Genomic DNA, 57,671 nt, shown 5'->3' with positions numbered 1-57,671 from the left:
AAGACCTGGGCCACGTCGTTGAGCTGAACCCTGACCCGGTATCGGCGGCCGGGTTCCAGGGGCTGCGGGTCGGCATGGCTATCACGGTGGGTCAGGTTCAGCAGGCCATAGGTGACGCGAGTGGCCTTGTCGTCGGGAGCCACATCCGAAAGGCGAACCGCCACCATGGCCACGGGTCGGTCGGACGCCACCTCCAGCTCCACCTCAGGAGCCCCCATCGTCTCCACCGTCTCCTCGAGTGGTGGGCTGTCGAAGGTCAGGGCGCCGCCATCCTCTTCCCGCTGGTCGTGGGCCAGGTCCGGACCGGCGGCATAGGAACACCACTTGCCGGCAAAGAGGCCGCAGGTCAGCGGCGATTGCACGGTCAATGCCGTTTCCTCTCCGGGTCGCCCGTCGTCCAGCGCCAGGCGGCGCCCCGGAGTCAGGGGCAGACGCCAGCTCTCGATATTGGGGGACGGCCAGGCCGGCTCCGCCACCCAGCGTCCCGGGCGATGCCCGTAGCGGGTCGTCGGCGGCACGCTGTCCTGCATCCAGACCCGTATGGCCGGGTCGTCCTCCACCCCGGTGGCCTTCCCCTTGAGCCAGCGGTCCCACCAGCGCAGGCACTCCTGCAGGAAGCCGATGGCGGGTCCTGGCTCGCCGATATGGGGATACTTATGGCTCCAGGGCCCGATCAGCCCCTTGCACTGCTCGGGCAAGTGGGCAACCAGCCGCTTGACCGCATTGGAATAGCCGTCTGCCCAGCCACTGGCGGCTAGCACCGGCACCTCCACCCGGGAAAAGTCCTCACAGATGGAACCATGCTGCCAGTAGGCATCGCGATGGGGATGCTCGAGCCAGGTCGCGAGCCACAGGCCGCTCCCCTCGAGGCGCTCGTGCCACATGTCGCGCCAGGCATCGCCCACCACGGTCGGGTCTGGGGGTAGGGAGTTGTAGGCGAACATGGTGGAGGCCCAGGAGAGATTGTCTCCCAGCAGGCACCCGCCCATGTAGTGCACGTCGTCGGTATAGCGGTCGTCGGTGGAGCAGACGGTGACCACTGCCTTGAGCGCGGCCGGCCGCCTGGCGGCGAGCTGTAGCCCGTTGAAGCCACCCCAGGAGATGCCGATCATGCCGATGTTACCGTCGCACCAGGGTTGGGCGGCAATCCAGCGCAGTATCGCCTCGCCATCCCGCAGCTCCTGCTCCAGGTATTCGTCCTCGAGCACGCCGCCGGAGTCGCCGCTGCCGCGCAGGTCGACGCGCAAGGAGGCGTAGCCATGCCCAGCAAAATAGTGGTGGTGCATGGCATCGCGCTTCGCCGAGCCGTCGCGCAGCCGGTAGGGAATGTACTCGAGGACGGCTGGCACCGGGTCGTCGTTCGCGCCCCTGGGCAGCCAGAGGCGCGCATTGAGCCGGATGCCATCGGCCATGGGTATCCAGACGGGATCCCGGCACTCGACCGAATGGGGGAAATCGTTCACGACTCGCATCGGACCCTCCCGTCTCTGTGAAATGGCGGTCCCTCGGTTACCGATTCAATCCGTGGCGATCGGCTCGATATCGAACGGCAACATCTCCCGGCACTGCTCGATGCGGGAGAGCATGTCGCCATGGGACTCGCCACCGATGAAGAGCACGCCAAGCTCATAGGAGAAACTGTCCTGATGCAGCAGCGTCGACAGCCGCATGCCCTCGCTCACATTGAGCTCGACCTTCGCCCCGGGAAACGTCTCCTCGACTCGCCGCACCTCCTCCTCGGTCGGCATTCGACGAACCACGCCATCCTCGAAGACGCGCAGCATCTGCTTGGCGGCGACGGGATACTGGCCTTGCCGGTAGGGCAACCGCGGCTTGATGCCAAGCGCCGTGTCGACCATCACCTGAAAATGTGGCGAACCATCCACCAGTTGATAGATGGCGGCGTGGGAGCGCGATAGGCGAGAGTTGATCTCCAGCACCCAGATACGGTCGCTCTCCTCCTCGTGATAGAACTCGATATTGAAGGGGCCGTTGTCGAAACCGAGCTGCTTGATGACGGCACGGGCATAGCCGATCATCCGCTTCTGCACCGGCTCGGGCAGGCGAGAGGGATATTCATAGCGCAGCAGCACCGAGCGATGGGTTTCATCGCGGACGGAGTCGATTATTCCAACCCCGGTGAGATGCACCTCTCCGTCCTGTACGTAACCCTCGAGGGTGCACTGATTACCCGCAGAAATGATGGTCTCCGCGATGCAGTGATGCCCGGTCACCCAGGCCACATCCTCAGGCAACGTCGCGTAGGAGCAAACCTCATCGAAGGGTTTGCCGAAGCGGCCGATTCCCTGTCGAATGCGCGGCAGGACCTCACGCAACTGTTCCGGCGTGTCGATGTAAAATCCCAACTGGGAGGAGTGGGCCTTGATCGGCTTGATCCAGAATGGGTAGTCGATCTCGAGCTTTTCGACGGCAGCGTCATCGAAGGGGTCCACGGCCTCAAAGGGCGGCACGCACTCGGGCATGACACGCTTTTGTTCGACTCGGCTCCAATACTTGTGCTCGCACTTCAACACCGCTTCGAGGGAGGGCCCGGGGAGCCCCAGTCGCTGCCTCAGTACCGGTACCAGTGCACTGGTCGGAAAGTCCCAGTACCCGACGATGGCATCCACGGAGCCGTCGAAACGCGCCAGCTCATCCAGCGCATCGGTCACCAGGCGCTCGAAGGGGTACTCAGCGGCATGAACCACCTCGTCGAGGGACAGCAGGCCATGAAAGGAGTAATCCTTGGCATGGTTGAGCATCGGCAACAGATGCCTGCCCAGATCATCATAGCCGACCACGAAAACATTCCAGCTCATCGGTCCTGACCCCCTTGTCGAAAAGCCTCCCTTTCCTTTTCATCAAGTACGGGCTTGATTGCCGGCCGCCTTGCCGGAGCCGGCCAGTGTCGGCAGACAGGCTATTTCAATCGATAGCGTTCAATCGATAGTGCTCATTCCAGTCGATAGGTATTACCCTCGACCTCGACTTCCTTGATGTCGGCAAACGAGACCATCACGCCCTGGATATCGCCGGGCTCCCCGTCGTGCTCAGTCAGCGTCGTCTCGGGAATGACCTTCACCCCCGTTGCCCCGACATGCTGAACCCGCGCCGAGAAACGCTTGCCCTCGCGCTCCACCACCACTCGCTCACCGAACACGCAGCGCCCTATCTGAACCAACAGCTCGGCTTCACTCACACGATTGACGGCCATGTCTCTCCTCCCTGATTCGTTTGCCCTTCATTGCTTGCCTACATCCAATGACAAGCGAAAAGCTCATGAATTCACCCCGCTGCCAGGAACCTGCCGGATTTGACCGATCGTCGCGAGAAATCTGGATTAGTCGATCAGCGTCAAGTCCGACAGTACTCCTAGTACTGTAGGCAATTCTCCCGACCTCCACCCGGAACCGAACCACCCTGGATACCGGTGGCTAACCCACCGGCGCTGACGCTATCCTTGACCGACTCTCGTCAGCTCCTCATGGCCCTGCGCACAGTTGATTGACACAGCACACTCCCAGGAAGCCCACATGCCCCTCAGCAAGACCCGATCCAGCTTCTATCGTCGCCTCTACGTGGCCCACCTGGTCAGGACCGGCATCGCCAGCGTGCCGGCCATCATCGAGGCAACCGGCATGCCGAGACGCACCGCCCAGGACACCATCACGGCTCTGGAGGAACTTGATATCCGCTGCGAGTTCGAACCCGAGACCGGCGGAAGGCACAATATCGGACGCTATGTGATACGCGACTGGGGCCCCATCTCCCCGGAATGGGTCTCCGCCCATGCCGACCGGCTTCGCCAGGTACTCGACTACCCTGCCATACCATGAGCCGTATGCGTTCCATGCCGCCGCTACCGCTGCAACATCGCCCGTGCAGGCGCGTCTGGCTGAAGGTCGCCGGGCTAAGGCCCGCCTTGCTGATGGTCGCACTGCTGTCTGCGGGCGGCTGCGCCAGCAATGCAACGCTGCAGTCGCCCGGCCCGGGCGCCGAGGAGCCAAGGCTCACGACACACCAGGTCGTTGCCGACGATGGCTACCAGCTCCCGCTACGCCATTGGCCCGCACAGGACGAAGCCGGCAGCGTGGTCCTGGCGGTACATGGCTTCAATGACCATGCCGGTAGCTTCGATGTGCTTGCCGACGCCCTGACCCGCCAGGGCGTGGAAGTCTATGCCCATGACCAGCGTGGCTTCGGCACCACCGAACAGCGCCGCCTGTGGGCGGGGCATCAGCGACTGAGCGATGACGTGGCGCTGCTCGCCGACCTGCTGCGCGAACGCCACCCCCACACGCCGCTCTACCTGATCGGCAAGAGCATGGGGGCGGCTATCGTGATACTCGCCATGACCGATGACGACCCTCCCCCCGTGGATGGCAGCGTATTGATCGCCCCCGCCGTGTGGGGGCGAGAGGCGATGCCATGGTATCAACGGATGGGCCTGTGGCTCGGCGTTCGCCTGATACCGCAGGTGTCCTTTTCGGTACGCACCACCCGGCGCATGGGAATCGAGCCCACCGATGATGAAGCGATCAAGCGTCAGTTGGCCCAGGACCCACTGATCCTGCGCAGCGCCCGCGTCGACACCCTGGCCGGCTTGACCCAGGCAATGGGAAGGGCCCTGGAAGCCGCCAGCGAACTGCCTGGGCCGACACTGATCCTCTATGGCGACGAAGACCAGGTCATCCCGGCCGAGGCATTCTGCGCGTTGCTGGAGAACCTGCCTGAACCAGGTCCGAACGAGACACCTGGCTGGCGCATGGCGCTCTACCCGGACGGCTACCATATGCTGACCCGCTATACGCAACGCGCTCGCACCGAACAGGATATCGTCGCCTGGCTGGCCAATCCGGCAGGCCCCCTCCCCTCCGGCGAGGAAGTGAGTCGCGAAGAAGCAAGGGCAGCGTTATGCAATGGTTAGGCGAAAACACACCAATGTGGCGCAGGGTATATAGGGTTATAGTGCCCAAGGTGTCCAGCGACGGGGATGATGGGCTTGATCCCGGCTCACCGCATCGCTTACCGCGCCGTGTCGGGTGATCGCTCGACCTCCGCATCGGGCATGGGCACTATCCGAACCAGCACCTCGACGGTCCTTCCGTCATCCGGGAAATCGATAGCCCTCCCCGAACAAGGCAGGCCATCTACGCTGAGCCGGGGGGCTCCCTCGCTCAGTCCCTCGGGCTTCTCGACACGAATCACCAGGCTACCACCGGGGCGCTCGAGACGTGCCTCGAACCCGGTCCAGGCCGTCGGCAGGCATGGTGCTATTTCAAGCCTGCCCGAGACGAGCCGCAAGCCCAGGATGTATTCGACCGCCAGCCTCCAGCTCCAGCCGGAAGCGCCGGTGTACCAGGTCCAGCCGCCGCGCCCCAAATGCGGCTCGACCCCGGCGATATCGGCAGCGACCGCGTAGGGTTCGGTCAGGTAGCGTCGGACCTCGTCGAGCGACCGCGCGTGCAGCGCGGGATTGAGCCGGTCGAAGACCTGCTTGGCGCGATCGCCTTCGCCAAGCTGGGCAAAAGCGATACCGAACCATGCGGCGGCATGGCTGTATTGCCCCCCGTTCTCGCGGATACCGGGCGGATAGGCCTTGATGTAGCCCGGATCACGAAGCGTGATATCGAAGGGTGGCGTGAGCAGGCGCACCAGCTCGTCGCTGTCGCGCATCAGTTCCTGCGCGGCGTGGTGCATGGCGCTTCGCGCCCGCTCGGGGTCGGCGGCCCCAGAGAGCACCGCCCAGGACTGTGCGATCGAGTCGATCCTGCACTCCTGGTTCGATGCCGCACCCCAGGGCTGGCCATCGTCGTCCAGCGCACGCAGATACCAGTCCCCGTCCCAGCCAGCTTTTTCCACCGCCTCGGTCAAAGCTGTCATCCGCCCACTCCAGTGCGGCATCAGATCCTCGCGCCCCGCATCGGTGCAGAGCTTCAAAAAGCCACGGATGGTGGAAATCATGAACCAGGCCAGCCAGATACTTTGCCCCCGGCCCTTGGCGCCGACCCGGTCCATCCCATCATTCCAGTCACCGGTTCCGATCAGCGGCAACCCGTCGGCGCCCAGTCGATACGCACGTTCCAGCGCACGTTCGCAATGGTCGAACAGTGGCCAGGAATCGGCTGTGGCATCGAAAAGCGCGTAGTGGTCATGCTCCTGCTGCCCCAGCGGCGGACCAGTCAGGAAGGGCGCACCCTCGGACAGGATCGCGACATCGCCGGTGGCGGAGACATAACCGGCGGTGACATGGGGCAGCCACAGCAGGTCATCGGAAAAGCGAGTGCGCACCCCCCTACCCAGGGGTGGGTGCCACCAGTGCAATACATCGCCCTCCTCGAACTGATGGGCAGCGGCGTACAGGATGTGGCGGCGGGCCAGGTCCGGCGCTGAGTGCAGCAGCGCCATCACATCCTGCAACTGGTCCCGGAACCCGAAGGCACCGCTCGCCTGATAGAAACCCGCGCGGGCGAACAGGCGCGAACTCAGTGTCTGATACGGTAACCAGCGATTGACCATGAGATCGAAGGCCGGGTCTGGCGTCGCGACCTGCACCGTGCCCAGGCGACCCTCCCAGACCCGTTGCAGACGAGTGAATTCGGCCAGGCTCCGCGCCGGATCCTGCCAGCGCAGGACGAGTTCGCGTGCGGCTTCGCCGGTCACGCCCTGCCCCAGGACAAACACCGCCTCGGCCGTCTGGCCCGCGGGAATATCTAGATGCACTTGGAAGGCGCCGCAGCAATCCCCGTTTGCATACCGGCACTCCCCCAGGTCCCAGCGCCTCAAGGCGTCGGGTTGGCGCATGTCAGCCCCGGGGCCCAGGAATTCAGAGCGCGATGTCGTCAGGCTGTGTGGTGCCAGTGTGCTGGTCAGGAAGGCCTCACGGTCGGCGAACTCGGCGTTGCGGGTGTTGCGCGCCAGGATCGCGTGGGTGTCGGCGTCATAGCGCGCCGCGAGCATCGGGTCGGCCTGCCCGGCGACACCGCCCAGCAGCCAGTCGGCAAAGTAGGTGGCCGTTATCCGCCGCGTCTGTCCGCTGGGGTTGCGTAATCTCAGCCGGACCAGCTTGACCGGCTCGTCGACCGCGACGAAGGCCAGGAGTTCTTGCTCCAGCCCTTCGCCGGTGCGTTCCCATATCGTATAGCCGATGCCATGGCGCACCCTGCATGGACTGCCTCCGCCAGAAGGCAATGGTGTCGGTGTCCAGATCTGCGTGGTCATCTCGTCACGCAGGTAGATCGCTTCCGCCTGCAGGTCGCAGACCGGGTCGTTGTGCCAGCGTGTCAGGCGGTTCTCGCCGCTGTTCTCGGCCCAACTCCACCCCAGACCGGCCTCCGTGACGATGCTACCAAAGCTCGCATTGGCCAGCACATTGGCCCAGGGCGCCGGGGGCGGGACTTGCCCCTGGAAGGTGATGTCATACTCGCCGGTGTCGGGACAGAAACTGCCAAAACCGTTGGCCAGAAGTCGCTCAGACGGTTCACTCAGCGGCGGCAATTGCGGCCACTTCCACGCCCCCATCGGCTCGAAGACAGGACGCTCGATAGGCGTCTGCCGATACAACTGACGCTCCAGCGAACTGCCGGCGGTATCAAGAATGAGAGCCGCTACCGCCTCGATCACCTTAGCAGGCCTCTGATTGCTCGGATCCTGCGACACCAAATGCACCCCGCCCCGATGCCCCATGAGCTCCTGCGCCCCGGCATCGCGGACGCCCTCCATCAACCGGTCGCGCACCGGCTCGACATAGCCGGGTATCCCGCTGTGCAGGATCACGAGATCAATCCGAATGCCGCCGTCGCGCCATAGTCGATGCGCCGCCAGCAGGGTGGCGAACAGTGCCGTGCGATGCCCGTCACCCACGCGAACTGCCAGGATCGGATAATCGCCCGAGATACCCAAGGCCCAGAGGTCATGCTGTCCGGGCAGTGTCTCGCCCTCTCCACGCATGGCCGCCCTGCCAGGACCCTCGGGCCGCAGCAAGGCGGACAGAAGCGCCTGCACGGAGGGCAGATCACTGGGCATCAAGCCGCGCCGGTGGACATCGCCTGCCACCTGGGCACCCGCCGCATGCAGGGCCCAGTCGAGCGCAGTCAGTGTGGTAAAGCGCTGGGCGGTTTCCTCGGCGGCGACTCGTGTGTCGGCCGCGATGGTGACAAAGGCCAGGCTGCAGCTCAGGTTCGGCTCGAGAGTCAGGTCGGCCTGCAGCGCGACCACCGGGTCGAGAACCCATCCGGTCCCTCCCGCTAGCGTTCCTGCGCGGAGTGCCGCCGGCCGACGTGCATCACCGTGGCGCCCGAGAAAGACGCGTCGATCGGTCTCGAAGCCAATGATGGTCACCTCAGGAGCGTCGCAGACCAACCGATGCAGCAGCACCGGTGAACGTTTGGCAGGATCTAACGGACGCCGGATGAATAGCAGCCCCTGCAGCTCGGCTAGATAAGAGCTGCCCACGAAGAGCCGGCTGAAAGCGGGATGACGAGCGTGATCGGCGGCGGGAGCCAGAATCACCTCGGCGCAACTGGTCAGTGAAAGATGCCGTGGCCGGTCTGTTTCGTTCACCACGGTGATGTAACGAATTTCGAGATCATCGCCAGGCGCCACGCTGACAGTCATGCTGACGGCGATACCGTGCTCACGGTGCTGGAATTCGACCTGATGCTGATGAAACACCACCCGCCAGGGGTCGCCGCCCTGTGTCTCGAAGGGGTGGTCACCTAGGCTCCAGAGGTAGCGGTCATGACGGTCCTGCAGGTAGAGCACATGACCACCGATACCGGCCTCGCCCGTGCCACCCAGCGCTCGCATGAGCAGGTGGCGATGCCAGCCGAGGCTACCGCCGGCCGCACTGGTGACCATTCTGGTCATGCGCCCGTTGCCCAGGGCATGAAGGCTACTAAAGCCACCCCATGTCCTGGGCACCCAGGGGTGCAGGGCGGGGGCTGACTCCTGGCGCCGGTCACCGGGGACGGCCGCGTCCTGATCGCTTGGGCGCTCGAGCGGGGCTTCCCAAGGCACACGCTCACTCAGGAGCAGTTCCATCGTCGCCACATGCGGGTCGCTGTGAAACCAGGTCACCAGCCTGTCGTTGCACAGCACATTGCCGAGCGCGGCAAGGCTCATGCCGTGATGATGCGCCATATAGGACCGCACCATCGTAAAACCACCGACCACCGGCACCCGCTCAGGCGTGAAGTCCACGGCCTCGAAGAAGCCAAAGCGACCCAGGGCGCCCAACTCCACCAGTGCATGCAGATTGGCCAGGGCGGCCTGAGTGCGGACCGGCAGCGCCAGTAGCGTTGCATACGGCGCCACCACCCGGTCGAGCGATAGCCCGCGCCGCGCTCCCAGCTCCGGCACGCCGAAGGCACGGTAGCGGTAGCGCTGCTCGGGATCCTGCTCAGCGTATCCGGACTCCGACATGCCCCAGGGGATGCCGAGGGCTTCGCCATGCTGGCGCTGAATGTCGACCGCCGTGCGATCGCTTTCGTACATCAAGGATTCACGATAGGAGCGCATCAACAGTCGCGGCATGAGGTATTCGAATATGGAGCCGCTCCACGAGACGAGTGTCAGCCCACTCGACTGCCGGGTGACCGGTCTACCGAGATGGAACCAGTGCTCGAGGGGAACATCGCCCTTGGCGATGGCGAAATAACTTGTCAACCTCGCCTCACTGGCCAGCAGGTCATAGTGGTTGGCATCCATCCGCCCCCGACTGACGTTGTAACCGATGAAGAAAAGCCGACTGGAAGCATCATAGAGAAAGCCGAAGTCCATTCCATGTGCCCAGGCGCTGGCGCGCTGTGCAATATCATCGAGCGCCAGATCCAGCCTGGCATGCGCTGTGGCCGACTGCGAAAGCGCAGCGTCCAGCGTCTCCACCCAGCGCGTAGCCACCGGGTCTGTGCAAGCATGCCCGTGGTCCGCCAACCATCGCCGAACCGCCTCCATGGCCGGTGCCACCTCGCCGAGCGAAAGGTGCACCGACAGCTGCTCCGACAGGCTGCGAGCCAGTTCGGCGCAATCAGCGGGCGGGCTTGCGGCGAGCAGGCGCCAACCCTGGAGCGACTGCAGGTCTCGATGCATGACGGCAATGTGGTGGCGTGTCCGCTCCAGCCAGACCTGCACCTCGCGCAAGCTATCGTGGGGCGTGAAACCGGCACGGCTTATCAGGTCACGAAGGCAGGCCTGAAACTGCGGCAATCGTTGATCACGAAGATCGTCAAGCAGTGCCGACCACCCGTCGGGGGCATCGCACCCCTGCCCTATCGTTTCCCGCATCTCGTCGACTAGCGCGACACAGCCACCAAGGCTCCCGCCTGGATCGTCGACCTCGCCCAGGGACTCAGCGAGCAGTTGCAGCGCGTCATCCAGCCCATTCCACTGCTCGGGCAGGAAGGCCGGCCCACACTGTGCGTCGAGGCAGGCCTGCTGCAGCGTGATCAGGCTGACGGCGAGGTTGCCACTGTCGACGGTCGAGACATAACGTGGTTCAAGCGGGGTCAACTGCTGTGTCTCGTACCAATTGAGGAGGTGACCGCGGTGCCGCTCCAGCCGATCCATGCTATCGAGCATGTTGCTAAGACGCTCGGTCAGCTCGGGCAGCCCCACATGCCCCAGCCGCCAGGCGGTGAGCGAAGAGAGCATCAGCATCCCGATATTGGTCGGTGAGGTACGGTGGGCGGCGCCAGCCTGCGGCGCCTCCTGATAATTGTCCGGCGGTAACCAGTGATCCTCTGGGCGCACGTGGGTTTCGAAGAACAGCCAGGTGCGCCGGGCGATGAGGCGTAAAAAGGCTCGCTCCGCTTCGGGCAGGACGTCTTCAGGCGCCTGGCGCCGGCGCCCCAGGCGCCAGGCGATCTCGGGCGCCGCCACCCACAAGGCGAGCAACGGCACCGCCCCTGCAAGCGCTCCCGGTGCAGCCAGTACCATCCCCAGGGTGACGAGAGCGGCCAGGGCGGTCGCTGGCCACATTGCCTTCCAGGCTCTATGGCGATTGTCCTCACTGTCCATGCGAGCGGCTACCTGGGCCGCCGTTCTCCATTCCAGCAGATGCCGCCCGGAGGCCAGCCGCCACAGGGTTCGCCCCATGGCATCGCCGGCAATGACGGCATCGTTGAGCAGGAAGGTCACCATCAGTACCCAGCGCCCGAGCTGTTCGCGCAGCTGCCGCAGCGTGCCACGTACCGCACCGCGACGACGGCCCCGGGCAAAGCCGGTGACCAGATCGGTGAACAGATGCGCCGCCAACGGCAGTACGGCCAGCGCGGTCCAGACCCAGGGGCTGCCGGACAGCACGAACCACCCAGCCAGTGCCAGCATCACGAGGCTGATCGGCACTAGACTGCGACGCAGGTTATCCAGCAGTTTCCAGCGGCCCAGCGCCGAGAATGGACTACGTAGCCGCCCTCCATCGGGGCCCGGCACCTGTCGGCCGAGCCAGGGCAGCAACTGCCAATCGCCTCGCAGCCAGCGGTGCCAGCGCGCCGCATGCTCCAGGTAGTCAGCGGGAAAGCTCTCATAGACGACGATATCGCTGGTCAATCCCACGCGCCCATAAAGCCCCTCGAGTAGATCATGGCTGAGGATGCGATTCTCGGGCATGCAGCCTTCCAGAGAGCGGCTGAAGGGTTCGACCTCATAGATCCCCTTGCCGGTAAAGCTGCCGACACCGAAGAGATCCTGATAGACATCCGAGACCGCCCGTGAATAGATGTCGATACTGGCGTCCCCGGCATAGAGCCGGGCGAACCGCGACCGGGTTGCCTCCAGAGGAGAGATCTCCACGCGCGGCTGCAGGATCGTGTATCCGGCCTCTACCCGCCCAGTTTCGGGATGGAACCGGGCGGTGTTGAGGGGATGCGCCAAGGCACCAACGAGGCGTTTCACCGACCCCGGCGACAGCCGTGTGTCGGCATCGACCGTCACCACGAAACGCACGCCACGCAGCGCCTCGGGAGCCCCGGCGGTCAATGAGTAGGAACCAAGATCACCGCGGAGGATGAAGGCATTGAACTGCTCGAGCTTGCCGCGCTTGCGCTCCCAGCCCATCCAGCAATCTTCGGAAGGGTTATAGCACCGCGGGCGGTGCAGCAAGTGGAAGGCGCCCTGGCCGCCACCGCCGCCATGGCGAGTATTGAGGTCTTCGACCGCGGAAACGAGTGCCGCCTCGATGGCCACATCTCCCGGGGTCACCTCGGCATCGGCGTCGGCAAGGTCACTCAGCAGCGCGAACTGCAGCATGGGGTCCGGGTTGGCCAGCCAATGACGCTCCAGCTGCTGGGCGAGTCGCGACACGTCTGAGGCATGGTCAACCAGCACCGGCATGGCGATCACCGTGGCGTGATCGGCGTCAATACCATTGCGAAAATCGAGCTTGGGAAGGGTGCGAGGAGGAACCCATTGCGTCACCAGGGCGTTGACGAGTGCCACGCCCAGCAGCGAGGCCGGAAGCAGCGCCAGCGCAAGACCGGCAGCCAGTTGCAATGCATCCGCACCGCCCCACCAGAGGTAGAGCGCGATGATCCCCAGGGCACCCGCTGACCCAACCCCCAGGCTGGCTGCATAAAGCGGACCGGCACTCCGCCTCAGCCGCCGACGCCAGGCATCTCCGAGGGGAAGGTGCACTCCGAGCTGCGCCTCGAACTCCCGCCGCCCCTCGTCGAACAGCCAATAGCCCACATGGGACCGCAACGGATCGCCATGCTCCTCGCGACATCTCATCACCAGGAACTCGGCAGCTCGCCACTCGGACATGTCGCCATGGCTCGCCAGCGTCTCGATTGCCCGGCGATAGGCATCGCGGGTCTCGAAATCCATGCGTGGATAGACATTCGCCGGATCACGCCGCAGCGTCGCTTCGATCAAGCTGGTGCGATCAATCACGTCCTTCCACTGCAACGTGGAAATCACCATCAGGCCCGACAGTGCACGCGCGATACACTCGGTATCGTCGAGAACTTCAAGCGCAGGCACCGCGACGGAGATCCCGAGTGGAGAAGTCACCGTAGGAAACAGACGACCCCAGGCGCCGATCAGCACCTCCAGGCAGACCAGCCGTAGTATCGTCGGCAGGGCCCAAAGTTCGGCGATGTTGAGAGGCGACCTTTCCTGGTAAGCCTGGAGAAAGTCAACGCACAGTGACAGCGACAGCTGCAGGCGAGAGGCCTGGAGCAAGCCATGTACCAGGGCGTAGATGCGTGGCTTTCCAGCTTCCACGCCGTCCCAGGACTGCGCAAGGGGCGGTAGCCTGCGATAGAAACTGCCGGGCATGTCCTGCGCCACCTGCCGAACGGCACGGCGGGCATGGTAATGATTATCGAGCAGCCACTCCGCTGCCGCGAGGTTGTCGGGGCCACGCTCTCGCGCCGCGGCTAGTGCCATCGGTATCCAATCACGTATCGCGTGAAGCCCGGACAGGCTGGCCAGGGCGCGGGGCGATCCCGAGCCACAATGGTGCAGGTCGGCGATCTTGCGCGCCGAGGCATCAATGGACAGGTCTGCCGGCGTGTCCTCGGGCTGCATGACCTACTACTCGAATGCAGAATCAGCTGCACGGGAGGAAGCCGATCCACCATCGCTTGTGGTCTGTTTCAGCTGGCCGGGCCAAGTTACCAGAACCGGAACCGAACTGTGCCCCGCCAGATAGGCCACGACATTGCCATAAGGTAGATCGCTGATGCGGGCACGACCATGCCCCCAGGCAGAAAGCACTAACAGATCGAAGGCGTCGTCGCGCATGACTTCGTCGATACCGCTGCGGGGGTCGACGCCCAGCAGCGCCAAGGTGCGCACCTTCAAGCCCTGATCGAGTAGTTCGTCGCCCATCCGCTGCAGATAATTGCGCGCAATGCATTGGTCGCGTTTCACGAAACGCTGCCGCAGGTCGATGTCTTCCGGTTCGAACAGCAACGCCGATGTCAAATCTGGTGGCGTGGTGATATGCACCAGCACCAGTTCGGCGCCGGTGGCATGGGCCAGACGCTGGGCAGTAGGCAGTGCGCTTTCCGACCAGCAGGAGCCATCGAGCGGAACAAGAATGCGCTGGTATTTCGGCGCTTCGTTGCTCGACTCGGGCAGAGGCACGAGCAGCACGCGTCCCTCGCCGCGCTCCAGAACCTTACGCACATTGGCACTCAGGCTGGTGTGCCCACAGAGACAATGCACACCCATCACAACGAGAGCAGCCTTCTGCAACCTGGCCGCACGGCAGATCTCGTCGCCTGGTAGGCCTTCGAGCAGGGTCAGATTGGGAACCGTCGTCAGCCATGTACTGGCGGCGAGCCGCTCCAGGGTAGAGAGCGCCTCATGCCGACGAATCGCCCAGTCCACCGGGTCCGGCAGGCCGCTGGTTTCCGGAACCGGATCGATCACCCGCAGCAGAGTCAGTGGTATCTGAAATGCACGCGCCATTGCATCGGCATGCACCAGCAACCGGGTGGCATCACGCGAAGTGTCGACGCAGGCCAGCACGGATCGATCAGGGGGGAAGGATTCCGGTGCGGCTTCCGGGGTCATGCCGGTTCGCCCGCGGGGCGCCACGACTTCCGGGACATCATCGTGTCCTGACATGGGTGACGAACGCTTGGATGTAGTCATATCGAGCACCCTCGCGAAACGATGTAACGGGGAACGGCACACATACCTACTGTCCCCTTAGCCAAGAAGCCGGCTCCCGGGCACAGCAAATTACTGATGTAACTAACTGTAATATCAGCGAAAAAAACAGTCGTGATATCGCAAGGCGGACCCACATCAGTGTAGTCGATTCTCGTCGACGCGACCGGGCCTGCTCACGGCCAGACATGGAAAAATGTCCTGCTTTCGGCCATGGCAACCACAGCCAGGAAAAAAGCGATGAACAAAAAAGCGGCGGGTAAATGCCCGCCGCGAAACGATCAGAACAGCGCTGACCGAGAGAGATGCCTGGTTGGATCAGATCTCGAAGCCGCGACCGAAGTCCTCGGAGGAGAGCGCCATCAGCGGCTCCGCCCCGGCCTGCACCATGGCGGCATGGGCGCGGGTGCGCGGCAACAGGCGAGCGAAGTAGAAGCGAGCGGTCTTGATCTTGGCTTCGTAGAAGGCCGCATCGTCGCTGCCGGCGGCGAGTGCCGCTTTGGCCTGCTTCGCTGCCCGGGCGAAAAGGTAGGCCAGGGTCACGTAGCCCGAGTACATCAGGTAATCGACGCTGGCGGCGCCCACTTCCTCGCGATCGGCCATGGCCTTCATGCCGATACCCATGGTCAGCTCGCCCCATTCGGCGTTGAGCTTGGCCAGCGGCCCGGTGAATTCGGCCAGCTCGGCGTTATCGGCCTCCGCCTGGCAGAACTTGTGGATCTCCTTGGTGAAGACCTTGAGCGTCTCGCCCTGGCTCATCAACACCTTGCGGCCGAGCAAGTCGAGGGCCTGAATGCCCGTCGTGCCCTCATAGAGCCGGGTGATACGCGCATCGCGCACCAGCTGCTCCATGCCCCACTCCTGGATGAAGCCGTGGCCGCCGAAGACCTGTACTCCTTCGTTGGTGGCTTCGAAGCCCACCTCGGTCAGGAATGCCTTGACGATGGGCGTCAGCAGGCCCAGCAGTACCTCCGCCTGCTCGCGCTCGGCGGCATCCTGGCCATGCTCGACGATATCCAGCATCTGGGCGGTATAGAGCACCAGCATGCGGCCGCCTTCGGCGAAGGCCTTCTGGGTCAGCAGCATGCGACGCACGTCCGGATGGACGATGATCGGATCGGCGGGCTTCTCGGGCGCCTGGGGGCCGGAGAGCGAGCGCATCTGCAGGCGGTCACGGGCATAGGCCAGGGCGTTCTGGAAGCTCGCCTCGGTCAGGCCCAGGCCCTGGATGCCCACGCCCAGGCGCGCCGCGTTCATCATGGTGAACATGCAGGCCAGTCCCTTGTTGGGCGGCCCCACCAGGTAACCGCGGGAGCCATCGAAGTTCATCACGCAGGTGGCGTTGCCGTGGATGCCCATCTTGTGCTCGAGGGAGCCGCAGGAAACACCGTTGCGCTCGCCGGGGTTGCCGTCGGTATCCGGTAAAAACTTGGGCACCACAAATAGAGAGATGCCCTTGGAGCCCTCGGGGGCATCCGGCAGCTTGGCCAGCACCAGATGGACGATGTTCTCGGCCATGTCATGATCGCCGGCGGAGATGAAGATCTTGGTGCCGGTGATTTCGAAGGCACCGTCGACGGTGGGCACGGCACGGGTCTTGATCAAGCCCAGGTCAGTGCCGCAATGCGGCTCGGTCAGGCACATGGTGCCGGTCCAGACACCTTCCACCAGCTTGGTCAGGTAGGTGGCCTGCTGCTCCTCGGTGCCGTGATGGCGCAGGGCATCGGCGGCGCCGTGGGAGAGCCCCGGGTACATGCCCCAGGCCAGGTTGGTGGCGCAGATCATCTCCGAGAGCACCATGGCCAGCGAGTGCGGCAGCCCCTGGCCGCCGTGCTCGGGGTCGGCGGCCAGGCTCGGCCAGCCACCCTCCACGTACTGTTGGTAGGCCTGCCTGAAGCCCTTGGGCGCCTTGACCTCGCCGCCCTCCAGCAGGCAGCCCTCCTGGTCGCCGCTCTGGTTCAGCGGCAGCAGCACCTCGCGGGCGAAGCGTGCGCCCTCCTCGAGGATAGCGGCGACCACATCGGGAGAGGCTTCCTCACCACCCGGCAGGCGGGCGTAGTGAGCGGGGTAGTCCAGCATCTCGTCCATTACGAAGCGCAGGTCGCGCAGGGGGGCCTGATAGTCGGGCATCTCTACTCTCCACAAAGGGTCGCCACAGAAGGTCGCCTGAAGTTGGGCGTAGGCGGCGGCAGCCGCTTTCAAACATGTGTTTGAAACTAGCCTGCCACAGCCGGAGAGTCAAGCGCTCGTTTGAGTCAGTCTTGGCGAACTAGCCTAAAGGCGCATGCTGCTGTGGATGACACTCTCACGTTGCGCTTGCGTATCGAGGTTGGGGTGGTGGTGCCTCAGGGCATCGCCTCCTGGAGTCTCGCGCGCAGGGCCTCCAGCCGCTCCTTTAGCGCGTTCAGGTCGTCAAGGGACTCGCCGCTGGCCATCACCACGCAGTCGGGGATCTCCTCGGCGCGTGTGCGCAGCGCCCTGCCGGCGTCGGTGAGGAAGAGTTCGACGACCCGCTCATCGGTGGTACTGCGTACCCGCCGGAGCAGACCATCGGCTTCCAGGCGCTTGAAAATGGGGGTCAACGAACCGGTATCGGTCATCAATCGACGACTGATGGTGCCCGCGCTGAGGCCATCCTCTTCCCACAGCGCCATCAGAATCAGGTATTGGGGATAGGTGAGGCCCAGCGCCTGGAGCAGGGGCTTGTAGAACTTGGTCATCGAGAGGGAGGTGGAGTAGAGGGCAAAGCAGAGCTGATGGTCGAGTTGAAGCGTGGAACAGGTGTCGTTCTGGGCCATGGCTGGCGCTCCGTTTTATTATTCGCACAATAATCTAGCGCGCCAGCCAATTTATGCCAAGCCCTCATTCCTCAGCGCTTTTCAAACGGTACTACTGCATTCGAATCCCGCCATCCAGGCGGATCACCTCACCGTTGAGCATCGGATTACCGATGATCTGTTCGGCCAGGCGAGCAAACTCATCGGGCTTGCCGAGTCGCTTGGGGAACGGCACCGAGGCTGCCAGGGCCTTGGCGGCTTCATCGGGGATCTCGCTCATCATCGGCGTCTGGAACACCCCAGGCGCAATGGCCATGACGCGAATGCCATGCCGCGAGAGTTCACGGGCCGCCGGCAGGCTCATGCCCACCACCCCTGCCTTGGAAGCGCTGTAGGCGCACTGCCCCACCTGGCCATCGAAGGCGGCAACGGAGGCGGTATTGATGATCACGCCGCGCTCACCGTCCTCCCCCGGCGCGTTGCCGGCCATGGCGGCTGCCGCCAGGCGCATGACATTGAAGGTGCCCACCAGGTTGATCTGCACGGTACGGGCGTAGGCGTCGAGATCGGCGGGATTGCCCTCACGGTCGACCAGCTTGGCGACGCTGACGACGCCGGCACAGTGCACTACCCCCGCCATGCCCTTCTCGCCTCCCAGCGCCACGGTGGCATCGACCGCAGCCTGCATGTCGGCAGCAGATGTGACATCGCCGCGGCAGGCCCGAGCGGCCGCGCCCAGGCGTTCGGCGTGTGCCTCCACGCTGTCGCTGAGGTCGCACAGCACCACACGTCCGCCGGCGGCAACGATGCGCTCCGCGGTGGCCGCCCCCAGCCCGGAGGCGGCACCGGTGATCAGAAAGGTGTTGTCCTTCAGTTGCATCTAGTGTGTCTCCACAGCGTTCATTTGGCGGCTTCTGTCTCGGCCTTCTCAGCGGCATCGGCGCGCAGCTTGAAGCGCTGTATCTTGCCGCTGGGCGTCTTGGGTAGTGTATCGACGAATTCGATCACGCGGGGGAATGCGTGGGTGGAAAGCCGCTCGCGCACCTGCTGACGGATCTCGTCGGCCAGCGCATCGCTTGCCTCATAGCCGTCGCGCAGCACGATATAGGACTTGATGATTTCGCCACGAATCTCGTCCGGCTGCCCCACGGCCGCGGACTCCGCCACCGCCGGATGGGTCATGACCGTGTTCTCGACATCGGTGGGACCGACCCGGTAACCGGCGGTGGTGATGATGTCGTCGTCGCGGCCGGCGAACTGGAAGGTGCCATCCTCGTTGCGGATCACCACGTCACCGGTCAGGTAGTAGCCCTGGGCGAAGGGATGCTTCTCCTGCCAGGTATAGCCGGCGAAGAAGTGAGCCGGAGAGCGTTCGATATCCACCGCCAGCACGCCCGGCTCGCCCGGGGGCAGTTCGTTGTACTCGGCATCCAGAATCGCCAGCCGGTAGCCCGGCATCGGCACACCCATGGCACCGACATGCTTGGGATGCGCCAGGGCGTGGTGGTTGCAGCAGGTCATGCCGGTCTCGGTCTGGCCGTAGTGGTCCATCACCGGGCAGCCCAGCGAGCGCTCGACCCAGGTCACCACTTCGGTATTGAGCGGTTCGCCGGCAGAGCTGGCCACCCGCAGCTCGAGTGCCTCATGAGCATTGTCGAACAATCCCGATGCCTTCATCAGTCGGTAGGCGGTGGGAGCGGCTGCGAAGTTGGTGATGCGATGGCGCTTCATGAAGGCCATGGCTCCCTCGGCGCTGAACCCGGCTTCGCAGAAATGAGTGGTGACGCCCAGCAGCAGCGGCCCGGCAATGGCGTAATAGAGGCCATAGGCCCAGCCCGGGTCGGCCATGTTCCAGAAACGGTCGTCCTCGCGCAGGTCGATGGCCAGCTCCATGTAGAGCGCGAAGGCAGGCATGCCGGAAAGCGGCACCGCCACGCCCTTGGGCTTGCCCACGGTGCCGGAGGTGAACATCTGCAGGAAGGGGGCATCCGGCGCCAGGCGGGGCGGCCGGGTTTGGATGGGCGAGTGCGCGAGGGCCTCGCTCCAGTCCAGGTCATTGCCATGATCAGTACTGGGACCACCCACGGCAAGCACCGCCGGGCACTGGCTCAGGCCATCGAACTTGAAGCGGTTGCCATGATCGGTAATCACCAGCTTGGTGTCGGCGCGCCCGAGGCGATAGTCCACGGCATCCGGGCCAAAAGCCGTAAACAGCGGCTGGTAGACCGCCCCGATACGCCAGGTCGCCAGCACCGCCACCAGCAGCTGCGGGGAGCGGGGCAGCATGCAGGCGATCCGGTCGCCCACCCCCAGGCCCCGTTCGGCGAGCCAGCCGGCCAGCTTGGCACTTTCTGCCTCCAGCTCGGCATAGGTCATCCGGTTGACGTTACCGCTGGCATCCTCGTGCACCAGGGCCAGCACATCCCCGCGCCCCGTGCGCAGGTGCTGGCCACAGCAGGATTCGAAGGCGTTGAACTTGCCGTCCCGATGGTCGTCGAGTCGGGCAATGACCTCATCGATGGAAAAGCGCTCGAGAAAGGCGGAATACTCGGGAAGGGAATGGGTGCTCATTTACTGCCCTCTTGTGCTCGGGACCCGATTCGGCACTGCGCCTCGCCGACCGGCTTGAGGTGTCCGGATGGCGCGCAACGTGAACCGTCTGGTCCTTTGTGCTTGTTGTCGTTGGCAATGGGTGACGCGTTTGGCTTGCAATGTCTGCCTTGCCTACTTCTGGATAGATGCAGTTGACGTAAGCGTCAACCTAGCAAGCGCTAGGTACAAGCTAGAAGCAAAGCGGTCCAAGGGCAACCCCCTCGACGACTCCGGGAGCCTATACCTTGGTCGACCCCGCCTGGGCGGCCTGGGTGGAAGGAGCGATCATGGCGATCAATTCATGGGCCAGGTCCTCGGGCTTGCGGGGACCCTCGGGGTCGTACCAGCGTACCGTCCAGTTAAGCGCTCCCATGACGAATCGCGACACCAGGAAGCGGTCACCACGGATCAGGCCGCCATCCAGGGCCTCATCGATCACCGCTTCCCACAGCGCCTCATAGGCGTCACGCAGGTGGCTGAGATGTGCGCGGGCCTCGCTGTCCAGGCGACGCCACTCATAGAGCGCCACCACATGGGCGTTGCGGTCGGTCAGCAGGGTTTCCAGATGCGCTCGGGCCATGGCATGCAGACGCTCCTCGGGAGAAGCGCCGCACTGCTCGAGCGCATGTCGCGCCAGCGAGAGGGCGTTCTGGGTCCCCTCCTCGATCACCGCGGCGAGGATCTCCTGCTTGTCGCGAAAGTGGTGGAACAGGCTGCCGGACTTGATGCCCATCTCCTGGGCGAGCATACGCACCGTCGTCCGGTCGAAGCCCTCCTGCACGAACAATTGGGCGGCCAGACGGGTCAATTCCTTGCGGCGGGGGGACTCGTTAACGACATTCATCGGGTTTACACTAGCGCTTGCTTGGTTGATCTTGAGAAAAACACAGCCCCGCCGACAGGTCAATCCACCTGAAAGCCCGGCGCTCGCATCGAATCCCTATACTGACAACATTCACCACTCTCCGGGAGAACACGCCATGAGCAGCCCCACCGATATCGTCTTCCTTTCCGCCGCCCGTACCCCCATGGGCGGGATGCTGGGCAGCCTTTCCAGCATGACGGCTCCCGAACTTGCCGCCACCGCCATTCGCGCCGCCATCGAACGTGCCGGTATCGAGGCATCCGCCATCGACGAAGGGATCATGGGCTGTGTGCTGCCGGGCGGCGTCAAGCAGGGCCCCGCCCGCCAGGCCATGCGCCAGGCCGGGATTCCCGATGGCATCGGCGCCACCACCATCAACAAGCTGTGCGGTTCGGGCATGAAGGCGGCCATGCTGGCTCACGACCTGATCCGCGCCGGCAGCGGCGAGATCCTGCTGGCCGGCGGCATGGAATCCATGTCCAACGCCCCCCACGTGCTGACCAAGGCCCGGACGGGGTATCGACTCGGCCATGGCGAGCTCAAGGACCACATGTTCCTCGACGGCCTCGAGGATGCCGAGACCGGCAAGCTGATGGGGGTCTTCGCCCAGGACGTCGCCAGTTCGCGGGACTACAGCCGCGAGCGGCTGGACGACTTCGCCATCGCCTCACTCGAGCGGGCCATGGAAGCCACCAACGCCGGCCACCTGGACGCCGAGATGGCCCCGGTCACCGTCACCAGCCGCAAGGGCGAGACCGTGGTAAACCATGACGAGCAGCCGTTCCAGGCCAAGCTCGACAAGATCCGCGAGCTGCGTCCGGCCTTCGCCAAGGACGGCACCATCACCGCCGCCAACTCCAGTTCCATCTCCGACGGCGCCTCGGCGCTGATACTGGCCAGCCAGGCAGCGGCAGACAGGCATGGCGTCAAGCCCCTGGCCCGCATGCTGGGGCACAGCACCCACTCACAGCACCCCAGCGAGTTCACCATCGCCCCGGTCGGCGCCATCGACAAGCTGATGAAGAAGCTGGACTGGCGCGTGGCCGACGTCGACCTGTTCGAGATCAACGAAGCCTTCGCCGTGGTCACCCTGCTGGCCATGGACGGGCTCGACATTCCCCACGACAAGGTCAATGTCTACGGCGGCGCCTGCGCCCAGGGCCACCCCATCGGCTCCACCGGCTCGCGCATCATCGCCACCCTGATCCACGCCCTGCGCACCAGGGGCGGCAAGCGCGGCATCGCCAGCCTCTGCATCGGCGGCGGCGAGGCCACCGCGGTGGCGGTCGAACTGATCGACTGACCAACCGGCCACTCGGCCACACCACCGCATGGAAGCCAGCGTCAGCCGACGCTGGCTTCCCTTCGTCTCGGCTGACTGGGTTCGGGCTGACTGGGAGTCACCGTGGTAAAGGAATTCTGGATTGACACCCCGCGGGGCCGGCTCTTTGCCAGTCGCTGGGGATACGAAGGCGCCGATGGGCCTCCGCCAATCGTGCTGCTGCACGATTCTCTGGGTTGTATCGCACTATGGCGGGACTTCCCGGCACGACTGGCCAAGTCGACGGGGCGCGAGGTGATCGCCTATGATCGCCTCGGCTACGGGCGCTCGGCGCCCTACCCTGGGCCGCAGCCGACCAGTTTTATCGCCGACGAGGCGGCGGGCGCCTTTGCCGCCGTTCGCGAGCAGCTGGAACTCGAGCGATTCGTGCTGCTCGGCCACAGTGTGGGCGGCAGCATGGCCGCCCACGCCGCCGCCCGGCACGCCGACAGCTGTGAGTTGCTGATCACGGTAGCGGCCCAGGCCTTCACCGAGCCGGGCACCCTGGCCGGCATTCGCATGGCGGAGCAAGCCTTCCTTCAGCCGAATGGCCTGTCGCGGCTGGCGAAATACCACGGCGACAAGGCCGAGTGGGTGCTGCGCAGCTGGGTCGACAACTGGCATTCAGAGGCCTTCCGCGAATGGCGGCTGGACAACGCCCTCGCTCAGGTGCGCTGCCCTACGCTGGCCATCCACGGCAAGCTCGACGAGTACGGCTCACGGGAGCAACCGGCGCGCATCGCCGCCCTGACGCCCGGCCCCTCCGAGCCATACCTGCTCACCGACTGCGGGCACGTGCCGCACCGCGAATGCCCGGAGCGACTGATCGCCGCCATCATCGGCTTCCAGGGATGAGCAGAACGAGATACTAGGCTATGTACGAAAAGTCGACGAGCGAAGGTCAGGCAAGGCAAAAATCGGCGAAATAGCGGAGTTTACTGGGTGTAAATGAGCATTTTGAGCCGATTTTTAACGCCGCATGGCCAAGCGCAGGCAGTTTTCGCACAAAGCCTAGCCAGGCACCGCCAATCGATCTAGCCGCAGCCGCTCGCGGGAGTCGAACAGACGGCGACTACCCGCCGCTACCGCTGCCAGGGTGCCGAAGCCGGTGCCCAGGGTAATGGTAAACATCACCAGAATCTGATACTTGACCGCCAGGGCCGGTGGGCTACCCGCCAGTATCTGGCCGGTCATCATCCCCGGCAGGCTGACCACCCCGGCGGCGGCCATGGCGTTGATCATCGGCATCAGGCCGCTGCGCATCGCCTCGCGGCGAATGTCACCAATGGCCTCCTGCCAGGACTGGCCCAGCATCAGCCGGCTCTCGATCACCGCCCGCTGCTGCCAGGCGGTATCGGTGAGGCGATCCAGTGCCAGGGCGACCCCGGTCATGGTGTTGCCGAGCATCATGCCCAGCAGTGGAATGGCATACTGTGGCCGGTACCATGGGTCTGGGCCGATGATCACCGTCAGCGTCAACACGGTGACGGTGAACGACGACAGGAACATCGACAGGGTACCGATGCCGAAGGCCCAGCCGCCCTTCAAGCGGCGTTTCTGCCGTGCCATCACCTCGCGTCCGGCGATCAGCAGCATGGCCACTGCCATCAGGCTCACCCAGACCAAGCGTTCGGCGGCGAACAATGCCTCCAGCACCAGGCCGATCAGCGCCAGTTGAACGACAGTACGCAAGGCGGCGATGAGCAGGCTGCGACTCATGCCCAGCCGCATCACGGCCGTGCAGCCGGCCAGCACGACGACCATCGAGGCCGCAAGGGCCAGCTGCCACCAGGAGAGCTCGATCACGTCCATGCCGCCTCCTGCACAAGCAGCCGACTGCCCTCGATACGCAGATGGCGATTTGCCACCCGCACGATCTGCCCCTTGTCGTGGGCCACCCACAGCGTCGGCCAGCCACGCGATTCAATCCGCGACGCCAGCCAGTTTTCCACCCGGTCTCGGGTCGCGTCATCCAGGTTGGCGGTAGGCTCATCCAGCAACAGCACCCTCGGCTCTCGGCTCACGGCCCGCAGCAGCGACAGGCGCTGCTTTTCGCCGGTGGAGAGCCGGCCGACCTGCCATGACATCACCTCGCGCTCGAAGCCGAGCGCTGCGAGATCGCCATCCTCGACCCCATCGGAAAAGTGCTCGCCCACCCGGTCGCTCCACCATTGGCTTTCCGCCGGCACCAGCATCACCTGGCGCCGCCAGCGATGGGCCGGTATCGTCGACTGAGCCTGGCCCGCCAGCCATACCTCACCCCCGTGGGGCTCGAGATCGGCCACGGCACGAAGCAGGCGGCTCTTGCCGGACCCACTGGCCCCGGAAAGACAGACAATGTCACCTGGGCTCACGTTGAGGTCGACGGCTTCCAGCTCGCCTACCGTGAGCCTCTCGAGGCGTAGCAAAGTGGGCTGCACATGCACTCCTGGCCGGATGAACTAGCAATTTCCTGTTGATCATACCAGCCTTCTATCGGCTGACCGGAAGGGAGATGAATTGCCCATATATGGAATTCCATATATTCTAGACGAACAAGCATGCCTCTGGCCCACACCCCGCCATGACCACATCAGGACTCAAGGAATGACCGCACTTCAGGATTCGCAGTCCCCCTCCACCAGCGAAGGCATGGGCCTCTTCGAGCGCTTTCTCTCGGTTTGGGTGGCGCTGGCGATCGTCGCCGGGGTACTGGTCGGCCAGTTCGCCCCGGCCGTTCCCGAGACCCTGTCGCGCTTCGAGGTCGCCCAGGTGTCGATCCCGGTAGCCATCCTCATCTGGGCAATGATCTTTCCGATGATGGCCCAGATCGACTTCGCCGCCGTCCTGGGCGTGCGGCGCCAACCGAAAGGATTGATTATCACCACGTCGGTGAACTGGCTGATCAAGCCCTTCACCATGTTTGCCATCGCCTGGTTCTTCCTGATGGTGCTGTTCCGCCCGTTCATTCCCGAGGAGCTGGCCCGCCAGTACCTGGCCGGCGCCATCCTGCTGGGGGCGGCCCCCTGCACCGCCATGGTCTTCGTCTGGAGCTACCTCACCCGTGGCGATGCCGCCTATACCCTGGTGCAGGTCTCGCTCAACGACCTGATCATGCTGTTCGCCTTCGCCCCCATCGTGGTACTCCTGCTCGGCATCTCGAATATCCAGGTGCCCTGGGATACCGTCGCGCTCTCGGTCTTTCTCTATATCGTGATCCCGCTGGCCGCTGGCTACCTGACCCGGCGGGCCCTGATCGCCCGTAACGGCGCCGAATGGTACGACAATGTCTTCATGAAGCGGGTGGGGCCAATCACACCGATCGGCCTGATCATCACCCTGGTGCTGCTGTTCGCCTTTCAGGGCGACGTGATCATCGCCAATCCGCTGCATATCGTGCTGATTGCCATCCCGCTGATCATCCAGACCGTGCTGATCTTCTTCATCGCCTATGGCTGGGCCAAGGCGTGGAGGGTACCCCACAACGTGGCCGCCCCCGGCGCCATGATCGGCGCCAGCAACTTCTTCGAGCTGGCGGTGGCTGCGGCCATCGCGCTGTTCGGCCTGCAGTCCGGCGCGGCGCTGGCCACGGTGGTGGGTGTACTGGTGGAGGTGCCCCTGATGCTGGCGCTGGTACGCATCGCCAACAAGACACGTCACCACTTCCCCACGGCAGCGACGAACCAAGCGTCAGCGACACACCAAACGTGATTCCGGCTTGTCCCGCCGTTCGGCAAAGACCAGGATAAGGCATGAGAATTTCCCTCTGGCAGCGCCACCCCCTGGCCGTGATCGTTCTTGCCCAGCTGTTCGGCACCTCGCTATGGTTCAGCGTCAATGGCGTTGGCCTTTCGCTCTCTCGTGATCTGGGCTTTACCGAGGTCGACCTGGGCCGCCTCACCCTTGCCGTGCAGGCGGGCTTCATCTGCGGCACCCTGTTCATCGCCACCACCGGCCTTGCCGACCGCTTCCGCGCCAGCCGTATCTTCGCCGCCTCCTGCCTGGCAGGCGCGCTGGTTAACGCCGGTTTCGTGCTGGTGGCGTCGCAATTTCCGCTGGCCGTGCTATTGCGCTTCGCCACCGGGCTATGCCTGGCCGGGATCTATCCACTGGGCATGAAGCTGGTTATCGGCTGGACACCCAAGCACACCGGCGCGGCCCTGGCCTGGCTGGTAGGCATGCTGACCCTGGGCACCGCCATGCCGCACCTGTTGCGCGGGGGGACCCTGGGCATGCCGTGGGAGTGGCCACTGTTGGGCGCCTCACTGCTGGCCCTGGTGGGTGGGGCCATGGTTCGGGTACTGGGAGACGGCCCTCACCTGCCCCCTTCCTCCGGCAAGGCACGGCTTACCGAGGGGCTTGCCGCCCTGGGCGAAAAGCGATTCCGGGGCGTGGCCGGCGGCTATTTCGGCCACTGCTGGGAACTCTACGCCTTCTGGATGTTGACGCCTTTCCTGGTCTACCGGGAAATCGAACGGCTGGCCGGCTCCACCGACCTGGTGGCCTGGCTCTCCTTCGGCATCATCGCACTGGGACTGGCAGGCTGTGTCGGCGGCGGCCTGGTGAGCCGAAGCCTGGGCAGCCTATGGGTAGCCCGCTGGTCGCTGACGGCTTCCGGTGCGATCTGCCTGGCCTACCCTCTGCTGGCCTGGGCGCCGCCCGGGCTGCTGTTGATTTTACTGGCCTTATGGGGCCTGACTGTTATTGCCGACTCGCCACAGTTCTCCGCGCTGGCCGCCGCGACGGCACCGCGTGAACGCATCGGCTCGACCCTGGCGGTGATGAATGCCGTGGGCTTCGCCCTCACCATTCCTGCCATTTTCCTCACCACCTCGCTTTGGGCGCTACAGGGCACATGGGTGCTTTGGTGGCTGCTGCCGGGGCCGATCCTTGGTCTGTGGGCGCTGCGTGGCCTTCTCGATCAGGGCAGAGAGTCGATTTCCGAGGCGGCCAAGCGGCAGGGCTGATGCCGGGTCAACACATGGCCAGGCGCCGCTCTGGACGGTTGCCCATTGATGCGAGGCGCTGCTGCAGCCGCTGCAGCCGCTCCATCTCGCCCTGCGACGCTGCCTCAAGGACCTTCACTGCCCATGTCGGCAGCTCCTCCTGCAAGCCGTAGTACACCCACTGCCCCTCACGACGGTCGTTGAGTACGCCACAGCCACGCAGTTGAGCCAGGTGGCGCGATACCTTGGGCTGCGACTCCTCCAGCACGTGGGTCATTTCGCAGACACACAGCTCACCCTCCTGTCGTATCAGCAGGGTCAGCAATAGCCGAGTATCGTCACCCAGGCATTTGAACAGTTTGTTGGGTTCCAGTGCCGTCAAGACGCTTCCCGCAGTTAGCCAGATCAGCGACCAGTTTACCCCACCCCCCACGGAACGTCAGGAGTGGCGGCGTTACCCGCCCCAGCCATGAGCCGGCTTGCCCGCAAGCCGGCGCAATCCCAGGTTGCCGATCAGCGATGCCAGCAGCATGGTCAGCACCATGGGCCAAAGGCTCTCGATCTCGAAGAGACCGACCATGACGCCAGCCAAGGCGGCGGAGCCGAACTTGATCCCGCCCATCATTGCCGTCGCCGTCGCACTCATATGGCCGAAGTGATCGAGCAGTGCCGACATGGCGTTGGGGGTGATCAACCCGATCATCCCGGCGTAGACCATGACCAGCAGGACCACCACCGGCAGTGATGCAAGGCCCAGGGCCGCCGCCAGGGCCAGCGCCATGGCAGCGACCAGCTGGATACTCAGGCCGATCTGCAGGTTCTGTTGCGGCGTGCGGCTAGCCAGCAGATATATGTTCACCCGATTGGAGAGGGCAATCACCAGCACATTGGCGCTGAAGACCACCGGGTACATGGCCGGCGAGAGGCCGAAATACTCCAGGTAGATATAGGGCGATGCCGTGATGAAGGCGAACAGGCCTCCGAAGGAGGCGGCCACGGCGCAGATGTAGCCCATCGCCTCACGATGGCGCAGGACACTGGCGTAGTTGGTCAGCACCTGGCGGAACGATGCCACCGGTTGGCCGGGGTCCCGGGTCTCGGGCAGCCGGGTCCCCATGAACCACAGCAGGAAGGCCGCATAAACGGCCAGGAAGACGAAGATCAGCCACCAGTCGGCGAGATAGAGCAGCCCACTCCCCACCACCGGCGCCACCAACGGCGCCAGCATCATGATCATGACCATGGTGGACATCACGCTCGCCGCCTCGCGGCCGCTGAAGCAGTCGCGGACGATGGCCGCCGAGTTGACCACGCAGGCACCGCCGCCCAGCGCCTGGACGAAGCGCCATGCAAGCAGCTCAGGCAGCGTACCGATGGTGGTGATGGCCAGACTGGCGAGCAGGAAGACCACCAGCCCGCCCAGCAGGACAGGCTTGCGCCCCACCCTGTCGGAAAGGGGTCCGAAGAGCAGCTGGCCGATGGCGAAGCCAGCCAGAAAGACGCTGATCGACAGTTCCGTATGGTGAATGCTGGCCCCTATACTGTCAGCGAGCGCTGACATCGCGGGCAAGTAGGCATCGATGGCGAAAGGTGCCAGCGCCGTATTGGCCGCCACCAGCAGTGCCACGCGTCGAGGGTTCAGATTCAAGACAACTCCGAGTCGGTTGATGTCCGGCCGATTGCTAGGCTGCTAATGATAGACCAAGTCGGCGCAACTTGTCGTGCCGCGACCTGTTACCACGCCGGGCCGCTTGCTAAAGTGGTCGGATACTCAACCCCAGGAGCTTCAACAATGGCAGAGGACCTGCTTTCACAACTCAAACAGATGAGTACCGTAGTGGCCGATACCGGAGATATCGACACTATCCGCCGTTACAGCCCGCAGGATGCCACGACCAATCCCTCACTGATTCTTCAGGCGGCCCAGCAGGTAAACCGGCGCTCCCGACTGGCGGAGATCGCCAGCCACAGCACCGATATCGACGACGCCCTGGACGCCGTGGCAGTGGAGATCGGCAGCGAGATCAGCGCCCTGGTGCCCGGCTATGTCTCGACCGAGGTCAGCGCCAAGCTCTCCTTCGACACCAACGGGACCCTGGCTCGCGCGCGCTCCCTGATCGAGCGCTATGACCGCCACGACATCCCGCCCGAACGCATCCTGATCAAGGTTGCAGCGACCTGGGAAGGCATTCGCGCCGCCCGTCAGCTGGAACGGGAAGGCATCCGCACCAACCTGACCCTGCTCTTCAGTTTCACCCAGGCACTTGCCTGTGCCGATGCCGGCGTCACGCTGGTCTCGCCTTTCGTCGGGCGTATCCTGGACTGGCACAAGGCCGAATGGCCGGATGGCGACTTCAGCGGTGACAACGATCCCGGCGTCAAATCGGTCAGGCGAATCTACGAGCACTACAAGGGGCACGGGTACCGTACCATCGTCATGGGGGCGAGTTTTCGCAACATGGGCGAGATCCAGGCGTTGGCAGGCTGCGATCGCCTGACCATCTCTCCTGCCCTGCTTGGCGAACTGGCGGAGACCCAGGGTCACCTCGAGCGCCGCCTGGTACCGATCGATGCCGAAACCTCGGCCCCGGAGCCCCAGGACGAGTCCGAGTTCCGCTGGTCCCTCAACGAGGATGCCATGGCCACCGAGAAGCTGGCCGAGGGGATTCGCAAGTTCACCGCCGACCAGCGCAAGCTGGAGACGCTGCTGGCAGAATTGAGAAAGAAATAGCTGAAGAAGAAATAGTTGAGAAAGACAGGGTTGAGCAAGACAGGATCGAGAAGGACATCGTGAAGGGAACGAACAGGGCCTGAGCACACGCCGCGGGGCATGGAGCGCCCTGGCGGCACACGCCGCTCCCGCCGAATGGGCAACAGCGTCGTTGAGTCACCGGAAGTTCTTGCGGCTGGTTACCCGCCACCCGCTCAGGGCTGTCTATCCGCGCTCAGGCTGTTGCGAAGAAGAGGCCTCCTGGGCTTCCAGCATCTCGACGAGCGGCTGGAACTCCTCGCGATTGTGTTCGTTCATGCGCATCAGGATACGGTGCGCCTCGAGAATACGCTGCCGGGTTTCCTCCATGTCGGACGGCACCTCGGGAAGCTCGCACAGCGCGCAGGATTCGGTGATGGGTGTCTCCACCATGCTAAAGAACTGTGCAAAGCCCATGACCTCGAGCATGCGCTGCACATCGGGGTTGTGTACCACGATGGTGGGCTTGTACGAGATCCGATCCTTGACCGCCATGGCCACCTTGGCCAGGAACCCCAAGGCTGTGGAGTCCACGTTGGTTGCCTCACGCAGATCGATTATCAGCGTCTCCAGGCCAGGCGTTTCGGCAAGCTGCTGAGCCTGCCAGTCCAGCGTGGCACAAAGCGTGAGTCGCACATCGCCGCAAAGCTTGAGTACGAAGACGCCGGAGTCGAATGCCGCCTTTACGCGCCCCTCATTAGTGATCATCGCCAAATCCGCTCTACATCATGATCGTCAGGTCATCGGGCAGCTCTTCACCACTGTGTTTCCCTTCGGCATCAATGTCACCGGAAGCGTTCAGGGCCAAGCTGTCTCGAAGTCGTTCCAACGTAGTGCAGGTTAGAACCCGTTGCTCCAGCTCCCTGAGCCTCATGTCGAGCGTCTCGCCCGGCAGGCACTCCAGAATTCCATCCGAACACAACCATAACGTGAAGTTGGCCGGTAACCTATACGTCAAACGTGGATACTCCACATTCGGAAACAAACCGACCGGCATTCCCTCACCGGGCAATTCGACGACCTTGCCATCGGCCACCAGCAGCGGCTTCGGGAGCTGCGCCCCCAGCGAGTAGTAGAGGCAATGATCGACATGGTCTATCACGCCGACGAAGAGGGTCGCGTGCTTGCCGATCCCGGTATCGAGCAGCTCCCGATTGAGTGCCGTCAGCCAGTGTGCGGGGAGATGCTCCGGCTGCTTGCCGTCCCACTCATTCAGCCAGCGGTTGCACAGGTACTTGAGCAGGACGGTGACGAATGCCGAGGAGGCGCCATGGCCCGATACATCGGCGAAATAGAATATCGTGTAGCGATCGTCAAAGCGCTGGAAGTCGAGGAAGTCGCCCGACAGGTAGAGCGACGGCACCAGCCAGTAGTCGCAGGTGATCCCACCCAGGGTCTGCGGGTGCGGTGGCAGCAGCTTGCGCTGGATCTGGCCGCCCGCCTGCTGGTCCAGGCGCAACAGGGCCAGGTGGGTCTCCAGGCTCTCGTTGAGCTCTTCCAGGTGTTCATTCAGTTGGGCCAGACGCTCGCGATCACGGTTCCTCTCATCCTCGAGCCGACGCAGCTCGATGGCCTTGCGAATCATTCGCCGCAATAGTTGCCCATGCCGCATGGGCTCGACGACATAGTCCACCAGGCCCACATCCACTGCCGTCAGCAGGTCGGCATCGAGGCGCGAGTCGCTCACCACCACCGTCGGCAGGCGCTCGGTCAGGCTTGCCCACTCCAGGCTCGGCACCGCCCGTGCATGGGCGACGACCAGCGACGTCTCGGCGGGAAGATCCTCAAGCCGCTCGGCGGCAAGCACCGCCAGGCCATCGCGGGCAATGGTGTCGGCCAGGGCATCCCGATAATCGCCCGGTTCGTCGAGTACGCCAATCAACGGCTTGGGTGCATCCATGGATCAGGCCTCAATCGGCGAAATCAGAATCGTCGAAGTCCGCATCGTCAAACTCGAAATCATAGTCATCGCTGGCAAAGGGATCGTCACCCAGTTCCCCGTCGCTGACTTCGAAACGCCGTCGCTGCAGGTAGGCGTCGCGAATGAAGACATAGCGGTCACCACGTATCATCTCTTCCTGATCGAGAAGGCCTGCGCGCATGTCCACTACCCGCAGAGCGGTCAGACCGTAGCGCACCTTGTCATCTTCTACATAAGTGAGAGGATAAGTATAGGTGTCAAGCGGCAGTCCGGCAGTGTCACGCACGGTACTCGGGCCCAGGAGAGGCAGTACCAGGTAGGGGCCTTCGCCGACACCCCAGACTCCCAGCGTCTGGCCGAAATCCTCGTCGCGTCCGGTGATGTCCATATGGGTCGCAAAGTCCCAGAGGCCGCCGATGCCTACGGTGGTATTGATCAGGAAGCGCGAGGTGGCGATGCCGGCATTGCCGGGCTTGGCCTGGAGCAGGCTGTTCAACGCCGTACGGAGCTCCCCGAGGTTGGAAAAGAAATTCCCCACCCCGGTCTGTACCGGCTGGGGCGTGACGGTTCGGTAGCCACGTGAAACCGGCTTGAGAATCGCACGATCCAGCGCGTCATTGAAGGCGAACACCTGGCGATTGAATCCCTCCCAGGGGTCATCCGGATGGCGATCCTCGATCGGTATGTTGCTGGCACAGCCGGCCAGCATGACCATTGTCATCAAGGCGACCAGGGGCCCTGTGACGGAACCGGTCCGTTTATTGCCCATCGCGAGAGACTCCCTTCATGGATAACCGGGGTGGCAGCATCATTGGCGACGCACCACCACGCAGCCGGCACTGTAACCGGCTCCAAAGGAGCAGACCACCCCCAGTGCCCCCGGCGCCAGGTCGGCATGGTGCAGATGGAAGGCGATGATGGAACCTGCCGAACTGGTATTGGCATAGCGATCGAGGATGATCGGCGCCTGGGTGGCATCGGGATCGTGGCCCAGCACCCGGCGCGCAATCAGGTCGTTCATGTGACGGTTGGCCTGATGCAGCCACAGCCGTGAAAGGTCGCTGCCGGAGAGCTCGAGGCTGGCCAGGTGGTCGCCGATCAGGGCCGCGACCATGGGACAGACCTCCTTGAACACCCGGCGCCCTTCCTGCACGAACAGCTTGTCGAGCGCCTGCGGGTCGCTGTCGGTGACCCGATTGAGGAAGCCGGCATTGTTGCGGATGGCATTCGAGAAGCGTGTCACCAGGCGTGTGCCGAGGACCTCGAAGCGCACCTCTGCGGTTGCCAGCTCCGCATCCTCCAGCACCACGGCGGTACAGGCATCGCCGAAGATGAAGTGGCTATCGCGATCACGGAAGTTGAGGTGCGCCGAACAGATCTCGGGGCTGACCACCAGCGCGCGCTTGACGTTACCGGAGCGAATCGCGCTGGTGGCCATGTCGATGGCGAAGGTGGCCGACGAGCAGGCCACGTTCATGTCGAAGGCGCAGCCGCTGGCGCCCAGCGCCGCCTGGAGTTCCACCGCCACTGCCGGGTAGGGGCGCTCCAGGTTGGAACAGGCGACGATGACCAGGCCGATGTCAGCGGCTTCGATGCCCGCGGCTGCCAGTGCCTGCCGGGCCGCCGCCAGGCCCATTTCGCACTGGATCGATGGCTCGTCGTTGGTCCGCTGCGGCAGGTGCGGGCGCATCCGGTCGATATCGAGAATGCCCTCGGCATCCATCACGTATCGGCTGTGGATGCCCGACGCCTTGATGATGAACTCACTGCTCGAATGTGCCAGCGGCACCGCATCGCCAGCCTGGATGGCCGCCGCATTTCGGCCGTTTTCCGCATCGACCCAGCGGTTGAACGACGCCACCAGGGCATCGTTGTCGATGGCGTGCTCCGGCGTAAAGAGCCCCGTGCCGGTGATCACGACGTCTGTCATGGTGTTCTCCCTCATGCGGCCGCCTGGCCGCCTGTTCTATTCCGGACACCGGCCTCGCCGGTGTCCCATTGTCCTGGGTCTCGCCCTGCTGGCCCCACCCTGCCGCTGTCATCAGCCGCCGGTCGGCCTTGCCCCTGTCAATTCGGCCCAGCGTCGTTCCAGGCGCTTGGTGGATACCGGCATCCGGGTGCCAAGCTGCTGGGCGAACAGGGATACACGCAGCTCCTCGATCCACCAGCCGAACTCGACCAGTTCCGGGTCCTCGTGCCCACCACGCCGCTGGCTCTCGCGCCGGGCCGCCAGACGCGCCTCGAAGTCCTGCACCATCTGCATGTGCATCTGGTCGCGCATGCGCTCCCGCGACGCCTTCTCCAGACGAAGCAGCGCGGCTTCCATGTAGCGTGGATATTCGAAGAGCCATTCACCGGCCTCCCCCACGAAGCCCGGGTGTACCAGACGCTGCATCTGGGCCTTGATATCACTGTAAACCAGCGCCAGCGCCAGGCTGAGATTGCCCTTCAACGCCTTGGTCACTGCCAGGTGCCCTTCGAGCCCGGCCTGCAGGGTAGCGACCAGGGTTTCGGCATGCGGCAGGAGCTCTGCGGCGGAACGGCTGATTCGAGACGCCAGCTCCTCCCGGGAGCGAGGCAGGGGCGACGTGGCCAGCACCTGGGTGAACACGGCCTCCACCACATCCTCATTGAGCTGCCGCTTGCTGCCGACCTTGGCAAACAGCAGCGCACAGGTGTTGAGCCCGGACAGCCGCTCGATGGCCTTGACCTGCTCCGGCAGCCTCGCCATGGCAAGCCTCGCCACCCCGGTGCGATGCGCCCACTCGGCCTTGCCCGGATGGTCGAAGAGTTCGACCCGAAAGGCATCGGCATCGGGCACCAGCGCAGGATAGGCCTCGACCCGGATGCCGGCCTGCGTGGTCACACGCGAGGGCGGCAGCGGCTCCATGGGCAGGTCCGTGACCGCCTCAGCGGCACTGGCTTCCGCGGCCAGGGCCCTGGCGCCCTCTCCGGCGGCCGCCTCGAAGCGACGCTCCAGGACCCGGGCATCGCGCCCCTCGCCCAGCGTCTTCCCCTCGTGATCGACCACCTTCAGGTTCATGATCAGGTGAGGCTCGAGCTGCTCCGTACGCCAATCATCCGGGTGGACCCGCGCACCGGTCTTGCGGCGCAGGAACTCGCCCAGGGCCTCGGTCAAGGGAATGTCGTCGGGCACCAGTGCCTCGAGGGCCGCATCCACCCAGTCGGGAATCGGCACCACCTGGCGACGCAGGGACTTGGGCAGCGACTTCAGCAGCGCAATGCACTTGTCGCGCAACAGGCCCGGCACCAGCCACTCCAGCCGTGCCAATGGCAGCTGGGGCAACATGGCTGCCGGCACCATCAGGGTCACGCCGTCGTCAGGCGCGCCAGGCTCGAAACGGTAGCTCAGTGGATAGCGTACTCCATTCAGCATCAGTTCATCCGGGTATTGTGCCTGGGTGATCTCTTCGGCTTCACGAGCGAGCAGTACCTCACGGTCGAACTTCAGAATATCGGGGTCGTCACGCTCGGCTTGCCGCCGCCAATGCTCGAATCCCTTGCCGTTGTGAATGTCGGCGGGAATGCGGGCATCGTAGAAATCGAACAGTGTTTCTTCATCGACCAGAATATCACGCTTTCGTGCCCGATCCTCTAGCCCCTCGACCTCTTCGACCAATGCGCGATTGTGGTCGAAGAAGGCCCCCCGGGTGCGGAATTCGCCTTCCACCAGGGCGCGACGCAGGAACAGCTCCCGTGCCTCACCGGGGGCGATGGGGCCATAGTGAACCTTGCGACCCGAGACGACGGGCAGCCCGAACAGGGTCACCTGCTCATTGGCCACCACCTGGGCCCGCTTCATTTCCCAGTGGGGATCACTGTAGGTGCGCCTGACCAGGTGACCGGCCAGGGGCTCTATCCACTGTGGCTCGATCCTGGCCACCGTGCGGGCAAACAGCTTCGACGTCTCCACCAGCTCGAAGGCCATCAACCACTTGGGCGATTTCCTCGCCAGCCCCGACCCGGGGTGGATGAAGAACTTGCGGTTGCGCGCCCCCAGGTACTCGCGATTCTCGGTGAGCAGGCCCAGGTGGGAAAGCAGCCCGGGAAGCAGCGCCTTGTGAAGCTGCACGGCGCTCTCGCGATGTGCCCGCTCCCTGGCCTGCTCGTCCTCGACCTCATTCGTCGCCCGCGTGGGAGGAGGTACCTCGATCTCCATCTCGCGCAGCAGCTGGCGCAACTGGCGAAAGGTGTCATGCCATTCGCGCAGGCGCAGGTAATTCAGGTAGTGCTCCTTGCACCAGCGCCGCAGCCGGTTGCCGGAAAACTCGTCGCGCGCCGCCTCGAAGCCATGCCAGAGATTGAGCAGCGCGACGAAATCGGAGTCAGGATCCTGCCAGCGCCGATGGGCCTGATCGGCGGCCTCGCGCTTGTCCGCCGGCCGGTCGCGGGGATCCTGCACCGCCAGTGCCGAGACCACGACCAGCACCTCGCGCAGCCCACCCTGCTCCGCGCCGGCCAGCACCATTCGGGCCAGGCGGGGGTCGATGGGCAGCCGGCTCAGCTTGCGGCCCAGCGGCGTCAGCCGGTTGGCCTGGTCCACCGCGCCCAGCTCGAACAGCAGGCGGAAGCCATCCTTGATGAAACGGGCATCCGGCGGGTCGACGAAGGGGAAGTCCTCGATGTCACCCAGCTTCAGCGACAGCATCGACAGGATCACCGAGGCCAGGTTGGTGCGCCGGATCTCGGGGTCGGTGAAGCCAGGGCGGGAGAGGAAGTCCTCCTCGTCATAGAGGCGAATACAGACACCTTCCGCCACCCGGCCACAACGCCCCTTGCGCTGATCGGCACTGGCCTGGCTGATCGGCTCCACCGGCAGCCGCTGGATCTTGGACTTGTAGCTGTAGCGGCTGATGCGCACCAGCCCGGGATCGATGACGTAGCGAATGCCCGGTACCGTGAGCGAGGTCTCGGCAACATTGGTGGCAAGCACGATGCGACGCCCGGCGTGGGCTGCAAAGACCCGGTTCTGCTCGGCGTTGGAGAGCCGCGCATAGAGCGGCAGTATCTCGGTGCCCTTGAGGTCGGCACGTCGCAGGGTATCCGCCGCCTCGCGGATCTCACGCTCCCCGGGCAGGAAGATCAGGATATCCCGGGGACCATGGAACCAGCGCTTCTCGCGCTCGACCGCCTCGATCTCCTCCACCGCATGCAGGATGCCCTCCTGCAGGGTTCGGTCGGCCTCGTCGTCGGCGTCACGCACCAGGGGCCGATAGCGCACCTCCACCGGATAGGTACGGCCCGAAACCTCCACCACCGGTGCCGGCCTTGGCTTGCCATCCTCGCCGGGCAGCGCGAAATGCGCGGCGAAGCGTTCCACATCGATGGTCGCCGAGGTAATGATCACCTTGAGGTCGGGACGTCGTGCCAGCAGCCGCTTCAGGTAGCCGAGCAGGAAATCGATATTGAGGCTGCGCTCGTGGGCCTCGTCGATGATGATCGCTTCGTAACGGCTAAGGTCCGGATCATGGCGCGTCTCGGCCAGCAGGATGCCGTCGGTCATCAGCTTGATCAGGGTGTCGTCGCCGGTCTCGTCGGTGAAGCGGACCTGGTAACCCACCTGCCCGCCCAGGGGCACGGCCATCTCCTCGGCGAGCCGCGTCGCCACGGAGCGTGCCGCCAGCCGGCGCGGCTGGGTGTGGCCAACCAGGCCGCGACGACCGAGGCCCAGCTCCAGGCAGAGCTTGGGCAGCTGAGTGGTCTTGCCGGACCCCGTCTCCCCCGCCACCACGACTACCTGGTGCTCGCGCAGGGCGGCAAGAATATCGTCGCGCCGCTCGACCACCGGCAGGGAGTCGGGATAGGCCAGCGTCACCGGCATTGCCTCACGCCGTGCAACCAGCGCGGAGGAACGCTCGACGGCCCGCCCGGCCTCGGCGAGCCCCCGGTCAGCCGGCTTGCCTTCTTTCAGGCGTCGCGCCAGCCCGTCGAGCCGACGCTCGAGCCCGGCACGGTCACGCAGCATGACAGCATCGAGCGCCTGATAGAGGCGGTCGAGTTCGTTGTGTTCCGGGGCAGTGGCGGCTGAACCTGGACGGGTGGCGGTGGTCACGGCATCCTCGCGCAAATGGAAAAAACCTGCCCGCTCCGGGCGGGCCGGAACGGGCAGGTCATTGTAACGCTCAGCGGTGGGTCGCGCCTAATGGCAGCTGGCGGCGATCCGGGCAGGTCAGGCCTGCTGTTCTCCCTGCCTCCCCTGCTCCTCATCGCGCAGCTGGCGACGCAGCACCTTGCCGACGTTGGTCTTCGGCAGTTCATCGCGGAATTCCACGAACTTGGGCACCTTGTAGGCGGCCAGTTCCTTCTTGCACCAGTCACGCAGGCTCTGCTCGTCGAGGCTCTCGTCCTTGGCGACCACAAACAGCTTGACCGCCTCGCCGCTGCTCTCGTCGGGCACGCCGACGGCTGCCGACTCGACGATGCCGGGGTGGGCCGCCACGACATCCTCGATCTCGTTGGGATAGACGTTGAAACCCGATACCAGGATCATGTCCTTCTTGCGATCGACGATCTTGATGAAGCCATCCTCCTGCAACACGGCGATGTCACCGGTGGAGAACCAGCCGTCGTCGCTGAGCACCTTGGCGGTTTCCTCGTCGAGGTTCCAATACCCCTTCATCACCTGGGGGCCCTTGACGCACAGTTCACCGGGCTCGCCCAGCGGCAGGTCGTTTCCGTCGGCATCCACGACCTTCACCGAGGTACCGGCCACCGGCTTGCCGATGGTGCCGAGCTGGATATCATCGACCGGGTTGAAGCTGACAACCGGAGAGGTCTCGGTGAGCCCGTAGCCCTCGGCAATATCGCAACCCGTGACTTCCTTCCAGCGCTCCGCCGAAGCCCTGGTCAGCGCCATGCCGCCGGAAATGGTCAGGTGCAGGCGAGAGAAGTCGAGGCTGCGGAAGTCGTCACGGTTGCACAGGGCATTGAACAGCGTGTTCAGGCCAATGAAGGCCGTGAACTTGATGCTCTTGAGCTCCTTGACGAAATTGTCCAGGTCGCGGGGATTGGTGATCAGGATCGAGTGGTTGCCGGTCTTCATCAGGAACAGGCAGTTCACGGTGAAGGTGTAGATGTGATAGACCGGCAGCGGCGCGATCACCACCTCCTTGCCCTCGTCCAGGCCGGGGCCTATGGCCGCTTCCGCCTGCAGCATGTTGGCCACCAGGTTGCAGTGGGTCAGCATGGTGCCCTTGGGCATTCCGGTGGTGCCGCCGGTGTACTGCAGCGCGGCGATATCGTCCAGTTCACGCTCGACCTCGCGATGATTGCGCGAAGCACCGTCCTTCAGCGCCTTGCGAAACGGCACCGCCATGGGCAGCGAGTAGGAGGGCACCATCTTCTTGACATACTTGACCACGGCATTGATCAGGAAGCGCTTGGGGAACCCGTGCAGGTCGCCAAGCTCGGTGACCAGCACATGTTCGATATCGGTACGGTCGAGCACCTTCTCGAGCTTGTCCGCCATGTTGGCGAGAATGAGGATTGCCTTGGCGCCGGAATCCTTGAACTGGTGGGTCATCTCACGCTCGGTATAGAGCGGATTGGTATTGACCACCACCAGGCCGGCACGCATGGCGCCAAACACCGCCACGGGGAATTGCAGCACATTGGGCAGCTGGATGGCGATGCGGTCTCCCGGCTGAAGTCCGGTTTCATGCTGTAGCCAGGCGGCAAAGTGTCCGGAGAGCTTGTCCAGTTCCGAGAAGGTGAGGGTCTGGCCCATGCAGGTGAATGCCGGGTTGTCGCCAAACCGTTTCACCGCCTCATGGAAGACGTCCATGAGCGACCGGTAATTTTCCATCCCCTTCAATTCGGGGCCAGTCAGTATCTGGGTATTGGCGTGCTCACTCATCAACATAATCTCCGCAGCATCGTCGACATCGGTCGGTCGCTCGCCATCGATCATCGACAGTTTTTATTGTGGCCAGGCGGCTACGATATACCAGGCACCACACCACTGTAAAACAGTCGATTGAAACAGGCGTTCATCTCCACGTCATCCATCCCATTGGCAAGCTGCTGCTCTCAAAGCTGGGCAATAAAAGACAAAAAGGCAAATTGCCGCTTCCATGCAACGACCCGACCTTGCCGTCAGTCGATGCCCCCATCGCAGCCGAAGCGGGCCTCGATCCTGCCGTGCCGCCAGACAAGAAGCTCGCCCGGTTGCATTCGCACCCACTCCTCGTTGCAGGTCAGCGGCTCGGTGGCCACCACCGATACGACGTCCGCTGTGGTGGTGTGCTCGGCAAAGTTCACCGTCAGTTCGGCATCGGAAAGCTCGGCCTTGCCGAAGGGTGCCCGTCGAGTGATATGAGCAAGCTTGGTGGAGCAATAGGTATAAAGGTACTCGCCGTCCGCCAACAGCAAGTTGAAGACGCCCAGGCTGCGCAGCCGCTCGCAGAGTTCATGCAGCCATTGCCAGAGCTCCTGTGCCTCGCCCTGCCGAGGGGCATCGGGGAAGCGGTGGCGCAGCTCGGCCAGCAGCCAGCAGAAGGCATGCTCGCTGTCGGTATCGCCCACCGGGCGATAGAAACTCAGCGGCAGCGCCTGCCAACCCTCGAGCTGGCCATTATGGGCATAGCACCAGGTGCGCCCCCACATTTCCCGGGTGAAGGGGTGAGTATTGGCCAGGCGCACTTCTCCCACGTTTGCCTGGCGAATATGGCTGATGGCGATATGCGACTTGATCGGGTAATCGGTGATCAGCCGGGCGATCGGCGAGCGAACCGAGGGGTGCGGGTCGCGAAAGTCGCGATAGCCTCCCGCTTCGTAGAACGCGATACCCCAGCCGTCCCGATGCGGTCCGGTGCCGCCGCCACGGTGCAGAAAGCCGGTAAAGCTGAAACAGATATCCGTGGGCACGTTGGCACTCATACCCAACAACTCACACATGCGGCTCCTCCCGTCGCGTCGTCGTGAAGCGCTGCCGCCCGCGCCGCTGCTGGCGCCGCCAGGTCAGACCCAGCAACAACAGCACCACAGCGACCAGCAATACCAGCCCCCAGATTCGCGGGTCCTGCCTGCCGGCCTCGATCTGTCGGTCCAGAATGGGCCGCCAGTCGTCCCATTGGCTCTGGGCCAGCCGCGGGAGGCGCTCCACAAGAGAGAGGAATCGGTCCATGCCGCCGGACTGCGAGGCGGGGGAACTCGATTCAGGCACCAGGTCCAACTCCTCATGGAAGCGCTCGATGCCCAGCGCAGCAGGGCCCGCGGCCTGGTCGATCGCGGTTTCGCCCTGGGGGAAAAGCACCAGCCTGGGCAGACGCAGCTCACGTGTCTCACCGTCGAGCGTCACCTCTGCACGCAACAACAGTGGCTGGCTGAGCCCTGGGTCCAGCTCCGGCAGCCCGATCAGCCAACGCCGTGCCGCCTGTGGCTCGGCGTCCAGCCGGGCCCCCTGCAACTGCCCGTGCAGTCGCGTGTTGTCGTGATCCAGCAACGGATGCTCGGCCGTGAGCACGACCCGGTCATTCTCCGCCTCATGCCGCGCCGCGATAGCCGGCAGGACATTTACTGCCTGAATCCGCTGGCGCCTGAAGCCCTGACCCTCGGCTTGAATCACCAACTGGGCCGTTCCGGTCAACGCCGGTGCCGGCAAGGTCCCGGTGAAGCGCTCGGCCACCTGCTCGAGCACCACCGCCGACTGGGTCGAGCCCTTGTCGTCATGCAATATCGCGGTCACCTCCAGATGCGCCGGCAAGGCATCCTGACCCAGCACGTCCCCGTCATGAGTCAGCCAGGCTTCGAGTGGCACGTCGAAGCCCAGGTAGAGCGTGCCGGGGACGCCGCTGGTCTGCAGGCTCAATGGTGAGACGATGGTGATCCGGCTATCCTTGTCCACCCCCCCTTCCAGGCGCCACTGTCCCGGCATGGGGTCAGGGACCTGGATCAGGTCGTAGCGGGACTCGCTTCGCCAGGTGGCGCCATCAGGGGGAACATCCACCGTGAATCGTCTGCCATCCGGTGCGATCAGAACTGCAGGTGCCCGCTCGCGGCCGTCGGCCTCATCCGGCGCTTCGCGAAACAGCAAGGCGGTGAAGCCATCGAGGCCGGGCTCGACGAGAAATTGATCGTCGGTCAAAGGCAGGCGATCGCTGGGGAAGATACGATCGAAGATATTGAGGAAAGCGCCCAGCAGGGCATCGGGGCTCTCCACCGGTGCCGACAGGCCGCCGGTCTGCTGGGACAGGCGCTCCACCAGGTCCAGGTCGGCCTCGTCGGAGAAGGCAATGGCATGAATCGCGACGTCCCCGGCGGCCAGGCGAGGACCGAGGGATTCCAGCAATGTCCGGCGGGAGACATCGTCGACGCCCGGCTTGGCACCGAGCCTCGGGGACAGGTCGATCACACCATCGGTCAGCAGCACCAGATGGCGATGGCCGTCGGTTTCGGGAGCCGCCGCGTCACGAATGGCGGACTCGATGTCGGTGAACTGCTGATACTCCCCCAGCCGGGGCGCCAGCGACATCGCCTGTTCTCGCCAGGCGGAAGTCACCGGCCCCTGGGGCAGCGGATTCTCCACACGCTCACCGAAGGTCCAGACGCCGGCCCTCGCCCCGCTGGGCAGCAAGGCCACCAGCAACTCCAGCGCCTCCGCCGCCAGCTGCTCCGGATCGTTATGGCGCATGCTGCCGGAAACGTCGATGATCACCCTGACGTCCGGCCGCTGCTCCAGAGGGGCCGCAGGAAGGCTACCCGACAGCAACGCTGGAACCAGCAGCACTGCCAGCCAAAGCCAACTCTTATGCAACACCCTCCCCATCGGGGGCTCCCTAGCCGATCATCGGCTCACGGCGCTCGCGCGGCTCACGGGATTGTCCACCGTCGCGGCCATCACGCCCATTGTTATCGTCATCGTCGATTTGTGCATACTCATCGGCCGGTCGCAACATCCACCATTGCAGTAACCCAAGGGCGATGCCCAGCCCGGCGCCGGCCGCCACCAGTAGCGCGGATGACAGCATGGCCGCGCTATTGCGTTCGAGAAAGGCAACGGTAGCCACCACCACGGCCGGCGCCATCCCGGTATAGAATTCGCCCTCCTCCACCAGCGGCAAGCGGAAGCGAGTGGGCACCCAGAGTATGCCCGCCACCGCCCAGGTGATAGGTAGCCGCAACAAGCGCGGCAGGAAGGCCAGCCCCAGATAGCCGGTGACGAGTATCACCAGCGACAAACCCAGATAGGTCAGCCATAGTAGGGACATCGAATCGGTCGTCAGCATCGATACCTCATTTTCAGCGCCACGGCCCGCCAAGAGGCGGACCGCACAGGATGGAATTCGTTATAGAGTATGGTACACGCGACCCAATGAAAGCACAGCTACCCCGTAACACCAGCGATGCGTCGTCAGCCGATGGCCCCCCCCCTTCCCCCGTCAGCCGTTTTCGTCGAACCGACGATCCTGAATGGCACTGGCTGGAGAATCGTGACGACCCGGACGTCAGCGCCTTCCTCGAGGCGGCCAACCAGGAATCCCGCGCCTGGATGATGCCCCTCGACGGCCTGGTGGAACGCCTCTACCACGGCCACCTTGCGCGCCGGGAGCTGGCGGTCCATGGCCTGCGAACGGCACTGGACCATCACACCTATTGGAGCGAGACGGCGGTCGATGCCGACTATCCGGTCTGGTGGCGTCATCCCAATGGCCGCGAGCAGGAAGCCACCCCCTTTCTCGACTTGCACGCCCGGGCCGAACGGCAGCGATTCCTCGAACTCGGTGACATGGCATTGTCACCGGACGAGCACTGGCTGGCCTGGACCGAGGATGTCAGCGGCGATGAGCGCTACACACTCTATATCAAGCACCTGCCTTGCGGCGAGCCGGTTGCACTACTTGACGATATCGCCTCGGAGCTGAGCTGGGCCGAAGATAACAGCACGTTGCTGTTCACCCGGTTCGATGCGACCCAGCGCCCGGACAGCATCTGGCGACTGCCCCTCCGCCTGGATGCCGGCGCCGCTCCCCGGGCGGATGAGCCGATATGCATGCTGCAGGAAGCGGACCCCGAGTTCTGGGTCGGCCTGGGCAAGACACGCTCACGGGAGTGGCTGGTGCTGGACAGCGCCTCCAAGGACACCAGCGAATGCCATCTGGTCCCCGCCAGGGATCCCACCGCCGCGCCTCGCTGCTTCCGGCCACGGGAAAAAGGCGTGGAGTACGGCGTTGAGCATCGCCCCGGCCACTTCTACGTCCTGCATAACCGCGACGCCCCGCACTTCCGCCTGGACAGGGTGGACGAAGCCCAGCCCGATGGTGCCTGGCAGCCACTGGTAGCACACCGCGATGAGGCCACGCTGGAGGGGCTCGATGCCTTCGCCTGGGGCCTGGTAGTGACCGAGCGCGACCACCAGGAAGCGCAGGTCCATGTGCGCGTCATCGAACTCGATCCACACCATGCCGTGACCCTGGATATGCGGCTGCCTCTGCCCGAGTCCCCTTGCAGCCTGATGCTGGGCGATGTACCCCACTTCGCCAGCCGCCGCCTGCGCTTGCGTGAGGAGTCCTTCGTCATGCCGGTTCGCTGGCTGGAGCACGACCTGGATAGCGGCGAACGCCGGGTAGTGAAGACCCAGGCGATCCATGGCGACCTGCAGCCCGACGACCTTTCCTGCCAGCGGATCTGGGCCACGGCCCACGATGGCGAACGGATTCCCGTTTCGGTGGTGATGCGTGCCGACCTGGCCGGGCGGCCGCTGCCCACCCTGCTCTATGGCTACGGGGCCTACGGCGAGGTGCTCGACCCCTGGTTCTCGGTGGCCCGCCTCGAGCTGCTCAGCCGCGGCATGGCCTTTGCCGTAGCCCATGTTCGCGGCGGCGGCGACCGCGGCGAGCCCTGGTATCTCGCCGGCAAGATGGAGCACAAGGAGAACAGCTTCCGTGACTTCCTGGCGGCGCGCAACGCCCTGGTCGATCAGGGCTTCAGCGATGGGGATCGCATCGCGGCATACGGCGCCAGCGCAGGCGGCCTGCTGGTCGGCGCCAGCCTCAACCTGGCCCCCGAAGCGTTCTGCGCCGCCGTTCTCGACGTTCCCTTCGTCGATGTCCTGCGCACCATGGAGAACCCCGACCTGCCTCTCACCACCGCCGAGTACACGGAGTGGGGCAACCCCGAGATCCCGGACATGCATCGACATATCCGCAGCTACTCCCCCCTCGACAACCTCTCGGCCCAGCCCTACCCCGCCCTCTTCCTCCAGGGCAGCTGGCACGACTCCCGGGTACCCTACTGGGAGCCTGCCAAGCTCTATGCGCGAGTCACCGAGCTCGGCTCGGCCCGTGGGCCCGTGCTGCTTCGCACCGACATGGATGCCGGCCATGGCGGCGCCTCGGGCAGGTTCAAGGCCTGGCACGACAATGCGCGCCAGGATGCCTTCACCCTCTGGGCCCTGGGGCTGGCAGAGAAGGAATAGTAGAAGACGATGCAAGGAGTCGGGCCCGGCTGACCACCGGGCCCGCTGTCTGTCAGGCGGACTCGACGCGCATTCAGCCGTCAATCGGCAGGATGGCGATAATATAATCTTCCAGTTGCTCTTCCGGCACATCCCGATGAGAGACGGCAAAGCTGCGCACGCTGACACCCTTGCGGTGGACGCGCTCCGGATCCCCGGAGATGAGCGGATGCCAGGCGGCGAGCTTGCGCCCCTCCGCCACACGGCGATAGGCACAGGACCTGGGCAACCAGCGAAATTCGTCGATGCGCTCGGGTGTCAACCGCGCACAGTCCGGCACCCGGGCTTGGCGATTGGCATAGTCGCTGCAGCGGCAGCTATGGATATCGAGCAGCTCACAGGCCACGCCCAGGACGGCCAGGTCACCGGTGTCGTCGTCCTGGAACTTGAGCAGGCAGCACTGGCCGCAGCCGTCGCACAGGGCCTCCCACTCTTCAGCGGTGAGCTCCTCGAGCGGGTACTGCTCCCAGAATCGTTCACGCATATCAATACCAACAAATTGGCGAACGGGATGAAGCGGCTAGGTTCGTTCCCGACGAACCAACGCACTTCCCACATCCCTGTGGGTCGCAAGGCGCCCGAAACGCAGAACCGAGCGAAGCGACAAACATCCGCAGGATGGCTCCGAAGAAGCGAGAAGCCGAAGGCTTCGAGTCATCCGGAGCATATGGGGTATATGTGAGGATTCCGAGGATTCGGGCAACATAGCGATTCGCCCGTGCAGCCATTTGTTCCATCAATAGCGCGCCTCGGTGGGAGTCCGATACAGATCCATCAGATACTCCTCCTTGGCGGGGGGCATCTGAAAGTAATACCCCTTCTCACGAATGGCTGCGATCACATCACTCGCCTTGGCGCGCGCCATCGGCTTGTCCGCTGTCAGGATGAGCGTCATGGTCGAAACCGGCTTGCCGAAGCGTTCGAGCAATGCCTCGGGCACCTCCTTCAAGCCCTGGCGCTTGTCCACGTAGAGGTACATCTCCTCCTTGCGCGAACTCTTGAAGATCTCGCACAGCAGCTTGTCGCCTTTCATGCGGTCATCGCTCATGACTCATTCACCTCGGTAAGCGCGTTATCGAGAGCCTCGGCAAGGCACTCGCCTCGCCACCCCCCCGGCATGGGCAGCTCCTCGTCCTTCAGGTCGGCGGTCACCATGGCCTCGAGCTCGCGGCGGCGCAGCAACACCTCCGGCGCCAGGCCCAGCCGTTCAGCCTCCTCGTTGACCACCCGCTTGAGCGCCTTGAGACGCTTCTTGAAGGCTGGCTCCATGGGGGAAGGCAGCGCGGGGGGCAAGGCTTCGGCTTCGGCGCCCCGGGCCTGCTTCACCAGGCCCAGAAGCGTGTCACCGTCGCGCTTGATCAGCCCCGGCTTGATGTCGTCGACTTCGGCAAGCTGGAAACGATTCTCCGGCATGCGTTCGGCAATGCCGTAGAGGATCCGATCATTGACCAGCCACCCCCGTGGCAGGTTGCGTCGCCGTGCCTCCCCTTCCCGCCATATCGTCAGCAGCCGGTAGGCTTCCATCTGGCGAGGGGAGAGCCGCCACAATTGGCGATGACGCAGATACCACTGCCCGTCCGCCCCCTCACTGCGCAGCGCCTGGGCCACCAGCTCGCTGCAATCCGCCTCCAGCCAGCCCATGCGATCCAGGCGCTCGAGGGCATCGCGCTGGTGCTCCCAGACCTTGAGCAGAAAGACCACGTCCAGGGCCGCATAGAGGCGCTGGGATTCACTCAGCGGACGTACCAGCCAGTCGGAACGCGTCTCGTCCTTGGGCAGCACCTCACCGGTCCAGTGCTCGACCAGGCGCTGGTAGCCCATGGCCGCATCCTCCCCCAGCAGGGATTGTGCGATCTGGGTATCGACCAGTGGCGCCACCGCCCCGCCTGCCCAATGAGCCAGCACTTCCAGATCCTCGCTGCTGGCGTGCAACAGCTTGAGCGGCCCTTCGCTCAGCAGGCGGCGGAAGGCGTCGGTGCAGTCCACGGCAAGGGGGTCGATCAACCAGGCCGGACCGCCGGCGGAGAACTGGATGAGCGCCGGCACCGGATGGAAGGTCTTCTCGCGGAAGAACTCGGTATCCAGGGCGATGACCGAGGCATTCGCAACCTGGGCACAGGCGGCGTCGAGGGCGTCGGGCGTATCGATCCAGTGAATCTCGGGGGTCAGGGACATGCAGTCATCCGGCAGTTTAGGAAAGTGAATCAGTCGCCGCGAAACGGCAGACGACCATTGAAGGCACGGCTGAGCGTGCCACCGTCGACGTATTCCAGCTCGCCACCCATGGGCATGCCATAGGCGAGCCGTGACAGCGACACCCCATGCCGCCCGCCCAGTTGAGCGGCAATATAGTGGGCCGTCGCCTCACCTTCCACGGTGGGGTTGGTTGCCAGGATAACCTCAGTCACCCCGCCTTCGGCCACGCGCGCCTCGAGCTGGTCCAGCCCAATATCTTCCGGGCCGATGCCATCCAGCGGTGACAGATGCCCGTGGAGCACGAAGTAACGCCCCTTGTAGCCGCCAGCCTCTTCGATGGCCAACTGATCGGCCGGCGACTCCACCACGCAGAGCAGGGCATCCTCGCGCCGTCCGCTGGAACAGATGCTGCAGATCTCTTCTTCCGTGAGCGTGCGGCAGCGCCGGCAGTAGCCGACCTCTTCCAGGGCCTGCTCCAGCACCGCTGCCAGGCGACGACCGCCGTCACGGTCACGCTCGAGCAAATGCATGGCCATGCGCTGCGCGGTCTTGGGGCCGACGCCGGGCAGGACGCGCAGCGACTCCATCAGTCTCTCGACAAGGGGAGAAAAGCTCATCGCTTAGAAGGGCATCTTGAAGCCCGGCGGCAAATTAAGCCCCGCCGTCGCCTCCTCCATCTTCGCACGGGAGCTGACTTCCACCTTGCGCACGGCATCGTTCACCGCAGCCGCCAGCAGGTCCTCGAGCAGCTCCTTGTCCTCCTCCATGACGCTCTGGTCGATATCGACCTTGCTCACGTCATGGCGGCCATTCATGGTCACCTTGACCATGCCGGCACCGGCTTCGCCGGTCACCTCGGCCTTGGCGACCTCTTCCTGGACCCGCTGCATCTTTTCCTGCATCTCCTGGGCCTGCTTCATCAGGTTGCCCATTCCACCTTTCATCATGGTCGTTCCTCTCTTTGGCTAAACCGACTGGTCGGGCTCAGGCCCGCTGCGATGCATCTACCGGCTTGACACTGGCGGTGATGAGGCGTGCGCCGAACGTCTCCTGCAACTGGCGCACGTGCGGATCCCGCTCGAGCGCCTCCACCGCCACGGCATGCCGCTCGGCGGCAATGCGATCGGCACGCTGTCGAGGCGTCTCGACCGCCTCCGGCAAGGGCCCCGCCTCGATGATCAACTGTCGCGTCACACCGATACCAGCCAGGGCTTCCCGCACACGCCGAACATGAATCTCGGCATTCATGGCGTCCTGGGAGGGGTCCAGCCGAAGTACCAAACGGCTGCCATCGTCGGATTCGACCACACAATGTGCCGCCAGGTTGCGTGTCAGGCCGCCCAGGCCCAGGGAATCGAAACGCTCCAGCCAGACCGCATGGGTGAAACATGCCGAATCGTCGCCGGTTGCATGCCCCGCCTTCGGCATTTCGGCCGGGGCGGAAGAAGGCGGATCCAGGTCCACGACGCCAGCCGGCTCGGGGACGCCAGCCGGCTCTGGAATCACAGCGGGCCCGGAAACGGCCGACGCTGGGCCGGCAACGACAGACGCCTCGCCAGTCGAAAGCGGAGCCGGAGCGGCGGCGATGGCCACCTCGCCCTCCTTCTCACTTTCCTTTTCCCTTTCCTTCTCACTTTCCTTCTCATTCTCCGCCGCCTCCCGGCCCTGGTTCAGGCCGTCAGCCACGGCGGGAGGTGCCGTGGAGGCCTCCGGTAACGCTTCCTCCCAGGGCGGCGGCGCTTCGAACCGATCCTGCGCCATCGGCGGCTCCGGAGTCGGCGCGAGATTCGCATGGTCGCCGGCATCCGGCAGGCCGACCCCGCCTCTTGCAGCATCGGGGGAGGCTGCGCCCTCCCTCCCTGCCGCGGCGGGCGTCTCGTCAGGCGGGGGGCCGCCCGAAGGCCCGGCGCCGGCAGCCGATGGAGTGACGGGGCCGGGCTCCCCCCGCAGCGGCAGCGGCGTTTTCGCCGGCTGAGGCACGCCCTGGGGACGGAAGGCCAGCATGCGCAGCAGGGTCATCTCCAGGGCGGTGCGCAGGTCGGGGGCATGCGCCATGTCGCCGCGGCCCTGGATACCGATCTGGTAGTAGAGCTGGATGTCCTCGGGGGTGAAGCGTGCGGCCAGTGCCAGCAGCAGATCCCGGTCGCCATGGCCGTTGTCCAGCGCCCCGGGCACCATCTGGGCCACCGCCAGGCGGTGCAGGACACCGGTGACATCGTCGAGCACCGCCGCGAAGTCCGGCCCCTGTTCCGCCAGTTGGGACACCTCATTCAACACACGGGCCGCATCGACCTCGGCCAGCGCCTCGACCAGCGCCACCACATGACGGTGGTCCAGGGTACCCAGCATGGCGGCCACATCGGCGTGGCAAATCTGCCCCTGGCCAAAGGCAATGGCCTGGTCGGTCAGGCTCATGGCATCGCGCATGGAGCCATCGGCCGCCTTGCCCAGCAGCCACAGCGCGCTCTCCTCGAAGCCGACCTGTTCCGACTCGAGCACCTTGCCCAGGTGTTCGACGATACGCTCGGGCGGCATGTTCTTGAGCGTGAACTGAAGGCAGCGCGACAGCACCGTCGGCGGCAATTTCTGCGGGTCGGTGGTGGCGAGCAGGAACTTGACGTGGGGAGGCGGCTCTTCAAGGGTCTTGAGCAGGGCATTGAAGCTGCTGGTGGAGAGCATGTGCACCTCATCGATGAGATACACCTTGTAGCGCCCCTGGGTCGGTGCGTACTGCACGTTGTCGAGCAGTTCGCGGGTGTCCTCCACCTTGGTACGCGAGGCGGCATCGACCTCGATCAGGTCGACGAAGCGCCCCTCGTCGATGGCCCGGCAGCTGTCACACTCGCCACAGGGGGTCGATGTCACGCCCTCCTCGCCATGGCCCTTTGCCGTACAATTGAGGCACTTGGCAAGTATTCTTGCCAGTGTTGTCTTGCCGACTCCCCGGGTGCCGGTGAAGAGGTAGGCGTGGTGCAGGCGACCCTGATCGAGTGCATTGACCAGCGCTCGCTGGACATGCTCCTGCCCAACCAGTTCATGGAAAGTGCGAGGCCGCCACTTGCGGGCCAGAACCTGATAGCTCATGCAGCGCGGAATCCTTGCAGCTGGGCTGGCTGGCAGCCGGTCTGAAAGTGCCTGCACGTCGCGAGACCCCTCCCCGGACGTGCCGACCACGAAACCAAACCGCCATTCTACCGGCTGTGGCCTGGGGCGCAAAGGTCGCCCCTCTCGATGGCTAGCCTCGCTGCGGCAAGCCGCGGGCTCGAGGCATGTCTATTCGCGATTGTATGCTAGCATTTGTTGAATATTTTCGACGCCGCACCGGAGCCAACATGTCCCAGCCACGCTGCGCATCCTACTATACCGATACCATCCACCGGGAGTCGGACTACCCACCGCTGCAAGGAGAGGTCTCAGTCGATGTTGCCATCGTCGGCGGCGGCTTCACCGGCGTGGCCACCGCGGTGGAGCTGGCCGAGCGGGGCTACCGGGTGGCCATCGTCGAGGCCAACAGGATCGGGTGGGGCGCCAGCGGTCGCAACGGCGGCCAGCTGACCGGCAGCCTCTCCGGCGAAGCGGCCATGCGCAAGCAGATGCGACGCACCCTGGGCGAGGCGGCCGAGGACTTCGTCTGGAACCTGAGATGGCGCGGCCAGCGCATCATACGTGAAAGGGTGGAGCGTTATGGCATCGCCTGCGACCTGAAGCAGGGGCATCTTCAGGCCGCCTGGAAGCCCTCCCACATGGCGGCGCTGCAGGCCGACTTCGAGGCCTGCCAGGCCCGCGGCATGGGCGAGCACGTCGAGCTGCTGGATGCACGGCAGGTGCGTGACGTGGTGCGCACCGAGTGCTACCACGGCGGGCTGCTCAATCGCTACAACCTGCACCTGCACCCGCTCAACCTGTGCCTGGGCGAGGCGCGCGTGGCCGAGAAGCTGGGTGCGAAGCTCTTCGAAAACTCCCCCGTGACACGCATCGACCACGGCCCCTCTCCTGCGGTGGTCACCGAACATGGAACCGTGCTTGCCGACCGGGTGCTGCTGGCGGGCAACGCCTATCACCGCCTGGAGCGACGCAGGCTGGGCGGCCGGCTGTTCCCGGCATCGCTTGGCATCGTCACCACCGCCCCGTTGGGTGGGCTGGCCGAGGCCATCAACCCCCAGGACCTGGCCGTCTACGACTGCCGCTTCGTGCTCGACTATTATCGCCTCACCGCCGACGGCCGGCTGCTGTTCGGTGGCGGGGCCAACTATTCAGGCAAGGACTCACCCGACATCGCCGCCGAGCTGCGCCCGCGCCTGGAGGCCACCTTCCCCCAGCTCAAGGGCACGCCGATCGACTACGCCTGGCAGGGCATGGCCGGCATCGTGGTCAATCGCATCCCCATGCTGGGTCGGCTTTCCGACAACGTCTATTACGCCCAGGGCTACTCGGGGCATGGCGTGGCCACCTCGCACATCGTCGGCGAGATCATGGCCAAGGCGGTGGCGGGGCATATGGAAGAATTCGATACCTTCGCGGCCTGTCGCCACCTCAAGGTGCCGTTCGGGGATGCGCTGGGCAATCCGTTGCTGGCCGCGGGGATGTGGTATTACCAGTTGCTGGAGCGCTGGCGCTAGGGAAACACTGTACAAATGCCTGCGCGAGCGAATCACTGCGTTGCGCGGTGCTCGGAATCCTCACATATACCCCATATGCTCCGGTTGACTCGAAGCCTTCGGCTTCTCGCTCCTTCGGAGCCATCCTGCGGATGTTTGTCGCTTCGCTCGGTTCTGTGCTCCGTGCGCCTTGTGCTTCATCTCGCTCGTCGATTTGTTCAGCGTTTCGCCACTGCTTATAGTGGGCTTCGCCCCAATAACGAGAATCGTGAGCCTGCCATGTCCGCATCCTTTCCCGGGCGCATCGACGCCTTCCGTATCGCCCGCCTGCCGGATATCCAGTTCGGTGCAGGTAGCATCACGCGCCTGCCGCGGCTAATCGCCGAACATGGCAATCGCGTGCTGGTGGTAACCGGCAAGCGCTCCTTTGTCACTTCGCACCACTGGGGCGAGCTGGTCGCCGCCCTCGAGACGCAGGGCGCCGTCTGGCATCACGTCACCATCGAGGGTGAGCCCTCGCCGCAGCGAGTGGATGCCATCGTCAGCGAGCACCAAGAGAACGACATCGACGTGGTGGTCGCAATCGGCGGCGGCAGCGTGCTGGATGCCGCCAAGGCCGTCGCCGGCCTGCTACGCACCGGCGATTCGGTAATGGATCATCTCGAGGGCGTGGGCCGTGGTCTCCCCTACCGTGGCCCGGCGGTGCCGCTGATCGCCGTGCCGACCACCGCCGGCACCGGCAGCGAAGCCACCAAGAACGCCGTGCTCAGCGTGCAGGGTGCAGATGGCTTCAAGAAGTCGTTTCGCGATGAGCGTCTGGTCGCCGCCGTGGCGCTGGTCGACCCCGAACTGCTGGCAGGCTGCCCCAAGGCGCAGATTGCCGCCAACGGCATGGATGCCTTTACCCAGCTGCTGGAATCCTACGTCTCGCTCAATGCCAGCCCCGCCACCGACGCCCTGGCCTGGTCCGGCATGCAGGCGTTCTGTCGCGGCTTCTGGTCTGCCTGGGAAGAGGACCACCCGGAGGCAAGCCGCGGCTACGGCCAGCTCGCCTACGCCTCGCTGATGTCCGGGGTGACCCTGGCCCAGGCGGGCCTGGGCTCGGTGCATGGACTGGCCTCCCCCCTGGGCGCCTTCTTCCCGATCCCTCATGGCACGGTGTGCGGCACCCTGGTCGCCGAGGCCACCGCGGCCAACGTCGCGGCACTGCGCCAGCGCGAGCCGAGCAACCCGGCGCTGGCCAGGTACGCCGAGGTCGGCCGCCTGCTCACAGGCAAGCACGTACTGAGCGATGGCGAAGCCTGCGATGCCCTGGCCACGACATTGCGCGACTGGACCCATCGACTGGCGATGCCGAGACTGGGCGCCTACGGCATGACGAACGCGGATATCGAACGGGTGGTCGCCGGTGCCCGGGGCGGCAGCATGAAGACCAACCCGCTGGTGCTGACGGACGCCGAGCTGGGTGCCCTGCTGGAAACGCGCCTCTAGCCTCAAGCAGCCCCGGATTCAACCGGCGTCGAACCCGCTGAGTACATTGACCACGTTGATGCCGATCTCCTCCACCGCGTAGCCCCCTTCGAGCAGGAAGACGGTGGGCAGCCCAAGCGCGGCCAGGCGCCGGCCGATATCCGGGTAGTCCTCGCTTTTCAGCGTGAAGCTGCTGATCGGGTCGTGCTCGAAGGTATCCACCCCCAGCGACACGACGAGCAGCTCGGCGCCGGACTGACCAATGCGCGCCAGGCCCTCATCGAGGGCGGCCGACCAGCGGGCATAGCCGGTACCGGGCGGCATGGGGTAGTTGACATTGAAGCCCTCGCCCCGGCCGCTGCCGGTCTCATCGGCGTGCCCCAGGTAGTAGGGAAAGCAGTGGAGTGGGTCGCCATGCAGCGAGACGACGATCACGTCGTCACGGGAATAGAAGATTTCCTGGGTACCGTTGCCGTGGTGGAAGTCGATGTCCAGTACCGCAACCCGCGAGTGACCGTGTTTCAGGGCCTGATCGGCGGCAATGGCCGCGTTGTTGAAGAAGCAGTAGCCGCCGAACTGATCCGACGACGCATGATGCCCCGGCGGGCGGCACAGGCCGAAGCTCGGCTCGCCGGTCTTGAGGGTATGGCCCAGCGCCGACAGGGCAATGTCCTTGCTGATATCGGCGGCTTCGAAGGTATTGGCACAGATCGAGGTCTCACCGGTCTGGGCGTAGTAGCCGAGCCGCCCCTCGATATGCTCGGGGACCCGTGTACCGGGCATCGAGCGGGATGGCCAGATGTTGGGGATCGCCTCGCCGGCCATGCCGATGGCCTTCCACTCCTCCCAGCAGCTGGCCAGGAACTCGACGTAGTCGCGATCATGCACGGCCAGTACCGGCTCGAGACCGTAACGCGTCGGTGACTGAACCGCACCAAGCCCGGTCGCCCGCACCCGCTCGAGCACAAGGTCGACGCGCTCGGGGCACTCGAAGGGCGCGACCAGCAGCCCTTCGTTGAGTTCGGTCATGGCGCGACGCAGCTTGGTCGCCTCGCTGTGGAACGTGATCATGACGACGCCTCCTCGGGATGGTCCGCTTGACCTTGCCACGCCCCTGGCCGGTGTACCAGCCCAGGCCCATCAACGCCTGCGACGCAACGGCACGCGAGGACCAGGAAAGCTAGGTCATGGACTCACCGTAGCTCTCGAGCAGCACCCTGCCCCGCTGGCGCAGGAAGTCGAGCACCCTGGCCTGCTTCCAGTCGTCGCGATAGACCAGCCCGAAGCTGAACGCCATGGCTGGCGAGAAGGGCCGCATGACCACGCCGTCCCGGGGGGCGAGCTGGTCCTGGGCGGTAATCGGATTCATCACGGTGATACCGACATGGCTGGCCACCAGCGCCGTGATGGTGCCGATATTGGCCTCCGTCTTGCCGGCGATCTGCACCCGGTGCTGACTGGTCAGCTCCAGCAGCGGATTGGTGCTGATGCTCGGCTGGTTGCTGATCACCAGGTGCTGGTCGCGGAGATCCTGCACCTCGACACGCTCCCTCGCCGCCAGGGGATGTCGCTCCGGCACCAGGCAAACCGCCTCGGTGGTGAACCAGGGATCGACCCGCAGCACCCGCGAGGTGATGGGCAGGGTGACGAAGCCGATGTCGGCATGGCTCGACTCCACGGCAAGTTGCACCTCATGGCTCGACATCATGTCCAGGCTGACGCTGAACTGGCGGTTCTCCTCCAGCAGCGCGGCCACCAGCCGTGGCACGAAACCAAACGACAGCCCGGGTATGGCGGCGATGCGCAGCCGCGAGGTACCGAACTCCTTGAGCGCCAGCACGCTGTGGCGCAGTTCCTCGATATTGCCCATCAGGCGCAGGATCTCGTCGTAGACCTCCCGCGCCTCCGGCGTGGCCACCAGGCGGTTCTTCTCCCGCAGGAACAGCTGGATGCCCAGGTTCTCCTCGAGCTGCGCCAGCGAGCGGCTCACTCCCGACTGGGTGATACCAAGCGTGCGTGCCGCCTGGGAGGCGGTACCCGCCTCGAACAGCGTCTTGAAGATCGCCAGCGCCTTGAGCGAGTGGATATTGACATCTGCCATGATTAAAACTCATCGAATTCTACAAAAAGATCATATATTGAAATACTTGTCGATCGCTACTTAGACTGCAGACAACCGTTCACCAACAAATAACGACAACGGACGCTGCAATGGACCCATCTCCGCTTTTCTACCAGGCCGGCCCCGCCCTGCCCGAAATCAGCCACGCCCGGGGCGCCTACCTGTGGGACGAGGCCGGCCGGGAATATCTCGACGGCTGCTCCGGCGCCATATCCTGCAACCTCGGCCACGGTCGTGACGACATCCGCAATGCCATGCTCGCCCAGCTCGACCGCGTAGCCTTCACCTATCGCACCCAGTTCGAAAATGCTCCCGCGGTGGCCTTGGCCAAGGCCCTGGTCGGCCTTACCCACGGACAGCTGGAGAAGGTCTTCTTCGTCTCCAGCGGCTCGGAGGCGGTGGAATCGGCGCTCAAGCTGGCCCGCCAGTACTTCGTTGCCAGGGGCGAGCCGCAGCGGCGCCGCTTCGTTTCGCTGCGCCCTTCCTATCACGGCAGCACCCTGGGCGCACTGGGCATCACCGGCTATCAGCCAATGGAAGCGCCCTTCACCGACATCACCATCGGCTCACTCAAGGTGGCCGGCCCCGACTTCTATCGCCATACCGACGCTGACGACACCCTGCACGTGGAACGCGTACTGGCCGAGACCCGCGCCGCCATGGAGGCCGCCGGCCCCGAAACCATCGCTGCCTTCGTGCTCGAGCCGGTGGGCGGCGCCAGCACCGGCGCCCGCCTGCTCGACCGCACCTACCTCGAGGGTATCCGCGCGCTGTGCGATGAGTACGGCTGCCTGCTGATTCTCGATGAGGTACTCACCGGCATCGGCCGCACCGGCACCTGGTTCGCCTACCAGCACTACGGTGCCACACCCGACCTGCTGGCCACCGCCAAGGGGCTCGGCGCCGGCTACTACCCGGTGGGGGCGGTACTCGCCCGCGCCGACATCGTCGAAGCCGTCATGGCCTCTGGCGGCTTCCAGCACGGTCATACCTACGCCGGTAATCCATTGGCCTGCGCCACCGCGCTGGCGGTGGTGGAGGCCATACAGCGCGAAGGCGTACTCAGCAACGTGGCCGCACGCGGCTGCGAACTGGAGGCTGGACTCAAGGCGCTCAAGACTCGCTTCCCCTGGATCGGTGACGTACGTGGCCTGGGGCTGCTGTGGGGCGTGGAACTGGTGGCCGACCCGGCGACCAAGGCCCCCTTCCCTGCCGAGCAGAACCGCTTCGCCCAAATCACGGCGCTGGCCAAGGAGGAGGGCCTCCTGATCTACCCGCGACGGACCCTGGACGGCCTGGCCGGCGACCATTTCCTGGTCACCCCGCCGCTGACCATCGATGCCGCCGACACCGCCGAGCTGCTCGACCGCCTCGAGCGCGCCATGGTGCGCTTCGACCGCGAGGTGTGCGCCTCGGCACCAGCGAGCGCGCTGACTCCCTGACCGCCCGACGGAAAAGGCACTTTCATGACGCTTCTCTATCAGAAATTTCGCCCCATCGAGGAGGCCATCGCGGCCATCCCGAATGGTGCCTCGATCATGGTCGGCGGCTTCGGCTCACCGGGCACGCCCTTTGCCCTGATCGATGAACTCCTGGCCCAGGGCCAGCGCGACCTCACCCTGATCAAGAACGACGCCAACGAGCCGGGCGTCGGCATCGGCAAGCTGATCGAGGCCGGCCGCGTCAGCCGCCTGATTACCTCGCACATCGGCCTCAATCGAGTCGCCATTGCCGCAATGAACCGGGGCGAGCTCCACGTGGCGATGCACCCGCAGGGGCTGCTGGCGGAAAAGATCCGCAGTGCCGGCGCCGGCCACCATGGCTTTCTCACCGATATCGGCCAGGGCACCGAAATCGCCCATGGGCGCCAGGAGATCGAACTGGCGGGCCGGACCTGGGGTATCGAGCCGGCGCTCTATGCCGATTTCGCCCTGGTCCACGCCGAACGCGCCGACCGCTACGGCAACCTGATCTATCGCGCCACCGCCAGCAACTTTAACCCGCTGATGGCGATGGCCGCCGACACCGTCATCGCCCAGGCC

The 57,671-nt window shown here is 64.7% G+C and carries 43 protein-coding genes (2 of these 43 only partly in view); 12 read left to right on the top strand and 31 right to left on the bottom strand.

Features of this window, described 5'->3' with window-relative positions; translation table 11 throughout:
- From LY622_RS10110 to LY622_RS10100, 3 genes are all read right to left on the bottom strand, one after another.
- Nucleotides 1–1,472, bottom strand: partial view of a CocE/NonD family hydrolase gene (locus tag LY622_RS10110; protein ID WP_234290768.1) — the 5' portion only. Its footprint begins 556 nt before the window's first position; only the first 1,472 of its 2,028 coding nucleotides appear in the window; its start codon is at nucleotides 1,470–1,472; the stop codon falls past the left edge of the window.
- Between the two features lie 45 nt (nucleotides 1,473–1,517).
- Nucleotides 1,518–2,819 carry an ATP-grasp domain-containing protein gene (locus tag LY622_RS10105; protein ID WP_234290767.1) on the bottom strand — a complete coding sequence of 434 codons (1,302 nt, stop codon included), beginning with the start codon at nucleotides 2,817–2,819 and terminating at the stop codon, nucleotides 1,518–1,520.
- A 134-nt stretch (nucleotides 2,820–2,953) separates the two neighbouring features.
- Nucleotides 2,954–3,214, bottom strand: a complete 261-nt coding sequence (locus tag LY622_RS10100) for a hypothetical protein (RefSeq protein ID WP_234290766.1) — start codon at nucleotides 3,212–3,214, stop codon at nucleotides 2,954–2,956.
- Between the two features lie 319 nt (nucleotides 3,215–3,533).
- On the opposite strand from LY622_RS10100, the gene LY622_RS10095 reads away from it, so the two are divergent.
- Together LY622_RS10095 and LY622_RS10090 are read left to right on the top strand one after the other, a co-directional pair.
- Nucleotides 3,534–3,836 (top strand): winged helix-turn-helix domain-containing protein, encoded by a 303-nt coding sequence (locus tag LY622_RS10095; protein WP_234281544.1) that lies wholly within the window; start codon nucleotides 3,534–3,536, stop codon nucleotides 3,834–3,836.
- Between the two features lie 14 nt (nucleotides 3,837–3,850).
- Nucleotides 3,851–4,927 (top strand): alpha/beta hydrolase, encoded by a 1,077-nt coding sequence (locus tag LY622_RS10090; protein WP_234290765.1) that lies wholly within the window; start codon nucleotides 3,851–3,853, stop codon nucleotides 4,925–4,927.
- Between the two features lie 98 nt (nucleotides 4,928–5,025).
- Here the strand turns inward: LY622_RS10090 and LY622_RS10085 are convergent, their stop codons facing one another.
- The 7 genes from LY622_RS10085 to LY622_RS10055 all read right to left on the bottom strand — a co-directional run bounded on the left by LY622_RS10085 (nucleotide 5,026) and on the right by LY622_RS10055 (nucleotide 20,832).
- Nucleotides 5,026–13,527 carry a GH36-type glycosyl hydrolase domain-containing protein gene (locus LY622_RS10085; protein ID WP_234290764.1) on the bottom strand — a complete coding sequence of 2,834 codons (8,502 nt, stop codon included), beginning with the start codon at nucleotides 13,525–13,527 and terminating at the stop codon, nucleotides 5,026–5,028.
- Nucleotides 13,528–13,533: 6 nt separating this feature from the next.
- Nucleotides 13,534–14,520: a universal stress protein gene (locus tag LY622_RS10080; protein ID WP_234290763.1), complete on the bottom strand. Its 987-nt coding sequence runs from the start codon at nucleotides 14,518–14,520 to the stop codon at nucleotides 13,534–13,536.
- Between the two features lie 417 nt (nucleotides 14,521–14,937).
- Entirely contained in the window at nucleotides 14,938–16,749 is a 1,812-nt protein-coding gene (locus tag LY622_RS10075; RefSeq protein WP_234290762.1) for an acyl-CoA dehydrogenase C-terminal domain-containing protein, read from the bottom strand.
- Nucleotides 16,750–16,964: 215 nt separating this feature from the next.
- Nucleotides 16,965–17,417: a MarR family winged helix-turn-helix transcriptional regulator gene (locus tag LY622_RS10070; protein WP_234290761.1), complete on the bottom strand. Its 453-nt coding sequence runs from the start codon at nucleotides 17,415–17,417 to the stop codon at nucleotides 16,965–16,967.
- A 91-nt stretch (nucleotides 17,418–17,508) separates the two neighbouring features.
- Nucleotides 17,509–18,276 carry an SDR family NAD(P)-dependent oxidoreductase gene (locus LY622_RS10065; RefSeq protein WP_234290760.1) on the bottom strand — a complete coding sequence of 256 codons (768 nt, stop codon included), beginning with the start codon at nucleotides 18,274–18,276 and terminating at the stop codon, nucleotides 17,509–17,511.
- A gap of 20 nt (nucleotides 18,277–18,296) precedes the next feature.
- Nucleotides 18,297–19,967 (bottom strand): AMP-binding protein, encoded by a 1,671-nt coding sequence (locus LY622_RS10060; RefSeq protein WP_234290759.1) that lies wholly within the window; start codon nucleotides 19,965–19,967, stop codon nucleotides 18,297–18,299.
- 259 nt (nucleotides 19,968–20,226) lie between these two features.
- A complete protein-coding gene (locus tag LY622_RS10055) occupies nucleotides 20,227–20,832 on the bottom strand; it encodes a TetR/AcrR family transcriptional regulator (protein ID WP_234290758.1) in 606 nt (201 codons plus the stop codon).
- 136 nt (nucleotides 20,833–20,968) lie between these two features.
- Between LY622_RS10055 and LY622_RS10050 the strand changes: the two genes are divergently transcribed.
- Together LY622_RS10050 and LY622_RS10045 are read left to right on the top strand one after the other, a co-directional pair.
- Nucleotides 20,969–22,156: an acetyl-CoA C-acyltransferase gene (locus LY622_RS10050; RefSeq protein ID WP_234290757.1), complete on the top strand. Its 1,188-nt coding sequence runs from the start codon at nucleotides 20,969–20,971 to the stop codon at nucleotides 22,154–22,156.
- 102 nt (nucleotides 22,157–22,258) lie between these two features.
- Nucleotides 22,259–23,029 carry an alpha/beta fold hydrolase gene (locus LY622_RS10045; RefSeq protein WP_234290756.1) on the top strand — a complete coding sequence of 257 codons (771 nt, stop codon included), beginning with the start codon at nucleotides 22,259–22,261 and terminating at the stop codon, nucleotides 23,027–23,029.
- A 156-nt stretch (nucleotides 23,030–23,185) separates the two neighbouring features.
- Here LY622_RS10045 and LY622_RS10040 read toward each other — a convergent pair whose 3' ends face one another.
- Both LY622_RS10040 and LY622_RS10035 read right to left on the bottom strand, forming a co-directional pair.
- Entirely contained in the window at nucleotides 23,186–23,986 is an 801-nt protein-coding gene (locus LY622_RS10040; RefSeq protein WP_234290755.1) for an ABC transporter permease, read from the bottom strand.
- On the bottom strand, nucleotides 23,977–24,594 hold the full coding sequence (locus LY622_RS10035; protein WP_234290754.1) for an ABC transporter ATP-binding protein: 618 nt from the start codon (nucleotides 24,592–24,594) through the stop codon (nucleotides 23,977–23,979). Before LY622_RS10035 ends, LY622_RS10040 begins: the two co-directional genes overlap by 10 nt.
- A 166-nt stretch (nucleotides 24,595–24,760) precedes the next feature.
- Here LY622_RS10035 and arsB point away from each other — a divergent pair, with 166 nt between their 5' ends.
- Both arsB and LY622_RS10025 read left to right on the top strand, forming a co-directional pair.
- Complete coding sequence (gene arsB, locus LY622_RS10030; RefSeq protein WP_234290753.1) at nucleotides 24,761–25,864, top strand: ACR3 family arsenite efflux transporter; 1,104 nt, start codon at nucleotides 24,761–24,763, stop codon at nucleotides 25,862–25,864.
- 41 nt (nucleotides 25,865–25,905) lie between these two features.
- Entirely contained in the window at nucleotides 25,906–27,120 is a 1,215-nt protein-coding gene (locus LY622_RS10025) for an MFS transporter (RefSeq protein ID WP_234290752.1), read from the top strand.
- A gap of 7 nt (nucleotides 27,121–27,127) precedes the next feature.
- On the opposite strand, the gene LY622_RS10020 is transcribed toward LY622_RS10025, so the two are convergent.
- Entirely contained in the window at nucleotides 27,128–27,472 is a 345-nt protein-coding gene (locus LY622_RS10020; protein ID WP_439649582.1) for a metalloregulator ArsR/SmtB family transcription factor, read from the bottom strand.
- Nucleotides 27,473–27,553: 81 nt separating this feature from the next.
- Entirely contained in the window at nucleotides 27,554–28,747 is a 1,194-nt protein-coding gene (locus LY622_RS10015) for a multidrug effflux MFS transporter (protein ID WP_234290750.1), read from the bottom strand.
- Between the two features lie 144 nt (nucleotides 28,748–28,891).
- Here LY622_RS10015 and tal point away from each other — a divergent pair, with 144 nt between their 5' ends.
- A complete protein-coding gene (gene tal / locus LY622_RS10010) occupies nucleotides 28,892–29,830 on the top strand; it encodes a transaldolase (RefSeq protein ID WP_234290749.1) in 939 nt (312 codons plus the stop codon).
- A 204-nt stretch (nucleotides 29,831–30,034) separates the two neighbouring features.
- Here the strand turns inward: tal and LY622_RS10005 are convergent, their stop codons facing one another.
- The 9 genes from LY622_RS10005 to LY622_RS09965 all read right to left on the bottom strand — a co-directional run bounded on the left by LY622_RS10005 (nucleotide 30,035) and on the right by LY622_RS09965 (nucleotide 43,015).
- Nucleotides 30,035–30,556, bottom strand: a complete 522-nt coding sequence (locus tag LY622_RS10005; RefSeq protein ID WP_234290748.1) for an STAS domain-containing protein — start codon at nucleotides 30,554–30,556, stop codon at nucleotides 30,035–30,037.
- 13 nt (nucleotides 30,557–30,569) lie between these two features.
- The gene (locus LY622_RS10000) at nucleotides 30,570–31,748 is read right to left on the bottom strand and encodes a PP2C family protein-serine/threonine phosphatase (RefSeq protein WP_234290747.1); all 1,179 of its coding nucleotides are present in this window, start codon (nucleotides 31,746–31,748) and stop codon (nucleotides 30,570–30,572) included.
- A 10-nt stretch (nucleotides 31,749–31,758) separates the two neighbouring features.
- On the bottom strand, nucleotides 31,759–32,538 hold the full coding sequence (locus LY622_RS09995; protein WP_234290746.1) for an MlaA family lipoprotein: 780 nt from the start codon (nucleotides 32,536–32,538) through the stop codon (nucleotides 31,759–31,761).
- Between the two features lie 39 nt (nucleotides 32,539–32,577).
- Nucleotides 32,578–33,699 (bottom strand): beta-ketoacyl-ACP synthase III, encoded by a 1,122-nt coding sequence (locus LY622_RS09990; protein WP_234290745.1) that lies wholly within the window; start codon nucleotides 33,697–33,699, stop codon nucleotides 32,578–32,580.
- A gap of 111 nt (nucleotides 33,700–33,810) precedes the next feature.
- Nucleotides 33,811–37,755 (bottom strand): ATP-dependent RNA helicase HrpA, encoded by a 3,945-nt coding sequence (gene hrpA, locus LY622_RS09985; protein ID WP_234290801.1) that lies wholly within the window; start codon nucleotides 37,753–37,755, stop codon nucleotides 33,811–33,813.
- Between the two features lie 204 nt (nucleotides 37,756–37,959).
- Nucleotides 37,960–39,645 (bottom strand): AMP-binding protein, encoded by a 1,686-nt coding sequence (locus LY622_RS09980; protein ID WP_234290744.1) that lies wholly within the window; start codon nucleotides 39,643–39,645, stop codon nucleotides 37,960–37,962.
- Between the two features lie 239 nt (nucleotides 39,646–39,884).
- Nucleotides 39,885–40,685 carry a class II glutamine amidotransferase gene (locus LY622_RS09975; RefSeq protein ID WP_223137572.1) on the bottom strand — a complete coding sequence of 267 codons (801 nt, stop codon included), beginning with the start codon at nucleotides 40,683–40,685 and terminating at the stop codon, nucleotides 39,885–39,887.
- On the bottom strand, nucleotides 40,678–42,546 hold the full coding sequence (locus tag LY622_RS09970; protein ID WP_439649581.1) for a VWA domain-containing protein: 1,869 nt from the start codon (nucleotides 42,544–42,546) through the stop codon (nucleotides 40,678–40,680). The genes LY622_RS09975 and LY622_RS09970 overlap by 8 nt, the downstream gene beginning before the upstream one ends.
- 19 nt (nucleotides 42,547–42,565) lie before the next feature.
- The gene (locus tag LY622_RS09965; protein ID WP_234290742.1) at nucleotides 42,566–43,015 is read right to left on the bottom strand and encodes a hypothetical protein; all 450 of its coding nucleotides are present in this window, start codon (nucleotides 43,013–43,015) and stop codon (nucleotides 42,566–42,568) included.
- Nucleotides 43,016–43,101: 86 nt separating this feature from the next.
- Here LY622_RS09965 and LY622_RS09960 point away from each other — a divergent pair, with 86 nt between their 5' ends.
- Nucleotides 43,102–45,204, top strand: a complete 2,103-nt coding sequence (locus LY622_RS09960; protein ID WP_234290741.1) for a S9 family peptidase — start codon at nucleotides 43,102–43,104, stop codon at nucleotides 45,202–45,204.
- A 73-nt stretch (nucleotides 45,205–45,277) separates the two neighbouring features.
- Here the strand turns inward: LY622_RS09960 and LY622_RS09955 are convergent, their stop codons facing one another.
- The 6 genes from LY622_RS09955 to dnaX form a co-directional block, all read right to left on the bottom strand.
- Nucleotides 45,278–45,727, bottom strand: a complete 450-nt coding sequence (locus tag LY622_RS09955; protein WP_234290740.1) for a YcgN family cysteine cluster protein — start codon at nucleotides 45,725–45,727, stop codon at nucleotides 45,278–45,280.
- 252 nt (nucleotides 45,728–45,979) lie between these two features.
- Nucleotides 45,980–46,291, bottom strand: coding sequence for a YcgL domain-containing protein (locus LY622_RS09950; RefSeq protein ID WP_234281502.1), 312 nt, complete (start codon nucleotides 46,289–46,291; stop codon nucleotides 45,980–45,982).
- Complete coding sequence (rnd, locus tag LY622_RS09945; RefSeq protein WP_234290739.1) at nucleotides 46,288–47,418, bottom strand: ribonuclease D; 1,131 nt, start codon at nucleotides 47,416–47,418, stop codon at nucleotides 46,288–46,290. The genes LY622_RS09950 and rnd overlap by 4 nt, the downstream gene beginning before the upstream one ends.
- Before the next feature lie 29 nt (nucleotides 47,419–47,447).
- Complete coding sequence (gene recR, locus LY622_RS09940) at nucleotides 47,448–48,056, bottom strand: recombination mediator RecR (RefSeq protein ID WP_234290738.1); 609 nt, start codon at nucleotides 48,054–48,056, stop codon at nucleotides 47,448–47,450.
- A 3-nt stretch (nucleotides 48,057–48,059) separates the two neighbouring features.
- Nucleotides 48,060–48,386, bottom strand: a complete 327-nt coding sequence (locus LY622_RS09935; protein WP_234281505.1) for a YbaB/EbfC family nucleoid-associated protein — start codon at nucleotides 48,384–48,386, stop codon at nucleotides 48,060–48,062.
- A gap of 37 nt (nucleotides 48,387–48,423) precedes the next feature.
- The gene (gene dnaX, locus LY622_RS09930; protein WP_234290737.1) at nucleotides 48,424–50,523 is read right to left on the bottom strand and encodes a DNA polymerase III subunit gamma/tau; all 2,100 of its coding nucleotides are present in this window, start codon (nucleotides 50,521–50,523) and stop codon (nucleotides 48,424–48,426) included.
- A 248-nt stretch (nucleotides 50,524–50,771) separates the two neighbouring features.
- Between dnaX and LY622_RS09925 the strand changes: the two genes are divergently transcribed.
- Together LY622_RS09925 and LY622_RS09920 are read left to right on the top strand one after the other, a co-directional pair.
- On the top strand, nucleotides 50,772–52,058 hold the full coding sequence (locus LY622_RS09925) for an NAD(P)/FAD-dependent oxidoreductase (RefSeq protein ID WP_234290736.1): 1,287 nt from the start codon (nucleotides 50,772–50,774) through the stop codon (nucleotides 52,056–52,058).
- Nucleotides 52,059–52,316: 258 nt separating this feature from the next.
- The gene (locus tag LY622_RS09920) at nucleotides 52,317–53,528 is read left to right on the top strand and encodes an iron-containing alcohol dehydrogenase (RefSeq protein ID WP_234290735.1); all 1,212 of its coding nucleotides are present in this window, start codon (nucleotides 52,317–52,319) and stop codon (nucleotides 53,526–53,528) included.
- Nucleotides 53,529–53,546: 18 nt separating this feature from the next.
- Here the strand turns inward: LY622_RS09920 and LY622_RS09915 are convergent, their stop codons facing one another.
- Nucleotides 53,547–54,578 carry a histone deacetylase family protein gene (locus LY622_RS09915; protein WP_234290734.1) on the bottom strand — a complete coding sequence of 344 codons (1,032 nt, stop codon included), beginning with the start codon at nucleotides 54,576–54,578 and terminating at the stop codon, nucleotides 53,547–53,549.
- 109 nt (nucleotides 54,579–54,687) lie between these two features.
- A complete protein-coding gene (locus tag LY622_RS09910) occupies nucleotides 54,688–55,608 on the bottom strand; it encodes a LysR family transcriptional regulator (protein WP_234290733.1) in 921 nt (306 codons plus the stop codon).
- Nucleotides 55,609–55,718: 110 nt separating this feature from the next.
- Here LY622_RS09910 and LY622_RS09905 point away from each other — a divergent pair, with 110 nt between their 5' ends.
- Together LY622_RS09905 and LY622_RS09900 are read left to right on the top strand one after the other, a co-directional pair.
- Complete coding sequence (locus LY622_RS09905) at nucleotides 55,719–57,071, top strand: aminotransferase family protein (protein WP_234290732.1); 1,353 nt, start codon at nucleotides 55,719–55,721, stop codon at nucleotides 57,069–57,071.
- Between the two features lie 24 nt (nucleotides 57,072–57,095).
- Nucleotides 57,096–57,671, top strand: the 5' portion of a protein-coding gene (locus LY622_RS09900; protein ID WP_234290731.1) for a CoA transferase subunit A. 126 nt of this gene lie beyond the right edge of the window; 576 of the gene's 702 nt are visible here — the first part of the coding sequence; the start codon lies at nucleotides 57,096–57,098; its stop codon lies beyond the right edge, outside the window.

It is taken from the genome of Halomonas alkalisoli, from assembly GCF_021412585.1.
GTDB lineage: Bacteria > Pseudomonadota > Gammaproteobacteria > Pseudomonadales > Halomonadaceae > Halomonas > Halomonas alkalisoli.
This window is presented reverse-complemented; position numbering and strand designations above follow the sequence as displayed.

What these genes read in the sequence shown, in the direction of transcription:
- LY622_RS09950 (WP_234281502.1), bottom strand. Translation starts at nt 46,291, where the DNA reads ATGAGCGATGACCGCATGAAAGGCGACAAGCTGCTGTGCGAGATCTTC.
- LY622_RS10025 (WP_234290752.1), top strand. Translation starts at nt 25,906, where the DNA reads ATGAGAATTTCCCTCTGGCAGCGCCACCCCCTGGCCGTGATCGTTCTT.
- LY622_RS10055 (WP_234290758.1), bottom strand. Translation starts at nt 20,832, where the DNA reads ATGAATGTCGTTAACGAGTCCCCCCGCCGCAAGGAATTGACCCGTCTG.
- LY622_RS10080 (WP_234290763.1), bottom strand. Translation starts at nt 14,520, where the DNA reads ATGACCCCGGAAGCCGCACCGGAATCCTTCCCCCCTGATCGATCCGTG.
- tal (WP_234290749.1), top strand. Translation starts at nt 28,892, where the DNA reads ATGGCAGAGGACCTGCTTTCACAACTCAAACAGATGAGTACCGTAGTG.
- LY622_RS09925 (WP_234290736.1), top strand. Translation starts at nt 50,772, where the DNA reads ATGTCCCAGCCACGCTGCGCATCCTACTATACCGATACCATCCACCGG.
- LY622_RS10105 (WP_234290767.1), bottom strand. Translation starts at nt 2,819, where the DNA reads ATGAGCTGGAATGTTTTCGTGGTCGGCTATGATGATCTGGGCAGGCAT.
- LY622_RS10040 (WP_234290755.1), bottom strand. Translation starts at nt 23,986, where the DNA reads ATGGACGTGATCGAGCTCTCCTGGTGGCAGCTGGCCCTTGCGGCCTCG.
- LY622_RS10090 (WP_234290765.1), top strand. Translation starts at nt 3,851, where the DNA reads ATGCCGCCGCTACCGCTGCAACATCGCCCGTGCAGGCGCGTCTGGCTG.
- LY622_RS09955 (WP_234290740.1), bottom strand. Translation starts at nt 45,727, where the DNA reads ATGCGTGAACGATTCTGGGAGCAGTACCCGCTCGAGGAGCTCACCGCT.
- LY622_RS10050 (WP_234290757.1), top strand. Translation starts at nt 20,969, where the DNA reads ATGAGCAGCCCCACCGATATCGTCTTCCTTTCCGCCGCCCGTACCCCC.
- LY622_RS09965 (WP_234290742.1), bottom strand. Translation starts at nt 43,015, where the DNA reads ATGCTGACGACCGATTCGATGTCCCTACTATGGCTGACCTATCTGGGT.
- LY622_RS09995 (WP_234290746.1), bottom strand. Translation starts at nt 32,538, where the DNA reads ATGGGCAATAAACGGACCGGTTCCGTCACAGGGCCCCTGGTCGCCTTG.
- LY622_RS09960 (WP_234290741.1), top strand. Translation starts at nt 43,102, where the DNA reads ATGAAAGCACAGCTACCCCGTAACACCAGCGATGCGTCGTCAGCCGAT.
- LY622_RS10100 (WP_234290766.1), bottom strand. Translation starts at nt 3,214, where the DNA reads ATGGCCGTCAATCGTGTGAGTGAAGCCGAGCTGTTGGTTCAGATAGGG.
- LY622_RS09910 (WP_234290733.1), bottom strand. Translation starts at nt 55,608, where the DNA reads ATGGCAGATGTCAATATCCACTCGCTCAAGGCGCTGGCGATCTTCAAG.
- LY622_RS09920 (WP_234290735.1), top strand. Translation starts at nt 52,317, where the DNA reads ATGTCCGCATCCTTTCCCGGGCGCATCGACGCCTTCCGTATCGCCCGC.
- LY622_RS10095 (WP_234281544.1), top strand. Translation starts at nt 3,534, where the DNA reads ATGCCCCTCAGCAAGACCCGATCCAGCTTCTATCGTCGCCTCTACGTG.
- arsB (WP_234290753.1), top strand. Translation starts at nt 24,761, where the DNA reads ATGACCGCACTTCAGGATTCGCAGTCCCCCTCCACCAGCGAAGGCATG.
- LY622_RS10070 (WP_234290761.1), bottom strand. Translation starts at nt 17,417, where the DNA reads ATGGCCCAGAACGACACCTGTTCCACGCTTCAACTCGACCATCAGCTC.
- LY622_RS09990 (WP_234290745.1), bottom strand. Translation starts at nt 33,699, where the DNA reads ATGACAGACGTCGTGATCACCGGCACGGGGCTCTTTACGCCGGAGCAC.
- hrpA (WP_234290801.1), bottom strand. Translation starts at nt 37,755, where the DNA reads ATGCTGCGTGACCGTGCCGGGCTCGAGCGTCGGCTCGACGGGCTGGCG.
- LY622_RS10065 (WP_234290760.1), bottom strand. Translation starts at nt 18,276, where the DNA reads ATGCAACTGAAGGACAACACCTTTCTGATCACCGGTGCCGCCTCCGGG.
- LY622_RS09935 (WP_234281505.1), bottom strand. Translation starts at nt 48,386, where the DNA reads ATGATGAAAGGTGGAATGGGCAACCTGATGAAGCAGGCCCAGGAGATG.
- LY622_RS09915 (WP_234290734.1), bottom strand. Translation starts at nt 54,578, where the DNA reads ATGATCACGTTCCACAGCGAGGCGACCAAGCTGCGTCGCGCCATGACC.
- LY622_RS09975 (WP_223137572.1), bottom strand. Translation starts at nt 40,685, where the DNA reads ATGTGTGAGTTGTTGGGTATGAGTGCCAACGTGCCCACGGATATCTGT.
- recR (WP_234290738.1), bottom strand. Translation starts at nt 48,056, where the DNA reads ATGAGCTTTTCTCCCCTTGTCGAGAGACTGATGGAGTCGCTGCGCGTC.
- dnaX (WP_234290737.1), bottom strand. Translation starts at nt 50,523, where the DNA reads ATGAGCTATCAGGTTCTGGCCCGCAAGTGGCGGCCTCGCACTTTCCAT.
- LY622_RS09905 (WP_234290732.1), top strand. Translation starts at nt 55,719, where the DNA reads ATGGACCCATCTCCGCTTTTCTACCAGGCCGGCCCCGCCCTGCCCGAA.
- LY622_RS10075 (WP_234290762.1), bottom strand. Translation starts at nt 16,749, where the DNA reads ATGCCCGACTATCAGGCCCCCCTGCGCGACCTGCGCTTCGTAATGGAC.
- LY622_RS10085 (WP_234290764.1), bottom strand. Translation starts at nt 13,527, where the DNA reads ATGCAGCCCGAGGACACGCCGGCAGACCTGTCCATTGATGCCTCGGCG.
- LY622_RS10060 (WP_234290759.1), bottom strand. Translation starts at nt 19,967, where the DNA reads ATGAGCACCCATTCCCTTCCCGAGTATTCCGCCTTTCTCGAGCGCTTT.
- LY622_RS10005 (WP_234290748.1), bottom strand. Translation starts at nt 30,556, where the DNA reads ATGATCACTAATGAGGGGCGCGTAAAGGCGGCATTCGACTCCGGCGTC.
- rnd (WP_234290739.1), bottom strand. Translation starts at nt 47,418, where the DNA reads ATGTCCCTGACCCCCGAGATTCACTGGATCGATACGCCCGACGCCCTC.
- LY622_RS10000 (WP_234290747.1), bottom strand. Translation starts at nt 31,748, where the DNA reads ATGGATGCACCCAAGCCGTTGATTGGCGTACTCGACGAACCGGGCGAT.
- LY622_RS09980 (WP_234290744.1), bottom strand. Translation starts at nt 39,645, where the DNA reads ATGAGTGAGCACGCCAATACCCAGATACTGACTGGCCCCGAATTGAAG.